We start from the raw sequence: 57,671 nt of genomic DNA, 5'->3' as shown, positions 1-57,671 counted from the left end.
CCGCATCCAGAATCAGGAAGTCGCCGTTTTTAACTTGTTTGGTGGCATCCGTGGTGCCGACAATCGCCGGTAATTCCAGCGAGCGGGCCATGATGGAAGTGTGGGAAGTACGGCCGCCCAGGTCGGTAATGAAGCCCAGTACTTTATCCAGATTAAGCTGCGCGGTTTCCGACGGCGTCAGGTCGGCGGCGACCAGGATGACTTCGTCTTCGATATCGCCCAGATCGATAATCGTCATGCCAAGAATGTTTTTCAGCAGACGTTTGCCGATGTCGCGCATGTCCGCCGCACGTTCTTTCAGATATTCATCGTCAAGCTCTTCGAGCGCTTTTGCCTGATTCTCAATGACGGAATACGCGGCCGCGTCGGCAGAAGCATGCTCTTCTTTAATCAGGGCTATGATTTCCTGCTCGAACTCTTCATCTTCCAGCAACATGATGTGGCCTTCGAAGATGGCTTCTTTCTCTGCGCCAAGCGTTTTGCCCGCTTTGATCTTGATGGCTTCCAGCTGTTTAGCGGCCTTGGCCCTGCCAGTCAGAAAACGTTCAACTTCTTGCTCTACTTGATCCGCAGAGATTTTTTTCCGGTTGATGACTATTTCATCTTCTTTCAGCAAAAGTGCCTTACCAAAAGCGATACCCGGTGATACTAATATGCCTGAAATCATAACCCTACCTTACTCGATTCTGATGTTCACTAAAAAGCTTGTCTGTAAGGCTTGTCTATTACTCAAGCTCAGCCATTAGTTTAACCAGATGTTCTACAGCTTTCTGTTCGTCTTCACCTTCTGCGGCGATGGTAACCACAGTACCCTGAGTTAAGCCGAGTGTCTGTAACTTGAACAAACTTTTTGCGCTGGCGCTTTTACCGTTCGACGTTACGGTGATTTCTGAAGTAAAGCCTTTGGCTTCTTTGACAAACTGAGCAGCAGGACGAGTGTGCAGGCCGTTCGGTGCGGTAATAGTCACTTCTTGCTGGAACATTCTGTATTCCCCAACTTATGGATTAGATTGATGTTGTGGAACTAAAGTTTAGTGCATGCAGTAAACTTTAGCCTGTGTGGTTAGCACCTGATTATGTTACAGGGGCAGGCCGGGATGCGGCAAGGAAACGCAAAAGTATTTCCTGCATAAAATACCACCAAACATCACCTGGTTCCTGAATCTTTCTTTGAACCGGATAAGCAAAACGATGATACAACCATTGTTGCGTCAGTTAAATCGATTCAGCGAAGGGCGATTCCCTGGCGGTTATTAATTTCACGCATCGAAATAATTGTTCGGTTAAATACTAGACCTAAGCCAGAAAAGCAATCCACATATGATGGAAAGTTTGAACTACGCCACAAAAATGCATCTAAAAAAGCACCTGAATAGGTGCTTTTTTAACATTCGGTTTACTTATGCCCTGCGGCGGTCAGTAAACTTATTGCTGCAATTCTTGCTCGGTAAAGAGGTCTGCGAAGAGTGCGGTACTCAGGTAACGTTCACCGGAAGAGGGCAGGATAACCACGATGGTTTTATCTTCAAATTCTTTCTCTTTTAGCAGATTCAGCGCGGCGGCAACGGCGGCGCCTGAAGAGATCCCTGCCAAAATACCTTCTTCTTCCATCAAACGGCGAGCCGTGCTGATGGCGTCTTCGTTAGTGATTCTTTCTACGCGGTCAATCAGTTTCAGATCGAGGTTATCCGGAATGAAGCCGGCGCCGATCCCCTGAATCTTATGCGGACCCGGTTTGATCTCCTCACCCGCCAATGCCTGGGTGATCACCGGAGAATCCGCCGGCTCTACCGCCACGCTGGTGATGGCTTTACCTTTGGTATTCTTGATATAACGGCTTACCCCGGTCAGCGTACCGCCCGTACCGACGCCGGCGATAAAGACGTCGACAGCGCCGTCGGTATCTTCCCAAATTTCCGGCCCGGTGGTTTTTTCATGAATTTCCGGGTTGGCGGGGTTGCTGAACTGCTGTAGCAGCAAGTAACGTTCAGGATCGCTGGCGACGATCTCCTCAGCCTTGGCGATGGCGCCTTTCATGCCTTTCGCGCCTTCAGTGAGAACCAGTTTGGCGCCCAGGGCCTTCAGCAGCTTGCGTCGTTCGATACTCATGGTTTCGGGCATGGTCAGCGTCAGCTTGTAACCACGGGCGGCGGCCACGTAGGCTAAAGCGATACCGGTATTGCCGCTGGTAGGCTCGACCAATTCGACACCTTTTTTCAGCACGCCGCGTTTTTCCGCATCCCAGATAAGATTGGAGCCGATACGGCATTTAACGCTGAAACTGGGATTACGCGATTCAACCTTAGCCAGAATGCGTCCGTTGCCGATACGGTTCAGGCGAACCAGCGGCGTATGGCCGATTGTAAAAGAATTGTCTTCGTAGATCTTGCTCATAGCCCGTCCTTATAACTGTATGAAATTTTTGCGAACATAGAGAGAATACTCGTTCGCACCCGTCAGTGAAGTAAAGAATTGCTATATCGTTATGTTCTTAGGAAATATGTTTTCATTACAAGGTGAAACATTCATCAATGTGCGCCGGCTCTCACGGTTGTTTTGGCCGCACGGCGGAAAGATCGCGATAACGCTCGGCCCACAGCGCCGTCGCGCCGCAAACCGCCACGGGCATAATGACCAGATTCAGAAACGGAATCAGCGTAAACAGGCTGATCAGCGCGCCAAACTGCATATTGATCACTTTATGCCGGCGTAATGCCTGACGCATGATGGGAAAGCTGACTTTATGATTATCGAAAGGGTAATCGCAATATTGAATAGCCAGCATCCAGGCGCTGAACAGGAACCAAAGCACGGGCGCGAGAGTCTGTCCGACCCCCGGTATAAAATAGAGCAACAGCAGAACAACGGCGCGCGGCAGGTAATAAGCCAGCTTCTGGACTTCCCGCTTCATAATGCGGGGAACGTCTTTGGCGATGCCCAGTATGCCGCTGTCGGGCAATGACTGACCGGTCAGGCGCGCTTCCAGCTGTTCGGCCAGCAGACCGTTGAACGGGGCCGCGATGAAATTGGCGATGGTGCTGAACAGATAGCCGAAAACCAATAAAATGGATAGCACGGCGATCGGCCAGATCAGATAGCTAAGCCACTGGAGCCATGTCGGAATATGGCTCATAACCTGGGGGATCCAATCGCCAAGGCGCGTGAAGAGCCACCAGAACGCGCCGCCCATCAGCAGAATATTCACCAGTAAAGGCAGTATGACGAAACGGCGGATGCCGGGCAGCGAAATCAAACGCCAGCCTTCGAGAAAATAGTGGACGCCGCTGCGTGGTTTACTAACTGGTTTTAAATAAGGCATGAAGTCAGGATTCTCAGTTGTCTATGCATGGCTGCATCATATCGGGATGATTTTATACTGACCAGCCTGCATTTGGATGAAAAAACAGCAAAAAAATGCGTTGTATCTATCTTTATTGTCATAATGTACCGCGCAGACTTGCACTTGTGTACGCAGGCAAATAGAGTTAGTGATACATAAGTCTTTGCCGCGGTGGCAATGTATTGGAACAATTGGGATAGCAATGATGCAGGACTTGCGTCTGATATTAATCGTCGTTGGTGCGATCGCTATAATAGCGCTGTTACTGCACGGCTTGTGGACGAGTCGTAAAGAGCGTTCGTCCCTTTTTCGTGATCGCCCGGTTAAACGTTTGAAAAAAGAACGGGATGAAACCCCGCTTGAGGAGCTCGACGAGGGCGTCGGCGAGGTTCGCGTGAAGAGTGGACGCGCACAGAACGAGCCTTCCCTGGGCAGCTATGGTGCGGATGAGGAAACGCGCGCCGAAACCCCGTCGCCGTTTGGAAATGCGCCTGCTCAATCCGCGTCGTCATACGATCCGCTGTTAGACGAAGCCACTCCGGTTGATTCTCCGCGTTCTCAGATTCATAGCGATGGCCGTCCCAAAGTCGTTGAGCCTCAACTGGATATGCCGCCGCGAAAAGCGTTCACGCCGGCTGATGAGTCCGTGTCTGCGGATGACGTGCATGAGCGCGCGCAGCAAGATGCATCCACGGCCGCTCAATCGCCATCGCCTTCGACGCAACCCGAGCAGAATGAGCAACCGAAAGAAGCGGTTTTGGTTCTGCACGTCGCCGCGCATCAGGGCGGCGTTATCGGCGGCGAACTGCTGTTGCAAAGCGTATTGCAGTCGGGGTTCCAGTTCGGGGAAATGAATATCTTCCATCGTCACGTCAATCCTGCCGGCGCCGGGCCGGTGTTGTTCAGTCTGGCCAACATGGTGAAACCCGGTTCGTTTAATCCGGATGAAATGTCGGACTTTACCACCCCCGGCGTATCCATGTTTATGATGGTGCCTTCTTATGGCGATGCCGGTCAGAACTTCAAACTGATGCTGCAATCGGCGCAGCGTATAGCGGATGATGTCGGCGGCGTTGTGCTTGATGACGAGCGCCGAATGATGACGCCGCAGAAAGTCGAATCTTACAAAGCGCGAATTCGGGATGTCTTGAAAGCCAATTCCTGACGCGGAACGAATCGTTGTTTTGAAAGCCTCCTTTTACGGGGGCTTTTTTACTTCATGGGTTACCTGCCGAGGGTCGGTGACGGAAACGTATTGAAAAATAGGATTAATGGCTGTGAGTGAAGCAAAAGGATTAAAACAGGATCTGGGCATGATCCAAGGCGTCGGACTGCTTTCAACCTCGTTGCTGGGAACCGGCGTTTTTGCCGTACCGGCGCTGGTCGCTCAGATTGCCCAGCAGGATAGCTTGTGGGCCTGGCCGCTGTTGATTCTTTTGGTTTTCCCTATCGCGATTGGCTTTGCGGCGCTGGGACAGCACTTTCCCAACGCGGGCGGAACCGCCCATTTCGTCAGTCTGGCGTTTGGCCCTCGTCTGGCTCGGGTCAGCGGCTGGTTATTTCTTTCGGTTATCCCGCTTGGTTTACCTGCCGCGTTGCAGATTGCCGCCGGTTTCTGGCAGGCCGCGTTTGGCTGGGGGCCGCATGGGCTATTGCTGGTGCAATTGCTGACGCTTGGCGGGATAGGGTTGCTGGGGATGCGCAGCGCGGGGGCGAGCGGCAATATTCAGATCGTCATCGCCCTGCTGGTGGTCGGTTTGGTGGCCGCCATCTGGTGGCGGGGCGGGATCGCTCCCGCCCATATCGACTGGCCGGCGCTCGATGCGCTCTCCTGGCCGAATACCTTCAGTTCGCTGGCGGTGATGTTCTGGTGCTTTGTCGGTCTGGAAGCTTTCGCGCATATGGCGACCGAGTTCCGCTCGCCTGAACGTGATTTTCCCCGGGCGTTGCTGATAGGGATGTTGGTGGCCGGCGCGGTTTATTGGGGATGCACCGTCGCCGTGCTGCATTTTCATGCTTATGGGGAAGGCTGGAGCGCTACCTCGTCGCTGCCGCGCATTGTCGTACAGCTGTTCGGCGAGCAAGGGTTGTGGATTGCCTGTATCGTCGGGTATCTGGCCTGTTTCGCTTCAGTGAATATCTATACCCAGGGTTTTGCCCGCCTGGTATGGTCGCAGGCGCCGACGGGCAGCGCGCTGACCAAACTTTCCGCCGGGCAGGCGCCGGCCAATGCGCTGTTTGTGGTGGTGGCATGTTGCGTGGTGAGTTGCCTGCTGATTTATTGGCTGCAACTGCCGCTTGAACGGCTTATCGTTTATGCGAACGGGGTTTTTGTTTTGATCTATCTGCTGTGTATGCTGTCGGGATGGCGTCTGCTGAAAGGGCGGGCCAGAGTCATGGCGATGATCGGCAGCCTGCTTTGCTGCGCGCTGTTATTGATGATCGGTTGGAAATCGCTTTATGCGTTAATTATGCTGGCGTTGCTCTGGCTTTTTCTGCCGCATAAACAAACGCAACTGGCGCTGCATTGATGCAACGCCTCCGTCAGGCGGCGGAGGCGTCGGTGATATCGTTTATTCGCTATCTGGCTCGGTGGTCGTCGGCTTCTCCGCGTCGGAGAATTTCGCTTCCAGCTCGGTCAGACGCTGTTCCAACCGGGCGATTTTCTCACGGGTGCGCAGCAGTACCTGAGTCTGCACGTCAAACTCTTCGCGATTGACTAAGTCAAGCCGGCTAAACTGCGCCTGTAACACCTGGCGAATTTTCTTCTCTACATCGTCGCCCAATTCCCGGATGCCTTTCGGCATGGACTCATGCACCTGACGGGCGATCTGTTCAATCTTTTTCGGGTCAATCATGGCGCTTTCCTGATTATGTGATTTCGGATGATTATAGCGTTTAGTGTAATGCTAGTTAGAGGAGGGATAAACTAAAACTCACATTTATCCTGTTCATCTTTCAAGTTTTCGTCTGAAATCGATGGGCGGCGCCCGGCGATTATTCCCTGGCGTCGCATCACATTTCTTGTGGCTAATCAATTGCCCTGTTACTTCATTGGCGTTATAGTAAATCCGCTTATTCTCAGGGCGGGGTGTAATTCCCCACCGGCGGTAAACCAGCCGTATATTGTTATATACGCGTTGGAAGCCCGCGAGCGCTCACTGTTTGGTTTCCCGACGAAGAGTTCGGTTTACCTGTGTGAGGTCAGCAGATCCGGTGTAATTCCGGAGCCGACGGTTAGAGTCCGGACGGGAGAGAGTAACGGTACCTGTCGGGTAATGATATGATTATAGCGTTTACCCACTCGCGTTATTTTTTAGCCCTTGCAATGCAGTCTGTTGCGACGGTGACTCCTTAGTCTCGCCCTGATTCTGGTAATCCATAATAACATTGAGGTTTTTTACCATGAATCAGACATTACTTTCTGAATTTGGCACTCCGCTTGAACGTGTGGAACATGCGCTTGACGCCCTGCGTCAAGGTCGTGGCGTACTGGTGCTGGACGATGAAGATCGTGAAAACGAAGGTGACATGATTTTTGCGGCTGAAAATATGACCGTAGAACAAATGGCGCTGACCATCCGCCACGGCAGCGGCATTGTTTGCCTGTGCCTGACGGAAGAGCGTCGTCAGCAACTGGAATTACCGATGATGGTGGCGCATAACTCCAGCCACTATCAGACCGCGTTCACCGTCACTATCGAAGCGGCCGAAGGCGTCACTACCGGCGTCTCCGCGGCTGACCGTATCACCACCATCCGCGCGGCAATCGCCGATGGCGCCAAACCGAGCGATTTGAATCACCCCGGGCATGTTTTCCCGCTGCGCGCTCAGCCGGGCGGCGTGTTAACTCGCGGCGGACATACCGAAGCGTCGGTAGACTTGGCGACGTTGGCAGGGTTGAAACCGGCGGGCGTACTGTGCGAACTGAGCAACGATGACGGTTCCATGGCGCGGGCGCCGGAAGTGATCGCCTTTGCCAAACAGCATGATATGCCGGTATTAACCATTGAAGATATCGTGGCGTACCGTCAGGCGGCGGAACGTAAAGCGAGCTGATTTTCCCGCAAGCCAATCGCTAATCAAGGGCCGACGATCTCGGCCCTTTATCATATCTCTCAGCGCTGATCAGTTTACCAACTGTAGTTCACCGTTAATGTCGTGGTTCTGCCAATGCCATAGAAACAAGAGGTGGTGGAGGCGCATGAGGCGACATAGTCTTTATCAAACAGGTTGTTGACGTTGACCTGGATTGACGCGCCTTTTAGCTGGGGTGCCGCTTTGCCTAAGTCATAGCCCAGCATGGCGTCATACAGGTTGACCGACGGCACCTTGAAGCTGTTTTTCGTATCGCCGTATGAACTGCCGACGTAGCGGGCGCCGACGCCGGCGCTCAGCCCGGCCAACCGACCGCTCTGGAATTCATAGTTACCCCACAGGGAGGCGAGGTGGGCGGGAACGCGTGCAAGTTTTTTCCCTTCCGTCCCCGCAACTTCGGTACGTTTGGTTTTGGCGTCGGTATAGGAGTAAGTGGCGATGACGCTCAGTTCGTCCGTCAGCTTGGAACGTAACTCGGTTTCCACGCCGCGTGAACCGACCTTACCGATTTGTTTATAATCGACCAGGCTGTTTTTCCGCGTCAGCAGGTTGGTTTGCTGTAAGTCATACAGCGCCACCGACATCATGGTCTCGCTGTCGCGAGGCTGGTATTTTACCCCGACTTCGTACTGGCGGCCGGTGGTGGGGTCAAAGGACCTGCTGCTGTTGGTATTACGTTGCAGCACCGGTTCGAATGAGGTGCTGGCGCTGATGTAAGGCGAAATCCCATTGTCGAAGGCATATAGCAGCCCCGCGCGTCCCGTCAGTTTATGGTCATTCTGCTGATCCTGGCTACTCGTCAGGTGGTTGTAAGTTCTGACTTCGGCCCAATCCTGCCGGCCGGACAACAGCAGGTTCCAGTTATTCCATTCCATCTGATCCTGGAGATAAACGCCAATCTGATCAAGCATCTGACGCTGATTGGTCAGCGGATTGAAGGTGCTTTCATCGAAGCTCAGCCCGTACTGCGGGCTGGTCCAGTCGATAGGACTGGAGGTTCTGTTTCTGTTCAGCGTTTGCTTGTCTTTATTCCATTTATAATCAAGACCGGCCAATACGTTGTGTTCCAATCCGCCGGTGTTGAATTGCGCGCCAAGCTGGTTATCGACCGTCATTTCCTGGGTTTTGCGCCATTCTACCTGCGCAAACCGGTTTAATAGGGTCGTATTTTCTTGCACAAGATTGCCGAATACCAGGTAGCGGTAGCGTTGCTCGATATCCGAGTACCGTACGTTCTGACGTACGGTAAAGACATCATTAATGATGTGCTCAAACAGATAGCCGATGGATTTTTGTTCACGCCAGGATTCGTTGTAATTAGGATCGCTCACGTTGAAATCGCGCGGGATTTTGCCCTGCGCCGTATTAAATACCGTTCCGGAGGCCGGTAAAAAGTTTCTGTATCCGGCTTTAGGATCGCGCTGGAAACTGGTCAGCAGGGTAAAGCTGGTATCGCTATTTGGCTGATAGGTGATGGATGGCGCAATGGCAAAACGCTGTTCTTTAACGTCTTTTACCTGGGAGTTTTTTGTGCGGCCAATGGCGTTCAGCCGGTAAAACAGCGTGCCTTCATCATTCAATTTCCCGCCTAAATCCAATGCGGCCTGCGCTAAATGGTCGTCGCCGGTTTTAAATTGAATTTTGCGGATATTTTCCGTGGTGGGGCGCTTGCTGATCATATTGATCAAACCGCCGGGGCTGACCTGGCCGTACAAAACGGAGGCCGGGCCACGGACGACTTCCACGCGCTCCAGCAGCCACGGCTCAACCGAGCCATTCTGCGACGCCGCCGTATTGCCGTAACTTAATCCATCCAAAAAACGCGGCGCGTAGCTGAATCCACGGATGAACAACTCGTCATAGCGGTTTGAATTGCCCCGATACTCAGTGAAGACGCCGGGCGTATAGCGCAATGCCTGCGAAACGGAAGAGACGTCCTGTACATCCATTTGATCGCGGGTGACGACGGAAACGGATTGCGGCGTTTTGACCAGTTCCGTCGCCGTTTTCGTTCCAGAGGTGCTTTTCTTGGCGACAAAACCTTTCAGTGGCGCCGTCGGATTTTCATTCGCCTGAGCGGTAACGACCAGCGTCTCCGCCTTCCCCGGCTCCGCATAGTTGGTTGTGGTCGCCGCCGCGGCCAACGAGCATGGGAGCAGTGTGGCGGTGGTGGTCAATAACAGACGGGAGAAGCGCCCGTCCAGTCGTCGTGTTTTCTTACCCAGCCCTGTTTTTTTATGAGACATAATGTATTTAACTCTTTAAATAAATGTAAAAAATATGGTTTTAGGAATGCGTTTTATATTCCGCGGCTCAAACGGTAACATATTAATAAATGCAAATGCCAATGATTGCTATTTGTATTTATATGTTTGTGATAGCCTGATCAAAATTGATTTGCCAATCTTTAACGTCAACTTCATGTATGGCAGGGTGAATGTGAAACACTTGAAAATGAGCGGAGTCGTGGCTGTGATGATGTCATTGGGGGCCGCCAACGTTTATGCCGAAACGTGCAGACATGAGTCGCTGGACGCGTCCGATTCGGTTATTCGGGGGCAATTTAATTCACAGGGAAAAGATTGTTTTACACTGCCGTTGCAGGCGGGTTTTTATTTTAATGTGGTGCTTAAAGGGGGAAGCGCGCTCGTTCTGGCCGATGAGCAGCGCAAGCATATTCGCACTTTGTTTGCCGATATGCCGATAACATCGGAGAACAAGGGGGTATTTGATATTCATCAGGATAAAAAATATACCTTTGTTATTCGCGGCAATCCCTCGGATCAATATCAAATTCAGTTGATACCACATACCGCCGTTCCCCTGAAGGTTGAGCTGCAAAATGAAATTATCAGCCCAACGATAACCCGGTTAAAAACGTCTATCGATAGCGGTGGAAAGAGTACGGAATTTTGGCGGGAGCGGACGTTATCCGGCGCGCCGATGGTCGAGCCTTACGATGAGCAGAACCGTATTGTGACTTTTCTTTGGCGCGGCGCGCGACAGAATGCGTATATTCTGGGCGCGCCTTCCGGCGATCACGATCCGTTATTTCATTTGCCGGGCAGCGATGTCTGGTTTCGCAGCTATATCGTCCCCGCCGATACCCTGATGTCATATAAAATCGCGCCGGATGTACCTGAAATAACCTCGTCGGCGCGGGAGCAGCGCAGAGCGATTTTGATTACCGCCCAGGCGGATCCGCTTAATCCTCAGGCCAGCCCTTATCCATCCGAGGATAAATATAATCATCATTCATTGTTGAATTTGGCGGGCGATAAAGTCTGCCGCGCCCGATTGTCTGATGGCCAGAAACTGCACGGCGTGGTTAATTCTTTTACCTTTTATAGCCCAACGTTGAAAAACAATCGTGAAATTGCGATTTACGAACCGACGTTGAGTCACGGCGATAACCAGGCTCGAAATGTGGTGTTTCTGTTTGATGGAAAGACGTATATGAAGAAATATCATATACATAAGGTGCTGGATAAGCTGATAGCGGATAAAGAAATCCCTCCTGTCACCTTGGTTTTTGTTGATGTTATCGATGCGGAAACCAGAGAGAAAGAGCTTCCTCCTAACCCCGATTTTGCGGATTTTATGGCCAAAGAATTAATACCCTGGTTGGCGCAGAAAGGGATTAATACGACGGCGGATAAAACCATTGTTTCCGGCTCCAGCTATGGCGGGCTTGCCTCGGCCTGGGTGGCTTATCAATATCCGGCGATATTTGGCAACGTGCTGAGCATGTCGGGTTCGTACTGGTGGGCGCCGAAAGACGAAGAGGGTGAATGGCTAATCAGACAGTTTGCCGCATCCGATAAGAAGGCGATTCGTTTTTATCTTGAGGCGGGTCGTTTTGAAAACAGAGGCGATAACGGCGGCATATTAATGAACAATCGCCATTTTTATGACCTATTGAAAAGTAAAGGCTACGATGTCGAGCATGCCGAAAGATCCAGCGGGCATGACTATATCAGCTGGTGTGAGGCCATACCGCATGGCATAAAGGTGCTGTTGCGTTAGCAACCTAGCGGCGGCAAGTCTGAATCCCCGTCATCGGTGAGCGGTGACGGGGATCGTCGGCTGATTACCTGAGAGATAAAGCCATTTCCATCGTCTATTGCTTTCTTGCCAGCAGCGTGGCGAAGCGTAGTTTTATTCGGTTGCCGTTCTCGTCGGTTTTATGTAATTCGCCGATGTCTTCGTTATATTTGACGATTTCCCATTCGGCATAATAGTTCTTCAGTTCCCCCGCTTTAAACGTGAAGGAAAACGGAATGGGACAGGGATAGTCATCGGTCGACATGGCGGCGACGATCAGGTTATATCCGCCCTGTGCCGTATGTTCCTGCATATTGCGAACAATGTGTGGAATGCGCTCGCGCTCCAGAAACATGAACACCACGGTCGAGAGAATAAAATCGTACTGTTCCCCGATTTCCGCCAGGTTGATATTGTAAACGCGGGCCTGAATGTTCTTCAGCGCTTCGCTTTTGATAATGTCATTCAACGCGTCAATGCTGTGCTGGTTTTTGTCGCAGGCGGTGACGTCAAAGCCGCGCAGATTCAAATACAACGCGTTGCGTCCGCCGCCGCAGCCTAAATCCAGCGTTTTGCCGGGCTGGACATAGCGCATGGCGTCAATTACATCGGAATGCGTGCGGGAAAGATCATATTTTTTTCGATAGAAATCTTCCGGCGTGCAGAAAAAGCTTAACTGACATTCGAGATCGTCAGAAAAGGAAACGATGCGGTGCCAGACCTGCGGCGCAATAAACGATGGTTGATGTTGTGCGCAGAAATGATGTGTTTCCTGCGTATCGCCATTTTCATTTAACAGAGAAAAGGTCATTTCTCCTTGCAGAATGGCCAGTCTGGCCCAGGTTCCCTCCTGCGTGTTGTGTTTTTCCCGAAAAGCGGCCGGCAGCGTATGGCTGTTCCAGCGCGGCATTTTCTTATAGCAAATGAGATCTTGCATGGTTACCTCGGTGGATAGGTTTATTACCGTATTCTATAAAGCCGCACACAGGTTGACTATAAAAATGTATTTTAAATGCATCTTTATTGGCGGCGAGATATGGAATCGCTTTCGCTGCGGTAACAGTGGGGATGTTCCCAGTCAGGTTGGCTGGGGATTAAGATAAAAATACCCCGGCGAAATGCCGGGGTATTCCGTGACCTTAACTACATTTTGCGCATTGCGAGGACTGGATTATCTGGTAGAAATCGTTGCCTTTATCATCAACCAGAATAAAAGCCGGGAAGTCTTCCACTTCAATCTTCCAGATGGCTTCCATACCCAGTTCCGGGTATTCCACGCAGGTCAGGCTCTTGATGCTGTTCTGCGCCAGAATGGCCGCCGGGCCGCCGATGCTGCCGAGATAGAAACCGCCGTGTTTGTGACAGGCATCGGTCACCTGCTGGCTGCGGTTGCCTTTCGCCAGCATGATCATGCTGCCGCCGTTGGCTTGCAGCAGATCCACGTAGGAGTCCATGCGTCCGGCCGTTGTCGGGCCTAATGAGCCGGAAGCGTAACCGGCGGGGGTTTTCGCCGGGCCGGCGTAATAGATTGGGTGATCCTTAACGTATTGCGGCAGGCCTTCGCCGTTATCCAGACGCTCTTTCAGTTTGGCATGGGCGATATCGCGACCGACGATGATGGTGCCGGTCAGGGAAAGGCGGGTGGAAACCGGGTATTGCGACAGCTCTTTCAGAATTTCCGGCATCGGGCGGTTAAGGTCGATTTTCACCGCATCGCCTTCACCCGCCTGACGCAGCTCTTCGGGGATATATTTACCCGGATTGTGTTCAAGCTGCTCCAGCCAAACCCCTTTGCGATTGATTTTCCCTTTGATATTGCGGTCAGCCGAACAGGAGACGCCCATCCCGACCGGGCAGGACGCGCCGTGACGCGGCAGACGGATAACGCGCACATCGTGGGCGAAATATTTACCGCCGAACTGCGCGCCCAGGCCGAAATCGCGCGCGGCTTGCAGCAGTTCCTGCTCCAGCGCGAGATCGCGGAATGCCTGACCGTGTTCATTACCTTCGGTGGGCAGTTCATCGTAATATTTGGTCGACGCCAGCTTGACGGTCTTCAGCGTGGTTTCGGCGGAGGTGCCGCCGACGACAAAGGCGATATGGTATGGCGGACAGGCGGCCGTACCCAGCGAGCGCATTTTATCCAGCAAAAAGGATTTCAACTTTTCGGGGTTCAGCAGCGCCTTGGTTTCCTGATACAGATAGGTTTTGTTGGCGGAACCGCCGCCTTTGCTGACTAACAGGAATTTATACTCTTCGCCCTCGGTGCTGTAGAGATCGATCTGCGCCGGCAGATTGGTGCCGGTGTTGACCTCTTTGTACATATCCAGCGCGGCATTCTGCGAGTAGCGCAGGTTATCTTCGGTGAATGTGTTGTAAACGCCATGGGACAACGCTTCGGCGTCATTAATGCCGGTCCAGACCCGTTGGCCTTTCTTGCCGACGATAATCGCCGTGCCGGTATCCTGACAGGTCGGCAGAATGCCTTTGGCGGCGATTTCAGAGTTGCGCAGAAATTGCAGCGCGACGTATTTGTCGTTCTCGCTGGCTTCGGGGTCGTGAAGGATGCTGGCGACCTGCTGCTGATGAGAAGGGCGAAGAAAGAAAGAGGCGTCATGGAAGGCTTGCTGGGCGAGAAGGGTAAGCGCTTCCGGTTCGATTTTCAGAATATCCTGTCCTTCAAATTGCGTAACAGAAACAAAGTCGCTGCTGAGAAGGCGATATTCGGTGTCATCCTTACTAAGTGGAAAAAGATCTTGGTAATAAAAGGGTTTAGTCGACATTTTTTTCTCACTTGCGTTCGCATTATTAGTGGGTTTATATCCTGCATGATGCTAATAACCTTCGCATAAGGCTTGACTGGCTGCATACGCATCGGGCACAAATGCAAAAGCAATAATCCCTATAATAGTATGGTTTTACGCCGGCTAGAACCACTTCGCTGCATCACATAATTGGCAAGAAAATCGGGAAAATACTTTTTATTTATAACCTCATGGAGAAAGTAAAATCATTGTAATGAAATAGCTTTAATTAGCAGGGTTATATTAATTAAGTAATTTATTTAAATTACTTAATTAAGGTGGCGGGGTTGGGAAAAATAAGATGTTAATGTGCGCGGTTAATTTTTTAAAGCTATTGCCTAAGCGCAAAATAATATAAGCGAAACGCAGCGCAATCGCCATTTGAAGCGTTGCGCTTTATTGTTTACGGGCGCGATTTTGTCGGTGAAATAGCGGTCATTTCCTGCTGAGCGAGCAGGTTATCAATCATCCATAAGCCGGCCGGGCCGGGCGGATGGGGTTTAGACCAGGCGATATCCACTTCAATCTGCTGCGGCCAGCCGGCGACGGGCAGCTCAACTAAAAGCTGGTGACCGAATTGTGAAACCAGCCAGCGCGGCAGGATGCTCCAGCCGAAACCCTGCTCCGCCATCTCCAGCAGCATCAGGTAGGAGGGCGCCGACCAGACGGCGCCTTCAGCCTGCAATTTATCGCCGCGTTTATAGGTGTTGAGATAAAGTTGGCGCGCGGTGGCAAGCTGGCTGCGGGTGACGTTTTTTTCCGCCGCCAGCGGGTGGGTGGCCGCAACGAATACCGCCATTTCTGTTTTTATCTGCGATCGGGAAACCGCGATGTCCGGCGGATAAGCGGGTTGCGCCTGCACCAGCCCGACATGCGCGCGCTGGGATTGCAGTAAATCAATCACATCGTCATCTTCGGCAATCAGGCATTCAAACTCAATATCGGGAAAGCGCTGTGCGAAGCGTTGCAGCACCGGTTCGTAATGCATGGTTTTCCAGGTATCGGACAGCACAAAGGTCAGCCGGGGTTCAATATTGTCGGCCAGCCGGATCGCCAGTTCATCCAGTGCATTGCTGGCGGCAAGAATTGCCTGCACGTAGGCCAGTATTTTTTTGCCCGCCGGCGTCAAGGTGGGTTGATGCTTGGCGCGGTCGAACAGCGTCAGCCCCAAATCCGCTTCCAGATTGGCGATGGCGGCGCTGACGGTGGACTGGCTTTTATGCAGATGCCGCGCCGCCGCTGAAAATGAACCGGTATTGACGGCGGCGACAAAGGCCAGCAGGGATTCAGGGGAATAGCGCATATCTCACTCTATCGTTTTTATCGATGGATTCTAATTTTATTCTATCAGTTAATGCGATGAGAATGGCCGGATTCTGCCTAAAGAGAGAAATAAACGACAAAAGGAGGTCGTTACGAATGAAGATGATAAAAAGTGAATGCGCTATGCAAAAGAAAACGCTGCGCGAACGCATTTTTCATGCGCTGGGATTTGAAATTATCGCCCTGCTGATTTGCGCGCCCGCTGGGGCCTGGATGCTGAATAAGCCGCTATTTGATATCGGGGCGCTGGCGATGTTGTTATCCAGCGTGGCGATGATCTGGAACATGATTTATAACGCGATATTTGACTGGCTTTGGCCCGCCTGCCGGGTGAAACGGCGTCTGCCGCTGCGGATAGCCCATACGCTGGGATTTGAGGGCGGATTTATTTTTATCGGCCTGCCGCTGGCGGCGTGGATGCTGAATATTACGCTGTGGCAGGCGCTGGCGGTCGAGATCGGTTTTTTCCTGTTCTTCCTGCCTTATACCCTGGCATACAACTGGTGCTACGATATTCTGCGCGGGCGCATTATTCGCCGCCGCGCGATGAACGCCTGCCGCATGTCGGCGCATTCTCGCCTGCGCTGACGCTCGCGCGGCAGATATACGGCCGTAAGCCGCGACGTCAGCGTTGCTGCCGCCACGTCGCTTTAACTTCCTGATACGCCGGCAGTGACGGAGCGCGCCACAAATACCAGGATGCAATGGTGCGATAAGGTCGACAGGCGTGGCTCAATTCACGCAAGGTATGACGCGTTGGCGCTGCCTGTAGATCGTAAACATAGCGTAGCCCTTGTTTAATCCCCAGATCGTCCAGCGGCATAATGTCCGTTCGTTCAAGCGAGTAAATCAGAAACATTTCCACCGTCCAGCGGCCGATGCCTTTTAGCGCGCAAAGCTGTTCGATAAGGGTTTCGTCATCCATTGTCAGCGCCTGTTCCAGGGTAGGTACCGTTCCGCTGAGCGCGCCCTGCGCGATGGCATGCAGCGTTTCGACCTTACGGACGGAAAAGCCGCACTGTCTGAGCGTCTCGGCGGAACATGCCGCGATTTGCTCCGCGCTGGGAAAGACCTGGCCGGCTTCGTCGTGTAAGCGCAGCAGTTTAGCCACCATGGCGTCGCCCGCCCGGGTGGTCAGTTGCTGGTGCGCCACCGCGCGTATCAAGGCTTCGTAGGGTTCCCTGTGCGGCGCCGTTTGATGCCGACAGTCGCCGATGTGCGATATCAGCCGGACCCAGCGCGTATTGATCGCACCAAGGTGGGCCTTGGCCTGCTGGTGAAAATCCTGAAGACGATGGGATGTCATAAACGCGTTTACCTGCCAGATGATAATATTAAGCGCCAGGACGCCGAGTACAGGCGAGAGTATAGTCCGATCGCCATACCCTATGCAGCAGGCGCGAAATTAAAAAGCAAGAGTCGGGCGTGTTCGACCGCCGTATACCGTTTATGGTTTGGCGTAAGACTTACGCAATCCGTCACGCGGGAGATAAAGCATGAAATTTGTCGATAAGCCCCATCAGAATGACGATTACCGCTGGTTGGCGATACAAACGCGCGATAAGGCGGCGGACGGCAGCTTTATTTATGCGGTAAAAACGACGGGCGTATATTGTTCGCCCTCTTGCGCGTCACGTCAGCCCAGGCGAGAAAATGTGGTGTTCTTCGCATCGGCGCAGGAAGCTCAGGCCGCCGGTTTTCGTCCCTGCAAGCGTTGCCGGCAGGGGATGATATCGCGAGAAGATCAGCATGCGAAACAGATAGCCCAGGCCTGTCGGATTCTCGAGCAGGCCGCCAAAGCGCCGCAATTGCAGGCGTTGGCGAAAAGCGTGGGATTAAGCCCTTTTCATTTCCACCGGTTGTTTAAAACCCTCACCGGCGTCACGCCGAAACAATATGCCAGGGCGCAACGGCAGCAACAGTTGCGTAAACAACTGATGAAAAACGGCCCGATTACCGAGGTGATACTGGATGCCGGCTATGGTTCGAACGGCCGCTTTTATGCAGAGTCGGATGCGCAGTTGGGCATGACGCCGAAAAGCTTTCAACATAAAGGACGGGGCATGACGATCTATTTCGCCGTCGGCGCCTGTTCGCTGGGAGATATTCTGGTGGCGGAAAGCGAACGGGGGATTTGCGCCATCCTGTTAGGCGAAGATCCTCAGCAACTGGTCGAGGAGTTGCAGGAAATGTTCGCCAACGCGCGGCTGGTGGGCGGGGATGCGGCGTTTGAACAACGGGTGGCGCAGGTCGTCGGCTTTGTCGATGCGCCGGAAATCGGACTGGCGTTGCCGCTGGATATCCGGGGAACCGCCTTTCAGCAGCGGGTGTGGCAGGCGCTGCGCGATATTCCGGTCGGGGAAACCGCCAGCTATAGCGATATCGCCGCCAGCATCGGTTCTCCCGCCGCGGTGCGGGCGGTGGCGGGGGCATGCGCCGCGAACCGGCTGGCGGTGGCGATCCCCTGTCATCGGGTGGTGCGCCACGACGGTTCGTTGTCGGGCTATCGCTGGGGCGTGGCGCGTAAAAGCGCGCTGTTAAGCAAAGAAGCCCTGGCAAAAGCCGCGGGGGAGCCGGCGCGTCATGAATCTTGATTTATTTGAACAGGAAGAACCGAGACGCTGGACGGAATCGCTGGCGCCCGGCGCGGTTATCCTGCGGGGATTTGTTTATCGGCAGGCCGCGGACCTGATGGCGGCGGTCAACGCGGTTGCCGCGTGCGCGCCGTTCCGCCATATGGTGACGCCGGGCGGCTATACCATGTCGGTCGCCATGACCAACTGCGGACCGCTTGGCTGGGTCACGGATGAAACGGGTTATCGCTATTCTCCGTTTGATCCGCTCAGCGGGCGACGCTGGCCGGCGATGCCGGAACTCTTTTCTCAACTGGCGAAAGACGCCGCCGGCGAAGCCGGTTTCAGCGCTTTCGACCCCGATGCCTGCCTGATTAACCGTTACGATGTCGGCGCCCGGCTGTCTCTGCATCAGGACAAAGATGAACATGATTATCGGCAGCCCATCGTCTCTTTCTCTCTGGGGTTAAGCGCGGTGTTTCTGTTTGGCGGCATGACGCGCGGCGATCGGGTACGGCGTTTGCCGCTGACGCACGGCGATGTGGTGGTGTGGGGCGGGGAATCGAGGCTGCGTTATCACGGCATTTCGCCGCTGAAAGGCGGGCCGGCGCCCGCAGGTCTGCCGGGGGAGTATCGTTTTAACCTGACGTTTCGCAAAGCCGGGTAGCGGCAAATCGCCGGGGAGCCGGTATGGCGCGTCCATGCCTGGGGAGCGCCATATCGGTCCGCGATTTAACGCCGGTTACTTTTTGCTGAAGTGGATATAGTCGAGCGCATTTTCCGCCGCGATACGGCCTGAATTCAGCGCAAAGCCGAAAGTTCCGCCGCCCAGCAGCAAATCATAGGTGTCGCCGTACATGCCCGCGGCGTCGTTGCCCGTGACGTATAATCCGGGGATCGCGGCGCCGGTTTTATCGATGGCCTGCATTTTTTCATCGATTTTAACCCCGCCCAGCGTACCCAATGCGGCCGGCTGCATTCTGACCGCATAGAACGGGCCGGTTTTTACCGGGCGCAGGTAATCCATGTTTTTGTTAAACACTTCATCCCGTTTCTGGGCGGCGAACGCATTGTTCTGTTCGATGGTCGCTTTCAGTACGTCGGCATCCACGCCCATGGCTTTCGCCAGCCCGTCGATGGTTTTCGACTGGAAGACAAAACCACGGTTTTTCTGGCTCTCTTTATTAAACTCGTTATCGAACTTGGTTAATTTGGTATTGGCGATGACCCATTCGCCAATGGGAACATCAATGCCGTCCTCGACGTAATGCTTGCGGGATTGTTCGTCGAAAATGGAATACATGATGCCGCCGGCCTTCGATAACGCATTCCCTGAGTGCGGCCAGATAATAACGTTGGACTCGTCGGTGAAGCGACGTCCGTGCTGGTCGACCCACAGATAAGGCTGGCGGGCGGCGGCCAACAGATGCGAGTTCGGCGCGTAGTCGGGCAGGCCGGGGCGATAGACCTGCAATACGCCCAGGCCGTCCGGTTTGGCGCCGGCTTTCCAGGCCATATTAATCCCGTCGCCGTCTTTACCGACGTTGCCGACCATGATGGTGTCCGGGAAGGCGGCGTATTTTTGCAGCATCTCTTTGTTGTTGGCATAACCGCCGGTGGCGATGATCACCGCTTTGGCCTCGATCTGGAACTGATGGCCCTCGCTGTCTTCGGCGGTTACGCCAGTCACTTTGCCGTCTTTTACGATCAGATCCTTACCCGCGACCTTGACCAGGGTGGTGACATCCATGTTTTTGAACTGCTCATGGAATGTCTTGATTAAATGGCGTCCGTGGCCGGGGCCGTCGATAACGTGCCAGGTCAACATGCCGCCGGGGCCGCCGGGGCCGATATATTCAAACTTGATGCCTTTGGATTTTACCCACTCGATGGTATCCGCCGAGCGGTTGACGAATGCCCGCACCACAAACGGATTCGCCAGCCAGTGGCTGTACTCCATAATGGTTTTGAAGGCCATATCCGGGGTGACGATAATGCCCTGACGTTTTTGCATGGCGCTGTTGGCGGCGAAAATACCTTCGGCGAAGTTACCGGTGCCGCCGACGATGGGCTGTTTTTCCAGCAAGACGATTTTGGCGCCTTTCTCCGCCGCGGCCATGGTCGCCGCGGTACCCGCCGCCCCCGCGCCGATGATGACTACATCCGCGCTTTGGGGGATGGCCGGTTTTGCGTTTTCCGCATGCGCGGCAGACAACCCCGTTATTGATATGCATAGGGCCGCAAGCAGATTTTTTCTGAATCTTTGCATGGTGTTTTCCTTAGAGTCATTAAAACTCCGTGGTAATGGAATGATTCGTTATTTGCCGATTTTTGCTTGTGAATAGGCCTCTTCGGCGGCCTCAAGTACTGCGCCGCTGGTAATGCTGGCGCCGGATACGCCGTCAACGTCGATGCTCTGTTTTTCCGTCATCGCTTTGGCCAGTTCTTTTGCCGCTTCGCCGCCGACTTCCGGCGTTTCATCCGGCGCGTCAATGGTGGATTTGGTTATTTTCCCTTTATCGTCAACGTCAATGGTCACGGTGACATCGCCGCCGAGCCCTGGTTTGGCCGCGGAATAAGTTCCGGCTTTAAAATTGCCTGTATCTTGTGCGAAAGCGCTGCCGATGGTCAAAAAAAGGCAAAGAGAGAGCGCACCTGGTGATGTTTTCATATCAACGGTTCCATTAGGTTAGGTTTTATATAAAAGTCATTGGTTATTTACTGCAAAAAAATAATAATTTTTTCTCTGTTATCTCCCATGAATAAAGTGATGTCCGTCATCTTCGTTGAGATGCTTGAATATTAAGCAACAAATAGGTAATCCAATGCCGAGTAATAAAAACAGCAGGCTAAAACTGTTTAAATTAAAGATAACTTCAAATTGGGACAGAAAGCGTAATGCCGGAAAGGTGAGCGCCATACTTACCATTACCGAGATAAGCTGCGTTATGGTCAGCACATTATTGCCGCTATTATAGGTGGAATTGCTCAGATTGCTGAATGCCAGGGTATTTTCCGCGGAGTGCAGCGTCGATATTAATATACCCAGGATGGTGGCGATAATGCCGATCTGCATCATCGATTTTTCCTGCACGGCGAAACTCATGGCAAGAATAAACAACGAGGTAAATCCAGTGGTCGCCATCAACAGTCGGCGATAGCCTATCTGTTTGATTATCGGCTCGAAAAGCACTTTTGACAGTAAGGCTCCGGTGGAAAACAGCAGCAGGATCATGCTGGTTTCCACCGGTTTGCAGTCCAACGTCGTTTGCAACATCAATGAAAGCACTACAGGCGTGGACGACAGCAGCACCCGGGTTAATATTCCGCCGAAGATACCGATGGAGAAGGTTTTTATTTCAAATAGCGCGGCCGGAAACAGGGTCTCTCTTTTGGTGATATCCCGTTTGAAATAAAGAAACGCCAAACCGATTGCGGACAAACAGAACAGGATGGCGACAGGCGTGGGAATAATATTTTTAGGCATGGCCGTAAGCGTGAATGCGGCCAGAAACAGCATCAATACCAGTAATACCAGCCCGTAAGGATCGGCCTGGCGTTCCACGCCGACCGCTTCGTCGGGAATATGTTTCTTCGCCAAAAAAAGACAAATCAAAGATAGCGGGATATTGGCCATAAAAATAACCCGCCATGAAAATAGATTAACCAGAAAACTGCCTAATACCGGGCCAATCATGGTGCCTAATAAACCGAGCAGGGTAATGCGGTTAAGAAATATCAGTTTCATGGCCTGCGGCGTAGTTCTTAATATCACGGTTCTGATAATAGGCAGCATCAGCGCGCCGCCGATCCCCTGAATGAAACGAAAGACGCTCAGGCTGATAATGGAGTTCGCCGTTACGCACAACAGCGACCCCAGCGTAAATATGCCGATAGCCAGCAGATAGGTTTTCTTTTCGCCTAAACGCTCAGACAGCCAGCCATTGACCGGTGTGAAAGCCACCACGGTGATGACGTAGGAAATCACGATCATTTCCATACGCAGCACCGGTTGATGCAGGGAGTCGGCGATGGCCGGAATGGCGATATACAGCATGGTGGTATCCAGGGATTGCATAAAAAAAGTGATGGATGCAAGCCAGAATAAGACCCATGACGTATTCATCGCCTTAGGCCACCGTCATTTGTCCGGCATAGAGCACGAACATGCGCAGCAGGAAAACGCCCAGCAGGCTTAACGTCGCCATCGCCGCGAGACTGCCTCTGCCTGGCTCCCGGTGTTTACGCATAAAGCCGGCGATTAACGGAACGGCGATCCCCAGCCCGATGATGCCGATCCAGAACACGCCGCCCCAGAAGCCGGTGAGCGCGGTGTGCGCCGCCACCGTTTTTTGTCCGCCGCCCAGAATAAGACCGGCAAAGAAAGCGAACAGCAGAAACACTTCGGCGTAGATAACCGGATTTTCTATTTTATGAATAAAGTGCATGGTGGCGGTATTGCCGGAGGCGCTGCGGCAGGTGGCGTTGACCAGCATCGCCACCGCAATGCCGGAGGTGGTGCCGGACGCCAGGAACAAGACCGGTAATACCGGGTTGTTTAACAGCGGGAACGATTTCAGCGCGGAGAGCAGGAAACCGGTATAGCAGCCGAGCAGCACGGCCAGCACCAGCAGCGTTTTTTCAATCAGCCCGGCTTTACCGGCAATCGCGCCGGTGACCTTTTGCGCCAGCGCGGTGAGCGCCGGACGACGGATTTTGCTTTCGATCAGGCGGAGTAAAGGAGCGCGGTAGAGGTTGATGATCCACAGGGCGATGACCACAAAATAGACCTGAAATAACATCACTCCGAGCGACATAATCGAGGTGGGATTGTAGAAAATCATCAGATGCCAGAACGTCAGCGGACGGGTGAGGTGAAAAATCAGAATCAGCAGACCGATAATCACGGCCAGCGGCGCGACGATGGCGGTCGATTTGATAATAGTATTGCTGCCGCTGTACTCGGCGGGTACATAGTATTTAATCAGAATGGACAGCGACACCATCCCGGCGGAGATCCCCACCAGCAACAGATAGATGGCGATGGGCCAATCCCATACCAGGGTGTCAAAATGAAAGGCGTTATGCATTGTCTACTTCTCCCCGTCTGCCTGGCACGCGATAAAGTTGCGGCTCGGTGCCGAGATAAACTTTTGACCGATAGGTCGCATTGCTCTTGATCATTTTCGAAATATCGCTTTCGGGGTCGTTCAGATCGCCGAACACCAGAGCTTTGGTCGGGCATATTTCGACGCAGGCGGGCTGTTTCCCCGCGGCCAGATTGGTTTCCCGGCAAAAGTTGCATTTATCCGCCGTTTTGCTGACCGGATTAATGAAACGGACATGATACGGACAAGCGGCGATGCAGTAGCGGCAACCGACGCAATGCTTGTCATTGACATCGACGATGCCGGTTAACGCGTCTTTAAACGAAGCGCCGGTCGGACAGACGGTGACGCAGGGCGGATTCTCGCAATGCTGGCAGGATTTGCGGAAATATTGTTTGAAGGCCCGGGTCTTGCCTTCGGCCGGGATATCGACCGTTTTCAGTATTTCCAGCCGGGTGACGCCATCCGGCACATGGTTGGTGGTTTTACAGGCGCCGATACAGGCATTGCAGCCAATACAGCGCTGCTCATTGTGCAGCAGGCCATATTTGACGCCTTTGGGTTTCGTTGTTTTTGCAGACTCTTCGGCAGTCTGCGCAAGCGCGAGGCTGGAATTCCCGGTAACAACAATAGCGCTTCCCAGGTAAGCGATAAAACGACGACGAGAGAATTCTTCCATAACATAACCTTCACATTGAAACTGCAGCCATTCTGAAAGCGGTACCGATATCAAAAATCGTCGTGATAGGCTTTTGGCTGATTCGTGTCATCCTGACGGTAAACGAGGCGGTCCTGCGCCATGCAACAAAAAACCTATTGGGGAAAGTGGTACCGATTTGGCATCAGAGGTAAATTTTTGACTTAAAATATTCCGGTTCCGATAGCTTACTTACTCGTAATCCATATTCTTTTTATTGTTTTTATTTGACCATAGGGCCAAGGGTATAATTGTGCTCTTAGTCACATTTATTTCTTTGTATATCTATATAAAACTCATCTCAATCTATTATAAATAGCGATTATTTAGATAAGTCGCCCGACTTTTCAATTCGATAGGGACTGAATTATCTGCAACATAATGCATCGATTTTTAGCGAATGATTTTTATTTGTATTGACGTTTGTTAATGCGATCAACAATAAGGTAATTTATTTGTGATCGGTAAGCGTTTATTTGACTAAATCGAGACCGCGGTCGAAAAATTATTTATCCGGTTAAAAAGCGTTGGCGCCTTTATGACGCCAACGCCGACAATAAATATTGCAAAGATGTTAATTCGCCATCAGGGTTTCAGATGTTTATCGAGAAAACGAATGGTGATTTGCATGATATCCGGCTGCAACCAATGCGGGCCGCCGTGTACCGCCCCCTTGACGATATAATAGCTGGAGGCGATGTTTTTCTCGGTCAGCGCCTGGTGTAGCCGCGCGGTTTGCCGTGGCGATACAATCTCATCATCCGCGCCGTGCATAATCAGGAACGGCGGCGTGGCGCTACTGATGTAGTTAATCGGATTGGCCGCCGCCGCCCTGCCCGGATTGCTGGTGATGGCGCCGCCCTCATCGAATACGGCGGTCCCGTTAACCCACATGGCTTCGGTCGCCGAGGCGGAGGCGTGCTTTTGGACAATGCTGTCCGCCAGCCCTTCGCCGACCAACGTAAGATCGGACAAGCCGTAGAAATCGATCACCGCCTGAACCTGGCTGCTTTGATCGAGGTTTTCGCCTTTATCAAACTGCGTGTCGCCGTTTGTCGTACCGGCAAACGCCGCCAGATAGCCGCCGGCGGAAGAGCCGAAAACGGCGACGCGCCCGCCGTCGATACCAAACTTCTCGGCATTGGCGCGCAGATAGCGAATCGCGGATTTCACATCTTCCAGCGGCGAAGGGAAAAGCACCACGGGGGCGACGCGGTATTCCATGCTGGCGACCACATAGCCGGCTTCGGCGATTTTGAGACGCTGTTGCAGGTAGTTGTCTTTGTTGGCATGAATAAAGCCGCCCCCGGTGATATATAACACCACGGGCAGCGGTTTTTTCGCCTCAGGTTGCAGGATATCCATTTTCAGCGCCACGTTGGGAAAGCCGCGGCTCGGAACCTGGGAAAACACTACATCGGAAATCAGTTTTACCGCCGGGACGGCGGCGGGATTAACGGTCAGCTCTTGCGTAGCGGCGGCGGCAGCCGCCGTATTGCTCAAGCAGGAGACGCCGACCATCAGCGCGGTCAGCAATATTTTTTTAGCGTTTGGGTGGATCATGATTTGGTCTAATCCTGTGGTTGGTCACGGCGGAAATGCCGGATAAGCGCAAAGGGGATGCAAAGCAAACCATATCGCCGGATAGTGGTTATCAACGATATGTAATTGATATGAAATTTATTTCATATTGCTAATTTAATCCGTTAGGCAGGAAAGTAAGTGTGCATTCCATCACATTTGTTTTTTTGTATATTCATATAATTGTTATATCAATATATTATAAATAATTCATAGCGCATGATTAGTATAAAAAGAGTTATCTATTATCAGGAACTCATCAGGGTCGGGAGTTTTACCAAAGCGGCGAAAACGCTGAATATATCGCAGGCATTTCTCTCTCAGGAGATAGCCAGGTTAGAGCTTGAAACCCAGAGAAAACTGATAAACCGTACCACCCGGCAGTTTTCCCTTACGCCGTTCGGCCGGATTTTCGCCAAAAAAATTCGTCCGTTGATTAAAGAGCATTATGAGCTGGAGCAGTTCGTCAGCAGCTATGAGGAAAGCTCCGAGGGAACCTTGCTGGTGGGCGTCATTCCGATTTTCAACCGCCTGGACTACTACAACGTTTTTAGCCTGTTTCAGAAAAACTATCCCAACATAGAAATCTCGTTTATTGATGGGGTGAGCACCCACTTATTGGAAAAGGTGCGCAATACCGAGATTCATATTTCTTTCTCCACGCCCTTTGACGAGTATCTGAACGATCCGCTGTTCAATCATTCGGTTTTTCTGGTGGATGACATCGTGGTGGTCATGGCCGCATCGCATCCGTTAGCCAAATCGACAGCGTTAAACCTGACGCGGTTGGCGAATAATAAACTGATTGTGCCGCAGAAAGGGACCGGCGAGCATGCGATGGTCTCCGAGACGTTTAGCAAAATGGGCATCAATCCCTGCTATTTTCGCGAGTGCAGCAATATCGACATCATCATGGATCTGGTGATGAATCAGTCCGGCGTGGTATTTCTTTGTGCGTCCGTCGCCAGGAGCCTGGAGGGCTATGACATCGCCATTGTTCCGCTGGAAGAACAACTGAAAAGAACCTTTGCGGTAAGTTACCTGAAACGCAGCATCAACATACCGATGGTGCGTCTATTCGTGGATTTTCTGGAAAAACACGACGATTCCTTTAAATTGTCAAACGATTAACTTCATGTATTAACTCATTTTTATTATGAATAAGCGGGTAGTGACCGCTATTTTTTCGCGTCCGTTTTCATTAGCCCGGCATCGTCCGCCATTGATAATCCCGATGACGTAAGTGTGAAGTGACTCAATTTATCTCCCTTCATATACTTGTATGGTAGTTTGTGTAGAAGGCGTTAGCGATCATCAGTAGAGAAGGATAAGTAAAGTGAAAATTGTCAGCGCGGAAGTGTTTGTTACCTGCCCCGGGCGTAACTTCGTCACCCTGAAAATCACCACGGACAGCGGCGTGACCGGCATCGGCGATGCCACGCTCAATGGCCGTGAATTATCGGTTGCGTCTTATCTCAGGGATCATCTTTGTCCGCAGTTGGTTGGGCGTGACGCGCAACGCATTGAAGATATCTGGCAGTTTTTTTATAAGGGCGCCTATTGGCGTCGCGGCCCGGTCACGATGTCGGCGATTTCCGCGGTGGATATGGCGCTGTGGGATATCAAAGGCAAAGTCGCCAACCTGCCGCTGTATCAGCTATTGGGCGGCGCATCGCGCACCGGGGTGATGGTTTATTGCCATACCACCGGCCATACCATTGATGAAGTATTGGATGATTACGCCAGACACCGCGATCGCGGGTTTAAGGCCATTCGCGTGCAGTGCGGCGTCCCCGGCATGAAAACCACCTATGGGATGGCGAAAGGTAAAGGGCAGGCTTATGAGCCGGCGACCAAAGGCGACTGGCCCGAAGAGCAATTGTGGTCGACGGAAAAGTATCTTGATTTCACGCCGAAACTGTTTGCGGCGGTGCGTGACAAATTCGGCTTCGCGGAACATCTGCTGCATGACATGCATCACCGGCTGACGCCGATAGAAGCCGCCCGCTTCGGCAAGCGCATTGAAGATTACCGCCTGTTCTGGATGGAAGATCCCACCCCGGCGGAAAACCAGGCGTGTTTCCGCCTGATTCGCCAGCATACGGTTACGCCGATCGCCGTCGGCGAAGTGTTTAACAGTATCTGGGATTGTAAGCAGCTCATCGAAGAGCAGTTGATCGACTATATCCGCACCACCATCACTCATGCCGGCGGCATTACCGGGATGCGGCGAATTGCTGATTTCGCGTCGTTATATCAGGTTCGAACCGGCTCTCACGGTCCGTCCGACCTGTCGCCCGTCTGTATGGCGGCGGCGCTGCATTTCGATCTCTGGGTGCCTAATTTCGGCGTACAGGAATACATGGGCTACACCGAACAAATGCTGGAGGTGTTCCCGCATAGCTGGACGTTCGACCAGGGATATATGCATCCGGGCGATAAGCCCGGCCTGGGGATCGAGTTTGATGAAAAGCTGGCGGCCAAATATCCCTATGAACCCGCCTATTTGCCGGTGGCGCGTCTGGAAGACGGCACGTTGTGGAATTGGTGAGATGGGAACGTTGACCTGGAGAATAGGCGATGAAAAGTGTGGTGATTGAACAACCCGGCACATTGGTCATACAGACGCGACCGGTTCCGCAACCCGAGGCGGGAGAAGTGCGGGTAAAAATCAGGTACGCCAGCATCTGTGGTTCCGATGTGCATATCTGGCACGGACAGAACCCGTTCGCTAAATATCCTCGCGTTATCGGCCACGAATTTTTCGGCGTGATTGATGATGTCGGCGCGGGCGTCGATCGCGCGCGCATCGGCGAACGCGTGGTGGTCGACCCGGTGGTCAATTGCGGTCATTGTTACCCCTGTTCAGTCGGCCGTCCGAATGTTTGCGCCGAACTCCAGGTCATCGGCGTCCATCGTGACGGCGGATTCAGCGAATACGCCTGCGCGCCTGCCGATAATGCCTATCGTATTCCTGACGCCATCCCGGACAAACTGGCGAGCCTGGTCGAGCCCTTCACCATCGCCGCCAATATCTGCGCCTTTCTGCAACCGACGCCGCAGGACGTGGCGTTGATTTATGGCGCGGGGCCGATGGGATTGACCGCGCTTCAGGTACTGAAGAACGTGTATGGCGTCGGGCGCGTGGTGGTGGTCGATCGTCTGGCGGAACGATTGACGATGGCGAGCGACAGCGGCGCCGATCTGACGCTGAATAACAGCGAAACGCCTCTGGCGGCGCAGCTTAAAGGCAGTCCTCCGACGCTGATTATCGATGCCGCCTGCCACCCGTCGATTTTGCCGGAAGCCATTGCGCTGGCTTCGCCGGCGGCCCGTATCGGATTACTCGGTTTTTCCGGCGAGCCATGCGCCATCACGCAACAAAGCCTCACCAGCAAAGAACTCTCATTATTCACCTCGCGCCTGAACAGCCGCCGTTTTCCTACCGTGATTGATTGGCTGGCGCGGGGATTGCTCGCGCCGGAAAAACTGGTTAGCCACTACATGCCGCTCTCCCGGATAGCAGAGGCGATGACCATTTTTGACCAGGACCCGCGCGGCTGTTGCAAGGTGATTTTAAGTATTCATTAGAAAAAGCGAGATAACCAGCATGCCAAGAATCCATTTTGACGTCATGAAAGAAACGGTGAAAAAGGCATTTCTCAATGCCGGGTTAAGTGAGCATAAAGCGGAGGTTTGCGCGCAAATCCATACCGAATCCAGCTGCGATGGCGTCTATTCCCACGGTTTGAATCGCGTCGCCCGTTTTGTCGATTACGTTAAAAAAGGCTGGGTTGATATCCATGCCGAGCCATCGTTAGTTAAATCATTAGGCGTGATTGAAATTTATGACGGCAATCAAGGCGTCGGCGTCACTAATGCGCTGTTCGCCGTGGAGAAAGCGGCGCAATTGGCGCGCAATCAGGGCGTCGGCATCGTCGCGCTGCGCAACACCACCCACTGGATGCGGGGCGGCGCCTATGGATGGAAAACGGCGGAGCAAGGATTGGCGGCGATTTGCTGGACCAATACCGAATCCTGTATGCCGGCATGGGGCGCAAAAAACACCCGTCTGGGCAACAATCCCTTTGTGATGGCGGTGCCGCGGGAAAAAGGACCGCTGGTGCTGGATATGGCCATGTCGCAATACTCGTTCGGTAAATTGCAGGTGACGCGCCTGAAAGGCGCGCGTCTGCCTTTTCCCGGCGGCTACGACAACGAGGGTAACTTGACGGATGAACCCGGTCCGATTGAACAATCGATGCGTATTCTGCCGACCGGCTACTGGAAAGGCTCCGGCATGGCGGTGCTGCTGGATGCGATGGCCGCGCTGCTTTCCGGCGGTAACCCGACGAATGCCATCGATAAGGTGGGGAAAGGCAGTTGTACCGGCGCCAGCCAGATTTTTATCGTTTTCGATCCGGCTCAGCTTGGCGGCAGTGAATTCACTGAGCGTATGGCGGACAGCGTGGCCGACTACGTGAAAACATCAGACCCCGCGGAAGGACAAACGGACGTTTACTATCCAGGCGAAAACTCAGCCAACCATCGCCGCGAGAATCTGGCGCAGGGCATCCCGGTAGACGAGGGCGTGTGGGCTGAAGTGCTGGAACTGGCTAAATAGGTGATTGCATGATTATTGGCAACATTCTTCAACTGGAAAAAAGCCGCGCCGAACTGCCGGAGGCGATTTACCGGGTGCTGAGCCGGATCCGCAGTCTGGATTTCCGTCATCATCCCGACGGTGAAATGACGGAGCAAGCGGTGGTTTATAAGACATTCCACGCCGACACCGCGCCGTCGGCGAACCGTATTGCGGAAACGCACCGGCTGAATATCGACGTGCAGTTTGTTATTTCCGGCGCGGAATATCTGGAATATCAGCCGGTGTTGGCGCGGACCCCTGATGATGCGCATCCCGAACAGGACAATGATTTCTACCATGGCAAATCAGGCGATGAAAAAGCACTGCGCCTCGACAGCGGCGATTTTGTCGTGCTGTTTCCCTGGGATATTCATACCCCGTTATGTCAGGGGGAGGAGAGACGGCAGGTGCGTAAAGTGGTGGCTAAGGTGCCGCTTAGCTTACTGAATTTGGCATGAGGGCCTGGCGATGAATCTTTCACAACGCAATCTTCGGCATGTGTCGCCGGCAACGATCATTCCCAAATACGATCGCGGCGTACTGAGAACCCGAATCGTGCATCTTGGCTTTGGCGCCTTTCACCGCGCGCATCAGGCGGTCTATGCCGATCGGCTGGCCGCCGACCACGGCAGCGACTGGGGATATTGCGAAGTTAACCTGATCGGCGGCGAGCGGCAAATCGCCGATCTGCAACAGCAGGATCTGCTCTATTCCGTGTGTGAAATGAACGGCGACGACTGGCGCGGCCGGATCGTCGGCGTGATCCGCCAGGCGCTGCACGGCGAAGCGGACGGCATTGCGAAGGTGCTGGCGGCGATGACGCAGCCGGAAATTGCGATTGTCTCGCTGACCGTCACGGAAAAAGGCTATTGCTACCTGCCGTCAACCGCCTCCATTGATGCCAACCATCCGCTGATTCAGCACGATCTGGCGCATCCCGGTCAGCCTCGTTCGGCGCCGGGCGCGATCGTCGAAGCGCTGCGCCTACGTCGGGAAAAAGGTCTGAAGCCGTTTTCCGTGATGTCCTGCGACAACATGCCGAACAATGGCCGCGTTACCCGCAATGTGGTGCTGGCGTTGGCTTACGCGCAGGATGAGGAACTGGCCGCATGGATTGCGGACAACGTCAGTTTTCCTTCTACGATGGTTGACCGCATCGTGCCGGCCGTCACGCCGGATGCTTTGGCTAAAATCTCGCAGGCTATCGGCGGCATTCAGGATCGGGTGGGGATTGCCTGCGAGCCTTTCAGCCAGTGGGTGATTGAAGATAATTTCATCGCCGGTCGGCCCGCCTGGGAAAACGTCGGCGCCGAACTGGTGGCGGACGTGCTGCCTTATGAGGAAATGAAGCTGAGAATGTTGAATGGCAGCCACTCGTTCCTGGCCTATCTCGGCTATCTGGCGGGATATCAGTACATTGACGAGTGTATGCAGGATACGGACTACGTTCAGGCCGCGCGGCAACTGATGCTGGATGAACAGGCCGTCACGCTGCATGTGGAAAACGTCGATTTGGCCGCGTATGCCGAATCGCTGCTTACCCGCTATCGCAATACCGGGTTGAAACACCGTACCTGGCAGATTGCGATGGACGGCACGCTGAAGCTGCCGCAGCGGATGCTGGATTCCATTCGTGTTCACCTGGCGCAAGGCACGCCTTTCAACCTGCTGGCGCTGGGGGTGGCGGGGTGGATGCGGTATGTCGGCGGCGTCGATGACGGCGGAAAAAACATTGAAATCAGCGATCCGTTGCAAGACGCCCTGGCGCAGTTGGTTGCGCAAAGCGCGGACGGTCAGGATAGGGTCGAGGCGCTATTAAGTCTGCGTAACGTATTCGGTGACGATTTAGCGGACAACGCCTCTTTCGTTCAACAGGTTTCGGCGGCGTATGCGCTCTTGCAACGTTATGGAGCGAAAAAATCCGTCGGTCTGGTATTAGAGAAAATCAATAAAGGCTGAGTTAATCAAGATAGTGATAATCACGACGAATTATATGACGAGGCGTTGCGTAATATATCCATATTGTTTGTCATGGTAATTCGGGCGGCGTTTGATTAGATAATTTTATTTATGCTTAAAAATAAATTTAATCGTCACGTATTTTATTTATTAGAGAACCTCTCGGTATGATTTTTATATAAGCCGAATAGTGGAAGATAAAATCGGATAGATGTGATCGCTGTTGCAAAAATATTATCGGTCATCAGGTTTATATCACCGCTTTCCGTCAATAATGAAAGTGAAAGCAGAGGGCGCTATGAAAAGATGTCTGTTTATAGCCCATTACTTTTTCTTTGGAGAATAAAATGTCAATCGATACATTAAAATTAATCAATGAGCGCTTTCATGCCTCTCCTCCGCGTATCTTTAAAAGAATCGTATTGGGAACGCTGCTTTCACTCTTTGTCATTTCCTCTCTGGAGGCAAAAACCTATGAATTTAATTTAAGTACGGCGCTGGCCCCTGATGATCCTATTTATGCCGGCTTCAGGGAGTTTAAGAAAAACGTGGAGGCGCGCACGGATAAACAGGTGCGGGTAAGGTTATTTCCCAGCGGACAATTGGGGGCGGACGGTGAATTGATTCAGCAGGCGCAGGTCGGCAGCAATGTCGGCGTGCTGACCGACGGCGGCCGCCTGGCGCAGTTTGTGCCTGAACTGGCGATACTCAACGCGCCATTTTTATTATCTTCTTATGAAGAGGCATCCAAGCTGGTCGCCACCCCGTTATTTAAATCGTGGGAGTCTCGGTTGCAGAGCAAGTCCGGCCTGATCAGTCTCTCATTCAACTGGTATCAAGGCTCCCGCATGATGATTACCAAACGGCCTTTCACCACGCCGGCGGATTTAAAAGGGGTCAGAGTCAGGGTGCCTGATGCGCCAATCGTTATTGAAACCATCCATTGCATGGGCGGTTCCCCCACGCCGATGGCCTGGTCGGAAGTTTATTCCGCCATCCAGACCGGCGTGGTCGATGCCGCGGAGGCGCATCCCACCGCGCTCTATGGTTCAAAGCTGCATGAGGTGGTGAAAAATATCACCAAAACCGAGCACTACCATTTAATGACGGCGATTGTCGTCGGCGATAAATGGTTCCAACAGCTGCCCGCCGAGTACCAGCAGATCCTGCGTGAAGAATCCGTCAAGGCCGGCGCCTTCGCTTCTCAGAAAATTATCGAGGAGAGCAATAATGTGTTGGAAAAAATGGTAAAAGGCGGCGCGACTTTGCACGCTATCGATCTTGAGCCTTTTGTCAAAGCCTGCGCCAACGTACCGAATAAACTCGGACTGGATCAAGCCAAAGCGGATCTGCAACAGGCCCTCAAGGCTGAATAATATCATGTGTATTTCCACGCTTTAGTCCCGCCCCGGCCGCGGGACGTTATTTAAGAGAACGCATATGAAAAAACTCATCAGAATAGAAGTCGCCATCGCAAGAATTATGTTTGTCGCTATGGTGATACTTATTTTGGTTGCAGCGATTGGTCGCTGTGTCGGTTATCCGCTGATTTGGTCAATTGAAATATCCATGGTGCTGTTTGCATGGATTAGCATGTTTTCTATTCATTATGCGCAGGCTAATCACCGTAATATGGGAATCGATTTTTTATCTAAACGTCTGCCGGAAAAATTACAAAACGTTTTTGATTACATCAATAAAATACTGATTATTGCCTTTTTGGGATTTGGCGCCTGCGCCGGTTATCTGTTCACCTGGGATACGCGCGCTCATGTATTGCCGGTTTCTGAAATAAGTCAGGTGTTTGTCAATGCCGCCGTCCCGACGGGCTGTCTGTTGCTGATGCTGACCTGTATTGAACAACTGATTGAGAAAGTCACTTCCACCAGAGCATTACCTGCGAGAGATCATTTATCATGATGTGGTTAACGGGCTTATTATTTTTGCTGTTTATGCTAATGGGCATGCCGGTCGGGTTTGTTATTGCCATATCGAGTCTGGCCTATTTCTTCACTTCCGATTTTTTGCCGCTGGGCATCGCTTTTCAAAAATTCGCCGCGCCCACCCAGTCTTTTCCGATGATCGCCGTCCCCTTATTTATTCTGGTGGGCAACCTGCTCACCCGCACCGGTATTACCGAGCGGCTACTGGATTTCGCCCGCTTGTTGACCGGGTGGATGATTGGCGGGCTGGCGCAAATCAACGTTTTGCTGGCTATGTTGATGGGCGGCGTCGCAGGTTCGGCGGTGGCCGATGCCTCAATGCAGTCGCGCATGCTGGGATTCTCAATGATCGAGCGCGGCTATCCGCGCGCCTACACGGCGGTGGTTATTGCTTTTGCTTCCCTGATCACGGCGACGTTGCCCCCTAGCATTCTACTGATTCTCTTCGGTTTTGTGGGTAACGTGTCGATTGGTAAATTATTCATCGCGGGGATTATTCCCGGTTTAATGTTGACCGTCACCTTGATGATTACCAATTACATCATGGCCCGCCGCATGAAGATCCAGCCGGAAACCTTGTCGAAGCCGACATTCAAAGAGGTCGCGGCGAGTTTTCGCCGTGGTTTTTGGGCGTTGATGTTCCCGGTCATTCTAATTGTGGTGATCCGCTTAGGTTTGTTTACCACCTCGGAAGCGGGCGCTTTTATCGTGCTTTATGCGATTATCGTCGGCGGGCTGATTTATAAAGAGCTCACCTGGCAGGGTATCCTCGATACCCTGACGGAAACCCTGGGCGATCTCGGCATCGTCATGCTGCTGGTGATGGCCGCGTTTATTCTTGGACATATCAGCGTGCTGGATCAGTTGCCGCAATCAATGACCGAATTGATCACCGAGTTTACTGAAAGTCCGATGGGTATTATGCTGTTGATTTTTCTATTGGTTCTTGTTATCGGCATGGTGCTGGACGCCAGTCCGCTGGTCCTGTTGCTGACGCCGATATTATTGCCGATTGTGACGGAGATCGGCTATGACCCCATTCATTTCGGCATTCTGTTTATTACCCTGACGCTGCTGGGGGCCAATACGCCGCCGGTAGGCATCTGTATGTATACGGTCTGCGGGATCCTGAAGTGCGATACGGCGCACTTTATGCGATCTTCCGTGCCTTATTTGATCGCGTTTCTGATTTTCGTCGGCATCTTGTTTATTTTTCCGCAGACCGTGATGTTCTTGCCTAATCTACTGATGCCGTAACCCCGATCGACGGCATAGGCCTCTGCGGTCGGGCTGACCGCAGAGCGTGTTGTCTGTCGTGGCGATGCCGGCGCGCATGGTATTATTGAGACGCATGGCGGCGTCCGACGCTAAAAATCAGGCGGGTAAAAGATGATAGATATCGCCCTGAGTAAGCAGGTATCATAATTCACAAATATCTCGGGTATAAAGCGGCTGAATGGATAACTCTTTTCAAATCAATAACAATGAACCCGTAAATCAACAGATTTATCGTGTGTTGCGTAAAGATATCGTGGAATGCACTATTCCGCCGGGCAAGCTGCTGTCGGAAAAAGAAATATCCACGCGTTTCGCGGTATCGCGCCAGCCGGTCAGAGAAGCGTTTATCAAGCTGGCCGAATCCGGGCTGGTGCAAATATTGCCGCAGCGCGGCACGTTCGTGATGAAAATTTCCGAACAGCGGGTGGCCGATGCCCGCTTTATTCGTCAGGCGCTGGAGTGTGCGATTGTTCGCCGCGCAGCCGGGATGGTCACCGATGAGCAGCTCCTGACGCTGGAACACAATTTACGCCGCCAGGAACTGGCCGCGCAGAATGAGCAGATGCGCGAGTTTCTCAGCCTTGACGACAGCTTTCATCAGTTTTTGACCCAGATAGCCAACTGCCCGCTCGCCTGGGAGACCATTGAGTCGATTAAGGCGACCATGGACAGGGTGCGTTTCCTTAGCCTCAGCCAGGTTTCCCCCCCGCAGAGTTTGATTCGGCAGCATTATCTTATCTTTGACGGGTTGAAAAAGCGCGATCCCGATGCGGCTGAAAAGGCGATCCGCGCTCATTTGCAGGAACTGATTTACTCGATTACGCCGATCGCCGAACAGAACAGCGATTGGTTTGAACAGGCCTGAGGGAACGGGTTTAGCGTGGGAGCAGAACAGGGTTGGGGAATCATAGTATCGGGCGACGGAGCGGCGCCCGAAATAACAGAAATGATGCGTGGGTAAAACCGTCAATCAGGCACGGCTAAGGCACATCAGTTCCTGAGGGGCGAAATACTCTTTAACGCCCTTGAGTTCAACGCATTTTGAACGACGGATTTCATCACGTTTCAGGTTTTCAGCGTGAATGGCCGCAATGGTTCCGACCAGGCGCGAATCGCTTTGCATCACGCGGTAACCGGCATCGAGCGGATTTCTGTATCTGTCATACGCCTTATACATATTAACCTCCTTCGTTTGACGATAAAAAATCGTAACGATCCTACCGCCGGCGGAAAGCCATCACCAGCGGATTGCGGTTTTTATAGAAAGTCCGTATATAAACCAAGCCGTTATTAACCACTACGGCTAAAAAATGCGGCTTTGATCACGGATTTAGCCGATCAACAATATTGTGTTAACACCGTCCGGGCGTTCAAAACCTGTCGTGGCAGGGCAAAGAAATGCCAGATACGTAAACCGGTTAGCGTATCGGTTGCGTCAGCTTGATCAGCCACAGTTCGTTGTCGGACTCTGGTTTTTGCAACGGTACGATTTCCAGCGTGGTGCGGACGGCTTCGCCGTCGCGCGTCAGTTTACCGTCCGCGCCGACCTGATAATCATCCGCCTTGTCCTTGGCTTTCACCGGAGATTGCAGTACGGCACGCAGTCCGAAGTCGTTATCGTTGATCACGGCCAGCGTCTGTCTATCGACGATGGCCAGGCCTTCAACCTTTTCCTGCCGCCAGCCCAGCCTACGCAAATCCAGCAATTCCTGTTTTTGCGCCAGACGAATGCCGCGCTTTTCCAACTGCTCGCGATCGTCGAATTCAGGCGATTTGCCGTCGGCGTCGAACGCCGTCAGATCGGTGGCCTTGCTCAGGTCCACCAGATAGATGCGGTTCTGCATCTGCTTGTCTTTATCCGCGCCTTGTTCGACCAGCAAAATGCGTTGATTATCCAAAGCGACGATATCGCCGATTTTGGCGTCTTTGGCCTTTTTATAGCGCTCGATATCGATGGGGTAGCCCAGCATACGGCTGGCGCCGGTTGCCGGGTTAAAGACGACCAGTCGCGTGAATCGCGCCTGGTTCTTGCTCTTGCCCTCAATATCCAGCGTGCTTTGCAGCGCCATGATCAGGTCGCCGTTCGGCAGTCTGGCCAACCCCTCGAAGCCGCGATTGGGCTGACGCCATTTGATGATATTGGGCAGTCCGTCGGCGACGGCGTGTTCGTCGCCGATGGGCGTCGGGCCGAATTTTTGCAGGATTTTCCCCTGCGCATCGATATGGATCAGAAACGGGCCGTATTCATCGCACAGCCAAAAGCCGCCGTCGCCGTCCGGCGTGATGCCCTCGGTATCCAGACCGCGTTTACTGGTCGTCAGGGGAAGCAGCGCGTCATTGAGCGCCACCTCGTTGGTGGAGCCAATCAAATCGCCCGGCAACGGCAGGCCGTTGATCGGCCCCTGTTCGTCATGCAGAGGGCGGGGGTTGACGGCCTGCGCCGCTTTGGCGCTCACTTTGATATCCATAACCATCGGAGTGTAATCCGGGTTGGCGAAGATCTTGGCTTCCTTATCGCCCGCCATCGGCGCATCGGCGTTGGGGCCGCGATCGGTCAGGGTGGTAAACAGCAGGTCGTCGCCCTGTTTTCCCGCAAAATGCAGGCCGGAACCAATCCCGATCGGTAACCCGTTGGGAAAATGACCGGCGAATTTCCCCTGATAACCGACACGGTCTCCTTGCGGAAAGGTGACGACGTAGCGGGTGACTTTTTCACCATCGGCCAGGGCATTTAAAGGAATAAGTCCGGCTAGCAACAGCGGCAACACATTCTGTTTCATCGTATTCACTCTTGTGGGTGTCCGTCATCGGGCGGTATGGGCTGATTTGATTATGCAAATCACAGGAGCTTAAATAACGGATATGTCATTCGCGTGACGGTTTTACGCCGGCACGCAATCGGGATGGGTATCGATGAAATCCGCCGTTCGGGACGTGTTCAGGTTTTTTTAGGTAGCCGACGAAATTGCGACGCGATCTGTATGCAGTTGCACAGCACCAGAAACGCGGTCGTCAGAAAGACCCAGCGGAAACCCGCGATGGCTGAGACGCCGGAGCCAATCAGCGGGCCGGCCACATTACCCAGATACATAAACGACTGATTATAGCCAAAGATGCGGCCGGTGACCTGCTGGCTGCTGTATTTTACCAGCAGCGCCTGGACCGTGGGCATCAGCGCGCCGTCGGCAAAGCCCAGCATAAACCGCAGTATGCCAAGCTGGGTTGGCGTTTGTATGACCGACATCGCGCAGAATAGCAGTACGCTGAACGCTAGCGCGGCAATCAGGATACGGTGCGCGCCGATGCGATCGCCCAGACGGCCGAGCCGTGGCGCGGCCATCAGCGCCGATACGCCGGGGATGGCGGCAATGACCCCGCTGATAAACGCGATATTATTGCTATCGGGCGCAAGGTCGCGGATGAAGAGCGTCAGAATGGGGTTGATGGACGCGTTTGACAGTTGGATCATCATGGTGGTGATGAACAGGCTGACGATCAGCGTCGGGTAGGGCAGGGAAGTAAACACCGCTTTACCGCTCAATCGATTGGCCTTGCTGACTTTGATGACGTTTTCTTTAATCGCGAACAGCGTAATCAGAAAGCTGGTGAACAGCATGCCGGCGGTAATGAAAAAGACGATCCGCAGGCCAAGGTAGTCGGCCATAAATCCGCCGAACAGCGGGCCGAGGATCACCCCGGAAATTTGACCGGTGGATAAGGTTCCCAGCGCCCAGCCGCTCTTTTCCCGCGGCACCTGCGAGGCGATCAACGCCATCGCATTGGGGATAAAGCCCGACGTCAGCCCCATCAGGGAGCGCAAAATAAACAGTTGCCATACGTTGGCGGCCAGGCCTTGCAGCGCCATGATGATGGACATGCCCAGCGCCGCGCGCAGCAGCATCAGCTTACGCCCTTTGCGGTCGGCCAGACTCCCCCATAACGGCGCGACAATCGCTGAAACCAGAAAGGAAGAACTGAAAATGACGCCGGACCAGAGGCTTAATGATTCGTGCGAATGTACGCCAAGTTGTTCTATGTACAGCGGTAGAAAGGGCAATATCTGGCTCATGGCCATGCCGGTAAAAAAACAGCCCAGCCATGCAGCGAATAAATTGAGTTTCCAGGTTTCCATGGTGTGCGGGACGCGCCTTTGTAAGCCGGTTGCCAATGGTGAAATTAAGCGTCAGAACGTAATTTGCAGGTAGGGGGATCAACAAATAACGTACGGTTACTGGTATTTCATCTCTCGCGACGAGCATAACATAGAGTGCGATTTTGTTGTTCAATAGCCCGGTAACTATTCGCAACAAAAGTATGCGGCAAGCCAGCGCGGCAGTGGTGGTTACGACGACATGCGAGAACTATTTTTGTGATGTACATCACAAAAAACTTGCATGGGATGATGGCGAATCGTACAATTACTCACATCAGGATAACAATTCGACAACGTCATTCATCAAGGTGAGCACAATGCGCAAATTATTGAAAAAATTATTGAATGTCTACATCAATGCTTATAAAGATGTGCCGCCGGGCGCCATCCATTAATTTTCGTTAAACACCGTTTCTGCTCAAAGGCCGCGTATGCGGCCTTTTTGATCTATGCGACGTTACCATTAACAACCCCCACCCGGCCTCCCCCTTGCCCTGTCTCTTAGTCGCATATTTACCGATAACGGTATATGTAGGCTCAGTGTTATTTCGTGTGCGAAAAGAAAGGTATTTTTATGCCACGTCGTAGCACGCGCCCGACAAGGAGCGCTTGTTAGGGGGAGGTGTTGGCACCCTCCCCTGCGAAGGGGAGGGTTGGGGTGGGGTAAAAGCAGCGCGTCGACGGTGATTAAACCGCCCGGCCGCCCAGATACAGCTCGCGCATGCGCGGATCGTCCAGCAATTCGTCGGCCTTACCGGTCAGGGCGACCTTGCCCAGCGCCAGCACGTAAGCACGGTCTGAAATGTGCAGCGCTTCCATCGCGTTCTGCTCCACCATCAGGATCGTCACGTTTTCCTGCCGGCGGATAGCCTGGATCGCCGCGAACACGTCGGCCAGCATTTTCGGCGACAGCCCGGCGGAGGGTTCGTCCAGCAGCAGCGTCGACGGTTTCGGCATCAGGGCGCGGGTCAGCGCCAGTATCTGCCGTTCTCCGCCGGACAGCGCCGACGCCATGGCGCGCCATTTTTTGCGCAATAGCGGGTAGCGTTCGCACAGCTCTTCCATCCGTTGACGCCGCTGGCCGTCCGGCAGAAATTGTCCGCCGGTCTGTAAGTTTTCCCTGATGGTCAAATTGTTAAAGACGTTATCCGTTTGCGGCACAAATCCCAGCGAGCACTCGCGAACTTTGCGGTGAATCGGGATCTGACCGACGTCCCGCCCATCCAGCATGATTTGCCCGCTGCGCGGGCGCAGGTAACCCGCGATACATTTCAGCAAGGTGGATTTGCCGCAGCCGTTCGGGCCAAGCAGCGTGACGATTTCCGCATTATCAACCTGTAGGGAAATGCCTTGCAGAATATCGATGCCGGGCGTGTAGCCGGCGACCACATCATGCAGCGCGATCATTCGGCCTCCTGTAGTGCAAGCGGCGTGCTGCGGCCGAGATAGGCATCCAGCACCTGTTGGTTATTGGCCAGTTCATTGGGGTGACAGTTGGCGACGATTTTGCCCCTGTCCAATACGATGCAGCGCTGGCAGAGTTCGCGGATAAAGTGCATATCGTGTTCGATAATCATCAGCGACAGCCCGTTGCGTTGCAGACGCAGCAGCGTGTCGACAATGTCGCGCCGCAGATTGGGATGCACGCCCGCCATCGGTTCGTCCAGCATCAGGAGCCGCGGCTCGCCCATCAACGCGCAGGCAATGCCCAGCAGTTTCTTCTGCCCGCCGGACAGCGCGGCGGCCGGCAGGTCGCGCACCTGGGTCAGCAACAGTTCGTCAAGCAGCGCCTGGGCCTTCTGTTTATCCTCCCGTTCCGCCTGTCGGGCGGCGGGCAGAGACAGCAGGCTGCTCCAGAAACCGTGATGCCGGGTGCCGGCCGCCATCACCACTTCCATCACGCTCATTTTTTCAGGCATGGCCGGCAACTGAAAGGTGCGCGCCACGCCGGCTTTGATGATTTGGTGAGGGGGAAGCCGGTCGATGCGCTGCCCGTCCACCAGAATGATCCCGTCGTCGATGGGGGCGAAACCGGAGATCGCGTTAAGCAGCGTACTTTTCCCTGAACCGTTAGGGCCCAGTAATCCGAGGATCTCCCCCTGACGCAGAGTAAAGGTAACGCCTTCCAGTACCCGATTGCCGCCGAAAGCCTTGCTGACGGCATCGACCTGCATCAGTGGTGTCATGTCGGTATTCTCCTTAGTCGTTCAGGCAACAGGCCGCCGGCGCGTCCCAGCAGGCAGGCCAGCAGAATGACCCCCACGGCACCCAGCCGCAGCGCGCCGGTAATATCGGAACCGATATTAAAGATATCTTTGGCGAACGGAATAAAGGTATAGAGGCACTCCACCAGCAGCACGCCCAGCAACACGCCGGCCACGTTGCCGATGCCGCCGATCATCACCATGCTCCAGATCAGAAAGGTTTCCGAGGACAATAGGTAGTCGGGGCTGACGTAGCTGGTGTAATACGCCAGCATAATGCCGGCGACGTTGGCGATGGCGGCGCTGCACATCAGCGTGCGGCATTTCAGCCATTGCAGGTGATAACCCATGCAGGTCGCCAACTGCGGCTGTTCCCGCATCAGCCGCAGCGCGCGGCCGAAGCGGCTTTTGCCCAACTGCACGCAGAGCAGGGCGATGAGCGCCACCATCAGCAGGATCACGACGGCAAAGATCACGCTGTCCTGTTGTTGGGAGCCGGTCGTCCAGAGCGGAACGATATTGCCCAGCCCCTGGGCGCCGCCGGTCAGCGCATCTTCGTTGATGGCGATGGTGCGAATGATTTCGGCCACCGCCAGGGTGGCGATCCCCCAGTAGTCGGCGGCCAGTTGGCGGCCGAGCATCGCCATACCGGCGCCGATCAGCATCGATATCGCCATGCCGATAGCGGAGGCTTCGATAAAGGACAGCCCGAACTGGATGCCGATGCCGGCGGAGTAAGCGCCGATACCGACAAAGGCGATATGACCGAAGTTCAGCAGCCCGGCATAACCCGCCTGAATATTTAACGCCAGCGCGATCAGGGCGTAGATACCGGTGATGCTGATGAGATGGAGCAGGAAGTCAGACACGGCGCACCTCCCGGTTAAACAGGCCGTAAGGACGCAGCAGCAGCGCCAGCAACAGGATCAGGAACGAGGCGGCGTTAATGTAGGTCACGGGAATAAAGATCAGTTCGCCGCCGAATAGCCAGCCAAAATCGAGGTTGGTGACCAGCGTTTCGGTGGCGGCGATCAGCAACGCGCCGAGCAGCGCGCCCATCGGGTTGCCCAATCCGCCCAGAATGGCGGCGGCCAGCACCGGCAACAGCAGATCGTTACCCTGATTGAAGTAAGCGCTGGCGTTCATCGCCAGCATGGAGCCGCCCAGTCCGGCCAGCGCGCCGGCGATGAAATTAACGGTGTGTACCAGCGCATCGGCATTCAGCCCGGACGCGGCCGCCAAATCGCGATTGCTGGCCAGCGCCCGAATCGAGCGCCCCAGCGAAGTGCGAAAGAGCAGGATGCTAAAGCCGAGCAGCAGCAAAAACGTCACCGCGGCGGACCAGAGTTGATTACGGGAGATATGGCTGCCGGCCAGCGAGAGCATCGGGCTGAGCGGCAGGTTATAGCTTTGCGGCGACGATCCGACGACGCCGAGAATCAGCGCGATCAGGATCATCGACATCGCCAGCGAGCCGATCATGGCATTCGCCGGTCCGGCCTGCGCCAGCCGACGGAAGATCCAATGATGCAATAAGGCCGCCATGATCCCGCACAGCGCGCTGGCCGCCAGGATGGCCGGCAGAAACGGGCAGCCGAGCTGGAGCAGGGCGAAGGTGATAAACGACCCCACCATAGCGTACTGGACGTGCGCCACGTTGGCGAAGCGCACCAGGCCATAGACCAGACTGAGGCCCACGGAGATCAGCGACAGCTCGGCCGTGCGGAGTAATGTATCAAGAATGAACTGAAACATAGTTTTTCCTGCAACGAAACGAATGGCTTATCAATCAGCCACGGCTCAGCGCAGCACCTGGGCGCCGTCGACCACTTTGACCTTTTTATAAGGCTGCGTTTGGCGCAGGTTGTCGGCATCCAGGTTCAGCGGGCCGGTGACGCCGTCGAAGTGCGGCGCGACGCTTTGCATCGCCGCTTGCAGCGCGGCCGGATCGGCCGAGCCCGCTTTATTGATCGCCGCGGCGGCCAGCGTGATGCTGTCATAGGCATAGCTGCTGTAGGCGGACTGCGGGTCGTTGCCATAGCGTTTGTGGAACATATCGATATAACCCTGGCCTTCGTCGCCGGTGCTGGCCACTTCCATGCCCATCCGTCCCTCGATGTACTGCGCCGGGGTATTGGCCGTACACATGGTCAGGTACATACCGTACCAGGGTGTTTGATTCAGCCCCATTTCATAAGATTCGCGGTTGAGCACCACGGCATCCTGACCGTAAGTGGTGTAGACATAGGCGTCCGGTTTGACGCGCGCCAGTTGTCCCAGCTCGCGGCGGTAGGAAGACTGGCCGCTGGTGTAGAGCATCTTGGCGGCGACTTTGCCGCCCAGCGCCTGAAAGTCTTTGCTGAACTGATCCAACATGCTCTGGCCGTAGGCGCCGTTAGGCGCGACGAAGGCGACCTTGCGGTAACCCATGTCGTAGACGTCCTGCGCGGAGAATTTGGTCGCCAGATCGGCCAGCCCGATCACACTGTAAGAGTATTTGCCGACTTTACGCATATCGGTGCTGGAAGAGTTGATATTGATGTGTACCAGCTGATTTTTCACCAGATATTGCCCGATGGGAATGGTGACGCTGGATGAAAACTCGCCGGCGACCAGCGGCACTCGGTTAACCTGGGTGAGTTTACGTACCGCATCCAGCGCGGTGACCGGGCTGCCGGCGGAGTCTTCAATCATGACCGCCAGCTTTTGACCGTTAACGCCGCCATGTTCATTGACCTGTTCCACCGCTAGGGCGATCCCCCGGCGCATGTCTTCGCCGATGGTGGCGTTGACGCCGGTCAGCGGCAGAATCGCTCCTATCGTGACATCGGCTTTCGCCGCCAGGGAAGTGCCTAAAAGCGCGCCGCCCAACAACGCCGAAGCGAAAAGAACATGACGAATACGTGAGGTCATACTAAATCTCCTGGTCAGAATTAATGCGGGCGGAGTGATGATTAAGCTGTTTTATCCCCGTCGGCATCGCTGCGTAATTGCCTGTGATCGGCAGGACGTAAAGTCTTGCGGTCCCTGCTCACCTGAAAGTGAATAACATAGTGAGTGATGAAGTGAATACACTTTGCCGAAACTATACAGCAATTGCCATGCCAGCCGGGAAAAAAAGCGGTACGCAGGCGCGGGCAGGGCGGGGGAGTCATTGTCTGACGTTGTAATATTTCTATAAATAACAAGGGATAATGTGGGTGGTAAGCGAGAGGCGTAGATAATGCGATCGTTTATACATAAAAGGAATATCTAATAAACAGATGGAATAAATTATCTGAAGGCAATACGAATTTGCTTTATTTGGGTGCAAGCAAGGTTAATTTAGTGCAATGCTTTTTTTATTCTAAATATAGAAGAAAATTGTCTGTTACATCCGTATGGCTCTGCGGATTTTATATTTGCGTTTAGCGCCGGCTATGTGTAGATCGAAGTGTATGCACATCGCGATTGTGTTATGTTTTCCGGCATGTTATCAATTTAAATATACTCGTCATACTTCAAGCCTCATGTGTGTTGGCCGCTCTTCCGTATCGCCGAATTTATCGGGTATACGGTATTTTTCGGAAGCCTTTCCGATAGTTAATCGGTTAATGCCATGACAGCCATCAAGAGGAAATAACGTGCCGGTGAGTCAGAAAACAGCGCGCAGCGCGGATAGCGTGGAAAAAGTGTATGAAGTGGTGAAAACACTCGCGATAGATTATCACTTCAAACCCGGCGAACGTATTAACGAGGTTGAACTGGCCAGCCGGCTGGGCGTTTCTCGTACGCCGGTGCGCGAGGCGCTGAATCGTCTGGCTCAGGATGGCTTCATGAGCTTCGTACCCAATCGCGGTTTTTATTCCAGAGATATCACGCCCGACGGCGTGCGCGAGCTTTACGAGATGCGGGCGGTGATTGAACAGGCGGCGTTCCGCTTCGCCTGCCTGCGCGCCAGCGATGAAGACATCAATCAGACGGCGGAAATCTGGGAGCGGAGCTGCCGCGATTTGCCCGATCCGACCACCATCAAGGACTGGACCAAAGTCGCCGAAGACGACGAAGCCTTCCATATGTCGATCGCCCGTATCGCCCGTAATAAACGGCTGTATGACACGCTCGCCGGCCTGAATTCCCTGATCCGTTTTTTCCGCCGTATCGACCTGGAAACGCCTAGCCGGCGCAACAATGCCTATGACGAACACGTCGGCATTATTGAAGCATTGCGCCGGCGTGACGTGGAAACCGGGGTTCCCTTGATGGAAAAGCACGTTTCACTCAGTGCGGACCATGCGATTGCGGTGACGAAAGAAGGCCTGGCGCGTATTTATTTCGGCAAGTTGACGTGAAGCAAATAAGCGGTAAATACGGCAGGGAAATAAGGCCATCGGCGGGAAAAAATGAACGCAAATAAAGGATGAACGGCGCATCGGCTTATTTTTTTATCGCGGGAATAATCCAGCTTTCATCAAGGCGACGACGGAACGCTGATTAACTTGAAAATCACGGTGGGTATATCGTCGGTCGCACATTTTAGGTTACAGCCCTGATTTTCAGGAAAAGGAATACGCAAATGAATATTAATCAGAAGGCGGCGTTAAGCCTCGATCATGTGTTGGTCACGGTCAATCACTATGAGCAGTCCTTTGAGAATTATCGTCGGATGGGGTTCTCCCCATCGCCCATCAGCTATCACCCGTGGGGAACCGTCACCAGTTTCATGATGTTCGAGGATAATTTTATTGAGCTCATCGGGGTCAATGACGCCAGTAAGTTCGGCAACAATGCGGTGAATGGCTTCTGTTTCGGCCGCCAGATGGGATCTTTTCTCGAACGCGGCGAAGACGGTATTTCCCTGATTGCGTTGCACAGTAAAGACGCCAGGGGCGATTACGCGCAGTTGATTAAGCGCTTTGAGCAGCACCAGGGCGTGATTGACTTCCGACGTGAAATCATCATGGATAACGGCCAGTTGGACGAAGTCGCGGTGTCTATCGGCTTGCTGATCGACCCCCGCTATCCGGAAGCGTCCGGCTTTATCTGCCAGCAGTTCCGGCCCGACCTGATTTGGGTGGATGCGTGGCGTCATCATCCGAATGGCGCGACCGGCATTGAGGCCGTGACCTACACGGCGCAGGACGGTGAAATGAACGTGCTGGAAGCACGCTGGCGCAATGCTTACGGCGAACGCGTCGCCTGGCTCGACGGCGTACTGACGGCGGATACCGGTTCCGGTCTGCTGCGGGCCATGACTCCGGCGCAGGCCGAGGAACATTTCGCGGGCGCGGCGCTGCCGGTTTCGGTTAATACCAAACCTCATGCCATCGCTCTGACGCTGGGTACGAGCAACGGCCGCGCGCTGCGCGATATTCTGACGACCAATCAGGTCAGCTATTCTGACGCTGCCGGACGCGTGCGCGTGGCGCCGGAAGCGGCGGGTAATATCATTCTTGAGTTTGTTGACGTCGAACGCTAAATATCTGGAGGCAATACCATGAGTCAGATTCACTTTATTGGGGCAGGGCAGATGGCGGAAGCCATTATTCGGGCGGCGCTGAACAACGGCAAACTGTCGCGCGACGCGATCACCCTGGATGATATCGATGCGGCGAGAATCGCCACGCTGGAAGAACGTTATCAACTGACGTCCCGCCTGCGCGGCGAGGATGCGCTGGCGGCGGCCGATTACATTGTGATAGGGGTGCGGCCGCAGGACGACATTGCGTCGGTCTCCGCCCGCATCCGCCGGCATGCGTCGCCGCAGGCGACGGTGATTTCCATCATCGCCGGCGTGACCATCGCGACCTTGACCGAACAACTGGGCGATGCGCGGCCCATTGCCAGGGTGATCCCGAATACGCTGACCGACACCGGCTATGGCTACAGCGGCGCGGTGCTGAACGCCCATGTTGAGGAAGCGCCGCTGCGGGCGTTTCTGGAAAGTTTCGGAAAAGTAATGCTGGTGGAAGAGCGGCTGCTGGATATTTTCACCGGTTACGGCGTGGCCGGCCCGAATTACGTGTACTACTTTATCGAATCGTTGATTGACGCCGGCGTGCTGGCCGGTATGCCCCGCGCGCAGGCAACCCAGATCGCCTATGAAAACCTGGTGGGCGCGGTGGCGATGCTCAACATCAGCGGCAAACATCCGCGTCAGCTGCTGGATATCAACAACTCGCCGGCCGGGGTGGGCATGAACGGGCTGTATGCGTTAAACAACAGCGATTTCGCCGCCGGGCTACAGCGCAGCGTGCTGGCGGCGGTGAAACGCACCACCGAGCTGGCGGGCAACAAATAAACCTCGCTCTGATCATCACGCCGCGTGTTTGCGCGGCGTCGCCGCTAATCGCCTGATTAGCGGTCATCACCTGCCGTGATTCTCTAGCCCTCGCGGATATCCAATTTTAAGTTAAATATCCTCCATTACTGTTTTCCTTCGCCCTTTTGGGCTGGTGGATATCGTAATTATTATTATAATAATGGTTATGATGTTTTGGGTGAGGCTAGGGACTTGGCGATTTATGTGCATAGGCGTTTTGACAAGAGTTTTAAGAACAGTGGCCTGACTGATGCGGACTTGTGCGCAGTTGCTGCGCAGGTGATGAGAGGTGAGTTCGAGGCTGATTTAGGCGGTGGGGTTATCAAGAAAAGGATGGCACTGAATGCGGGGAAAAGTGGCGGCGTGCGAACGATTGTGTTCTTCAAAAAGAATAACAACCTGTTTTTTTACGATGGCTGGTCTAAAGGTGGCTTTAATAAAAAAGGCGCAAAGGAGATCGAGGATGACCAGCTTTACACCTATAAACTGCTCGCCAAAGGTTATTTAAAGGCAGATTCCAACGCCATGGATGTACTGAAACAAAGCGGAACATTTAGAGAGGTAAGCTGTGATGAAAAAACAGCCGGTTGAATTACATGAAATGCTTGAAGACGCAAGAGAGCTTCACGCACTTGGCCTGATGCCCGATGAAGATCTGGCTGAAATCAGCGCGCGCGTGAATGCGCGTGAGTTTCGCAAACGCATCGCTGCCGTGCGCGTAATGACCGGCGCTGAAATCAAAGCGGTTCGCGTTCGTTGCGGTTTGTCGCAGGCATTGCTGGCTTACACCCTGGGCATGACGGTCGACAGCGTTTCCAAATGGGAACGGGGCGAGATCACGCCAAGCGGTCCAGCGCTGCGCATCCTCAACACTCTCGCGGCAAAAGGTCCGGATGTGTTTGCAAATTGAGTTGAAAGTACAATACCACTTCTGATCAAATACGCCGGTCTTGAGTGGTCGCTATGAGCTGACGGTCTGAGTACGAGGTTTTGCCTGTTGCCGCGCATCCTCCGGGAATTTTGGCGGATTTGCGCGCTCCTTATTCAAAAACGCCGTTTCAATATGACGGATGGATCATGATGTCGGCGCCGATCAGAAACATCGTCAGCATTCCCTGTTTGCGGTGAATTTATGTGTAAAATGGCTGTCGCAAAAGTTGCGCGATAAAGGACGGCAGGCATGAAACCCAAATCGATTACGCTGTATGACGTGGCTGAATATGCCGGCGTCTCCTATCAGACCGTGTCGCGCGTGATTAATCAGGCGAGCCACGTTTCAGAGAAAACCCGGCTGAAAGTGGAAGCCGCCATGGCCGCGCTGAATTATGTGCCGAACCGCGTGGCGCAGCAACTGGCGGGCAAACTCAGCCATACCATCGGCCTTGCCACCACTAATCTGTCCCTGCATGCGCCCTCGCAAATCGTCGCCGCGATCAAATCCGAAGCCGGAAAAATGCAGTTCAACGTGGTGATTTCCATGATAGAACAGCCGGGGCTGGAGGCGAGCAGAGCGGCGATAAACAGCCTGCTCTCTCAGCGAGTGGATGGGCTGATCGTCAATATTCCGCTGGAGAATGACGATGCGCAGGTCATTATGCGCGCCTGCGGTAAGGTGCCGGTGCTGTTTCTGGACGTGTCCCCCTCTCTGGCGGCCAATACCGCGCTTTTCGATCCCCATGAAGGCGCGCGGCTGGGCGTTGAACATCTGGTGGATCTGGGGCATCGGCGCATTGCGCTGTTGACCGGGCCGCTGACCTCCGTCTCCGCGCGCTTACGTTTTGAAGGCTGGCGGCAGACGCTGACGCAGCGCCAGTTGCAACCGCTGGCGGTTTTGCAGGGCGACTGGAGCTCTCTCTCCGGCTATGAGCAAACGGCGCGCATGCTGGCGCAGGGCGCGCTCCCGACCGCGCTGCTGGTCGCCAACGATCAGATGGCGCTGGGGGCGCTGCGCGCGCTGTCTGAATCCGCGCTTGCGGTGCCAGGACAGGTTTCGGTAGTCGGCTATGACGATACGGAAGACAGCGCCTGTTTCATCCCGCCGCTGACCACCATCAAGCAGGATTTCAAAGCGCTGGGCAAGGCCAGCGTTCATCGCATGATTGAACTCATCCATACGCCGGACGCCGCCCCGTCGTCTCAGCTGTTGCCGATTACGCTGGTGGAACGCAAAACCACCGCCGCGCCGGAAGAAAGCGCCGCATCGCCGCAGGCGTTGGCCGATGCGCTGAGCGCGTTGGCGCGTCAGGTCGCCCGGCTGGAAAAGCGTTAATCCCACACAAGGCAGCGACCGACCGCAGCCCTCCGCCGGACGTTAACGCGCGTTCCGCCCGCCGATCCCCGCCTGATGCCGCGCGTTGAACCTTATCTCACTTGATTCGCCGGCAATTAATTTGTGAGGCCTGTCACCGAATGCCGTACGCAGGCTTTACATCCTGGACGTCAGCACGGATATTTTCCTTAAATTGTGAGCGAATCACAATCTGACAAAGGACTCCGATGATGACTCTTCAAGCAGGCACTCTCGCTTCGGTACTCGCACGGCGCGACTGGGAAAATCCCTCGGTTACCCAACTGAATCAACTTGACGCGCATCCCGCATTCGCCAGCTGGCGCGCGCCGGCGGATGCCAGGGATGATGCGCCATCGCCCAGCATGCGTAGTTTGAACGGCTTCTGGCGCTTCAGCTATTTCCATCGGCCGGAAGCGGTGCCGGAAAGCTGGCTGCATCAGGATGACCCGCGCGCCGATGAGATTACGGTTCCATCCAACTGGCAGATGCTGGGCTATGATGCGCCGATCTATACCAACGTGACCTATCCCATTCCGGTCAATCCGCCGTTCGTACCTGCTGAAAACCCTACTGGTTGTTACTCGCTCACATTTGATGTGGACGACGACTGGCTCGCCGGCGACCAGACGCGCATTATCTTCGACGGCGTGAACTCGGCGTTTCATCTCTGGTGTAACGGCTGCTGGGTCGGCTACGCGCAGGATAGCCGTTTGCCCTCGGAGTTCGACTTGACCGCGCTGCTGCACGCGGGGGAAAACCGGCTGGCGGTGATGGTGCTGCGCTGGAGCGACGGCAGCTATCTGGAAGATCAGGATATGTGGCGCATGAGCGGCATTTTCCGCGATGTCTCCTTGTTGCGTAAGCCGCAAACCCATCTCAGCGATCTGCGTATCGCGACCCATCTGAACGACGATTTCAGCCATGCCGAGCTGGAAGTGCTGGCGGTGGTCGGCGGCCCGCAGCGTGAGAGCGCGCAAATTACGGTGCAATTGTGGGATGGCGGGCGATTAGTCGGCGAGCGCCGGCAGCCTGTCGGCAGCGACATCATTGATGAACGCGGCATTTACCGCGACCGCGCCACGGTGCGCCTGCCGGTCAGCCGGCCTGCGCTGTGGAGCGCCGAGATCCCGCATCTCTATCGGGTGGTGGTGATTTTGCAGGACAAAAACGGCGCCTTCATTGAAGCGGAAGCCTGTGATACCGGTTTTCGTAAAGTCGAGATCGGCAACGGCCTGCTGAAACTGAACGGCAAGCCGCTGCTGATCCGCGGCACAAACCGGCACGAGCATCATCCGCAGCAGGGTCAGGTGATGGATCTTGCCACCATGCGCCAGGATATCCTCCTGATGAAGCAGCATAATTTTAACGCGGTACGCTGCTCCCACTATCCCAACCATCCCCTCTGGTATCGTCTGTGCGACCGTTACGGCCTGTATGTGGTGGACGAAGCCAATATTGAAACCCACGGCATGGAGCCGATGAACCGGCTGACCGACGATCCGCGCTGGCTGCCGGCCATGAGCGAACGCGTGACGCGCATGGTGCAGCGCGATCGAAATCATCCGTCGATCATTATCTGGTCGCTGGGCAACGAGTCCGGACACGGTTGCAACCATGATGCGCTCTATCACTGGATCAAGGCCAACGATCCTACGCGTCCGGTACAGTATGAAGGCGGCGGGGCCAATAGTCCGGCCACCGACATCGTGTGTCCGATGTACGCCCGCGTGGATCAGGATCAGCCGTTCCCGCAGGTGCCGAAGTGGTCGATCAAAAAATGGATCGGCATGCCGGACGAGCAGCGTCCGCTGATCCTGTGCGAATATGCGCACGCCATGGGCAATAGCCTGGGCGGTTTCCACAAATACTGGGCCGCGTTCCGTCAGTACCCGAGATTACAGGGGGGATTCGTATGGGATTGGGTGGATCAGTCGCTGACGCAATACGATGAAAACGGCGAGCCTCATCAGGCCTACGGCGGCGACTTCGGCGATAAGCCGAACGATCGCCAGTTCTGTATGGACGGTCTGGTTTTTGCCGACCGGACGCCGCATCCGTCGCTGTACGAAGCGCAGCACGCGCAGCAGTTTTTCCAGTTCGTCCTGCATCAGGAAAGTCCGTTGCGGCTGGAGGTGTGCAGCGAATACCTGTTCCGCCGCAGCGACAATGAACGCCTGATCTGGACGCTGGCGCAGGAGGGTGAAACGCTGGCAAGCGGCGAAGCGACGCTGGATATCGCGCCGCAGGGTCGTCAGTCGATCGTCCTTGACGCGTTGCCGGAAGCGACCACGCCCGGACAGGTGTGGCTGACGGTCAGGGTGGCGCAGATTAACGCCACGGACTGGAGCGACGCCGGCCACGTCTGCGCCTGGCAGCAGTGGCGTTTAGCGGATGTACCGGCCGTTGACCCGGCGCCGGTTAAGGGCGCCGCGCCGCAGTTGGCGGTGAGCGAACGGCATTATGATATCAGTCTTGGCGCGCAACGCTGGCGGTTCAGTCGTGAAAGCGGCCTGTTGACGCAGTGGTGGCAGGATGGGCGGCCGACGCTGCTGCATCCGCTGGCGGATCAGTTTACCCGCGCGCCGCTGGACAATGATATCGGCGTCAGCGAGGTCACGCGTATCGATCCCAATGCCTGGGCGGAACGCTGGAAAGCGGCCGGCTATTACGATCTGGAAGCCGATCTGGTGCAGTGCGAAGCCGAAGCGCTGACGCAATCCGTGGCGCTGTACACCGTTCATCGCTGGACGTATCAGGGCAAGACGGTGTTTATCAGCCGTAAAACCTACCGTATCGACAGCCTCGGCGAGCTGCATATCGACGTGGATGTGACGATCGCGTCGGGTTCGCCGGCTCCGGCGCGCATCGGCCTGACCTGCCAACTGGCGGAGGTGAACGACGATGTGACCTGGCTGGGACTCGGCCCGCATGAAAACTACCCGGATCGCAAACAGGGCGCATGCTACGACAAATGGCGGCGTCCGCTCGACGAACTCTATACCCCTTATGTCTTCCCGACGGAAAACGGCCTGCGCTGCGATACGCAGCGGCTGGAATATGGCGACAACCGCTGGCGGGGCCATTTCCATTTCAATATCAGTCGTTACAGCCAGCGACAGCTGCGCGAGGTTTCGCATCGCCATCTGTTAACGCCGGAAGCGGGTACCTGGGTGAATCTGGATGGTTTTCATATGGGGGTCGGCGGCGATGACTCCTGGAGTCCCAGCGTTGCGCCGGAGTATTTGTTGCAGAACAGCCATTATCGCTACGTCGTGCGCTGGCGGCGCGGCTAACCCGGTTCGGATGATCTTTCCCCTGCGGGCGAACCGACGCGTTCGCCTGACTGCTAGCCTAAGGATAACAGTATGTATTATTTAAAAAATACCAATTTCTGGATGTTCGGGCTGTTCTTTTTCTTCTACTTTTTCATCATGGGGGCCTATTTCCCGTTTTTTCCCATCTGGCTGCACGATATCAACCAAATCAGTAAAAGCGACACCGGGATTATCTTTGCCAGCATCTCTTTCTTTTCACTGTTGTTTCAGCCGATTTTCGGTCTGCTGTCCGACAAGCTGGGCTTAAGGAAACATCTGCTGTGGATCATCACCGGCATGCTGGTGCTGTTCGCGCCGTTCTTTATTTATGTGTTCGGCCCGCTGCTAAAGACCAATATTCTGCTGGGATCGATAGTCGGCGGCATTTACCTCGGTTTTATCTATAACGGCGGCGCGCCGGCGATCGAGGCCTATATTGAAAAAGTCAGTCGCCGCAGCCAGTTTGAATTTGGTCGCGCCCGGCTGTTCGGCTGTATCGGCTGGGCCTTATGCGCCTCGATTGTCGGCATTATGTTTACCATCAACAACGAGTTTGTTTTCTGGCTGGGCTCAGGCTGTGCGGTGATCCTCGCGATCTTGCTGTTTATCGCCAAACCGCAGACGCCCTCTTCGGCGGAAGTGGCGGACTCGCTCGGCGCGAATCAGAGCGCATTCAGCTTACGTCTGGCGCTGGAACTGTTTAAAAATCCCAAGCTGTGGTTTCTGTCGCTCTACGTGGTGGGCGTCTCCTGTACCTATGACGTATTTGACCAGCAGTTCGCTAACTTTTTTACCTCGTTTTTCAGCTCCAGCGAGCAGGGTACGCGCGTATTCGGCTATGTCACGACGATGGGGGAACTGCTGAATGCCAGCATCATGTTCTTCGCGCCGCTGATCGTTAACCGCATTGGCGGTAAAAACGCGCTGCTGCTGGCGGGAATGATTATGTCCGTGCGTATTCTCGGCTCTTCTTTCGCCTCCACCTACGTGGAAGTGATCATTCTGAAAACCCTGCATATGTTTGAAGTGCCGTTTCTGATCGTCGGCTGCTTCAAATACATCACCACCCAGTTCGAGGTTCGTTTCTCCGCCACCATCTATCTGGTTTGTTTCTGCTTTTTCAAACAGCTGGCGATGATGTTTATGTCGGTGTTCGCCGGTCACATGTACGACGGCATCGGTTTCCACGGCACCTATCTGGTGCTGGGCCTGGTGGCGCTTGGCTTTACGCTGCTTTCCGCCTTCACGCTGAGCGGTATGGGACCGATTGCCGCCTGGCGCTCGTTTGGCAAAGCGAAAGAAAAAATCGCCTGAAACAGGTATGCCGATACGGAAAAACGCTCGCTGTTATCGCCGACAGCGAGCGTTGAGTTGACGTTGCTCAAGCCCGCAGCTCGTCGTAACACACCATTACATGCTCTTTGAATGCCGGGCGCTGCGTCAGGCGTTCATAGTAGCTTCGGACGGCCGGCAACGCGCGGCGTTGAATCGCGATATCGTAATAACGGTAGAGCACATGGCCGAACTGGATATCCGCCAGGGTGAAATTCGGGCCGGCCAGATAGTCATGCGCCGCCAGCCTCTCTTCTGCGATGCTGAGTTTGACGGTGAAGGCCGCCAGCGCTTTTTCTATCGCCGCATCATCGCGTTCGTTTGCCGGCGTACGCACGACGCGCCAGAAAATCGGCGCGGTGAACATCAGCGCGATATTGAGCTTGGACCATTCAGCCCATTTGTCGACGTTGGCGCGCGCCGACAAATCCGTCGGCCAGAACGCCTCCGCGCCATAACGGTTGGCCAGATAGCGAAGGATGGCGCCGGTTTCCCAGAGCGGTTCGCCGTCATCCTCTTTCAACACCGGCACGGTGCCGTTCGGATTCATCGCCAGAAACGCCGGCGTATCGGTGCCGCCGTAGATATGGCCCGCATCATGGCGATGATAAGGCAAGCCCAGCTCGCCGATACACCACATCAGCGCCTGAACATTTGACGAGGAACGTCTTCCCCAAACCGTTAACATGCCGACCTCCGGTGAATGTGTGGTATTAACCCGATGATTGTACTCTAATGAACGCTATTCCATCAGGGTTAACGAGGAACCATGAATATGCGAATCATCGAAAAAAGTGATGCGCCAGACATTGACTGGCAGGCGCTGGCCGCGCTGTTACGTCGCGCCGGACTGGGCGACAGAGAGAGGATGAAATTAAAACAGGCTTATCAGAACAGCCAGTATTACTGGCTTGGCTATGAGGGCGGGCAAATGATCGCCACGGCTCGCGCCATCAGCGATTTTACCTATGCCAGCTACCTGGCGGATGTGGCGATAGCGCCCGAATATCAGGGCCGGGGGTATGGCAATTTATTGATGAACGAGATTATGGCGACGCTTTCCCCCTATGGAAAAACCTTTATCTATTCGGTGCCGGATAAAATCGGTTTCTACAACAAATATGGTTATCATGTTCTGGCGACCGGCATGGTTTATGCCAATCCGCAAGAAATGGAACGTCTCAGAAGCGTTGGCTATCTTGCGGATTAAGCTGGCAAACGAACTAAAAGTACCGTTATTAAACGAAATTTATTACGAAAGTACATATCGGGAACCGTTATTTTCTAGCCAGTTATGCATATTTTCATTAACGTGATAGTTGCCCTCATGATGCATAAACTTCAGTTTATTTTTCATATTTAATTCCACAACGCCTTGTCCGGTCCAGGAGTCGACGATCGCCCCTTTGGGGAAAGTATCGTTTGGGGGGAAAACCACATAGTTATGACTAAGTTTATGGTTGCTTACGATGCTGAAATCAGTCAAACCTAAACCATATCGTAAGTGCAGCCCGACTTCGAGAGCCTGCATATCACAATTGGAAAATCCATGTTCGCGGCATTTTTGCAGACAATCCGTGAGCTGTTCCGGCGACATTTCAATTGCGCCCCGCAGTTCATCGCTGACGGTGCGGTAGATATATTGTTGTTGCAACGCCGCCAGTTGTTTTAGCGTTTCTGTCGGGTAAGCCCGCTTGGCCGCCTGGGTATATTGCTCGGCTCTGCGCATTGTCATCAGAGAGTTGGCATCCAGTCTGTGGGCATTGTTTATTCGATCCATCGCCATTTGGTAGCCGGTGGTCGATAACCGGGTTCTGTTAGCTATTTGCTGCGTCAGTTCACTGATCTGCTCAGATAACCCCAAACATTGAGAACCGGAGGCCGTTGCTCGTATATTCGAAGATGAACTTGTGGCGGATGGGGAATTTCTATAGGAATACGCCCATGAGGCGTTTGCTGAATAGCCGGGTATCTTATCCATATTAAACTTTTTCCATAATATACTTATCTGTTATGTATGCAGTAAGTAAGAGCCAAGTGGAGTAAGTTCCCTTCTTAAGGTTCCCGCAGCGGCGTTATTGAATAAATCATTTTAAGGTGCAGCAAAGTCCTTTCCTCATCTATCAGGCAATACGAATGCTGGCAGGCATACCCAATAGCGCCATGATGTTCATGGCTTTCACCTGCGCCATTGCCTCGCCTACTGCGCATCGTAATCACGTAGCGACGGCCGCTCTGCGAACATCATCTTCATCCGCGACATCGCCGTTTCCGCCAGTGAACGCAGGTGGTAGCCGACTTTCTCTTTCCATTCCTCATTGTTCCCCGTCAGTCGCTGGCGCGCCACCGCCTGATTTCGTTCCTTTATCGGATTCCATTGCTTTTAATAAAGATTTGTTGGCTTCCTGAAAATGTCGGCCACGTGATACACCGAGGTAAGATGTTTTAGACAGTTTCATTTCATCGGCTGTGGAATACGCATTTGGCGGTTTGTTGCTACTACACTTTGCCAGCCCCAGCGGGTCGATCCATGTCAACGGATTCGGCGCATAAGCATAATGATCCTACCCACGAATGGTGGACACGCTGTTAAGCGAGTAAAATCGTTAACAAGGTGAACCATGACGCAAGCAAAATCTGTGAAGAAGACATCCCGTAATCAATATACCCCGGAGTTTCGCCAG

The 57,671-nt window shown here is 54.0% G+C and carries 53 protein-coding genes, 1 pseudogene and 1 riboswitch (1 of these 55 running past the window's edge); of the genes and pseudogenes, 27 read left to right on the top strand and 27 right to left on the bottom strand.

The features are described from left to right. The 4 genes from ptsI to cysZ form a co-directional block, all read right to left on the bottom strand. Positions 1–667: the beginning of a phosphoenolpyruvate-protein phosphotransferase PtsI gene (gene ptsI, locus ABRZ28_RS19200; protein WP_319605699.1), read on the bottom strand. Its footprint begins 1,061 nt before the window's first position; 667 of the gene's 1,728 nt are visible here — the first part of the coding sequence; it begins with the start codon at positions 665–667; its stop codon lies beyond the left edge, outside the window. 58 nt (positions 668–725) lie between these two features. Further along, entirely contained in the window at positions 726–983 is a 258-nt protein-coding gene (gene ptsH, locus ABRZ28_RS19195; RefSeq protein WP_005971891.1) for a phosphocarrier protein Hpr, read from the bottom strand. A gap of 442 nt (positions 984–1,425) precedes the next feature. Beyond that, a complete protein-coding gene (cysK, locus tag ABRZ28_RS19190; protein ID WP_319605700.1) occupies positions 1,426–2,394 on the bottom strand; it encodes a cysteine synthase A in 969 nt (322 codons plus the stop codon). Positions 2,395–2,545: 151 nt separating this feature from the next. Beyond that, entirely contained in the window at positions 2,546–3,319 is a 774-nt protein-coding gene (cysZ, locus tag ABRZ28_RS19185) for a sulfate transporter CysZ (protein ID WP_319605701.1), read from the bottom strand. Between the two features lie 223 nt (positions 3,320–3,542). Here cysZ and zipA point away from each other — a divergent pair, with 223 nt between their 5' ends. Both zipA and yjeH read left to right on the top strand, forming a co-directional pair. Further along, positions 3,543–4,505 (top strand): cell division protein ZipA, encoded by a 963-nt coding sequence (gene zipA / locus ABRZ28_RS19180; protein ID WP_319605702.1) that lies wholly within the window; start codon positions 3,543–3,545, stop codon positions 4,503–4,505. A 112-nt stretch (positions 4,506–4,617) separates the two neighbouring features. Then, entirely contained in the window at positions 4,618–5,871 is a 1,254-nt protein-coding gene (gene yjeH / locus ABRZ28_RS19175; RefSeq protein WP_319605703.1) for an L-methionine/branched-chain amino acid transporter, read from the top strand. Positions 5,872–5,913: 42 nt separating this feature from the next. On the opposite strand, the gene ubiK is transcribed toward yjeH, so the two are convergent. Beyond that, entirely contained in the window at positions 5,914–6,198 is a 285-nt protein-coding gene (ubiK, locus tag ABRZ28_RS19170) for a ubiquinone biosynthesis accessory factor UbiK (RefSeq protein ID WP_319605704.1), read from the bottom strand. 215 nt (positions 6,199–6,413) lie between these two features. Beyond that, positions 6,414–6,604, top strand: a riboswitch (FMN riboswitch). A 141-nt stretch (positions 6,605–6,745) separates the two neighbouring features. Between ubiK and ribB the strand changes: the two genes are divergently transcribed. Beyond that, positions 6,746–7,399 (top strand): 3,4-dihydroxy-2-butanone-4-phosphate synthase, encoded by a 654-nt coding sequence (gene ribB, locus ABRZ28_RS19165; protein WP_330521165.1) that lies wholly within the window; start codon positions 6,746–6,748, stop codon positions 7,397–7,399. A 74-nt stretch (positions 7,400–7,473) separates the two neighbouring features. On the opposite strand, the gene ABRZ28_RS19160 is transcribed toward ribB, so the two are convergent. Continuing rightward, positions 7,474–9,684, bottom strand: coding sequence for a TonB-dependent siderophore receptor (locus tag ABRZ28_RS19160; RefSeq protein ID WP_330521164.1), 2,211 nt, complete (start codon positions 9,682–9,684; stop codon positions 7,474–7,476). 229 nt (positions 9,685–9,913) lie between these two features. Here ABRZ28_RS19160 and ABRZ28_RS19155 point away from each other — a divergent pair, with 229 nt between their 5' ends. Continuing rightward, positions 9,914–11,464 carry an alpha/beta hydrolase-fold protein gene (locus ABRZ28_RS19155; protein ID WP_330521201.1) on the top strand — a complete coding sequence of 517 codons (1,551 nt, stop codon included), beginning with the start codon at positions 9,914–9,916 and terminating at the stop codon, positions 11,462–11,464. A gap of 94 nt (positions 11,465–11,558) precedes the next feature. Here ABRZ28_RS19155 and tehB read toward each other — a convergent pair whose 3' ends face one another. The 3 genes from tehB to ABRZ28_RS19140 all read right to left on the bottom strand — a co-directional run bounded on the left by tehB (position 11,559) and on the right by ABRZ28_RS19140 (position 15,589). Further along, positions 11,559–12,419 carry an SAM-dependent methyltransferase TehB gene (gene tehB, locus ABRZ28_RS19150; RefSeq protein WP_330521162.1) on the bottom strand — a complete coding sequence of 287 codons (861 nt, stop codon included), beginning with the start codon at positions 12,417–12,419 and terminating at the stop codon, positions 11,559–11,561. Between the two features lie 202 nt (positions 12,420–12,621). After that, the gene (gene fumA / locus ABRZ28_RS19145) at positions 12,622–14,265 is read right to left on the bottom strand and encodes a class I fumarate hydratase FumA (protein ID WP_330521161.1); all 1,644 of its coding nucleotides are present in this window, start codon (positions 14,263–14,265) and stop codon (positions 12,622–12,624) included. A gap of 424 nt (positions 14,266–14,689) precedes the next feature. Then, a complete protein-coding gene (locus ABRZ28_RS19140) occupies positions 14,690–15,589 on the bottom strand; it encodes a LysR family transcriptional regulator (protein WP_330521160.1) in 900 nt (299 codons plus the stop codon). 116 nt (positions 15,590–15,705) lie between these two features. Between ABRZ28_RS19140 and ABRZ28_RS19135 the strand changes: the two genes are divergently transcribed. Then, positions 15,706–16,197 carry a multidrug/biocide efflux PACE transporter gene (locus ABRZ28_RS19135; RefSeq protein ID WP_330521159.1) on the top strand — a complete coding sequence of 164 codons (492 nt, stop codon included), beginning with the start codon at positions 15,706–15,708 and terminating at the stop codon, positions 16,195–16,197. 37 nt (positions 16,198–16,234) lie between these two features. Here the strand turns inward: ABRZ28_RS19135 and ABRZ28_RS19130 are convergent, their stop codons facing one another. Beyond that, the gene (locus tag ABRZ28_RS19130) at positions 16,235–16,915 is read right to left on the bottom strand and encodes a DNA-3-methyladenine glycosylase family protein (protein ID WP_330521158.1); all 681 of its coding nucleotides are present in this window, start codon (positions 16,913–16,915) and stop codon (positions 16,235–16,237) included. 190 nt (positions 16,916–17,105) lie between these two features. Here ABRZ28_RS19130 and ada point away from each other — a divergent pair, with 190 nt between their 5' ends. Together ada and alkB are read left to right on the top strand one after the other, a co-directional pair. Beyond that, on the top strand, positions 17,106–18,203 hold the full coding sequence (ada, locus tag ABRZ28_RS19125) for a bifunctional DNA-binding transcriptional regulator/O6-methylguanine-DNA methyltransferase Ada (RefSeq protein ID WP_330521157.1): 1,098 nt from the start codon (positions 17,106–17,108) through the stop codon (positions 18,201–18,203). Beyond that, positions 18,193–18,849: a DNA oxidative demethylase AlkB gene (gene alkB / locus ABRZ28_RS19120; RefSeq protein WP_319605711.1), complete on the top strand. Its 657-nt coding sequence runs from the start codon at positions 18,193–18,195 to the stop codon at positions 18,847–18,849. The genes ada and alkB overlap by 11 nt, the downstream gene beginning before the upstream one ends. A 75-nt stretch (positions 18,850–18,924) precedes the next feature. Here alkB and ABRZ28_RS19115 read toward each other — a convergent pair whose 3' ends face one another. The 6 genes from ABRZ28_RS19115 to ABRZ28_RS19090 all read right to left on the bottom strand — a co-directional run bounded on the left by ABRZ28_RS19115 (position 18,925) and on the right by ABRZ28_RS19090 (position 25,550). Then, positions 18,925–20,451, bottom strand: coding sequence for an FAD-dependent oxidoreductase (locus tag ABRZ28_RS19115; protein WP_330521156.1), 1,527 nt, complete (start codon positions 20,449–20,451; stop codon positions 18,925–18,927). Between the two features lie 48 nt (positions 20,452–20,499). Then, positions 20,500–20,853 carry an FMN-binding protein gene (locus ABRZ28_RS19110; protein WP_319605713.1) on the bottom strand — a complete coding sequence of 118 codons (354 nt, stop codon included), beginning with the start codon at positions 20,851–20,853 and terminating at the stop codon, positions 20,500–20,502. Between the two features lie 78 nt (positions 20,854–20,931). Then, positions 20,932–22,308, bottom strand: a complete 1,377-nt coding sequence (locus ABRZ28_RS19105; protein ID WP_330521155.1) for an MFS transporter — start codon at positions 22,306–22,308, stop codon at positions 20,932–20,934. Positions 22,309–22,312: 4 nt separating this feature from the next. Beyond that, complete coding sequence (gene nrfD, locus ABRZ28_RS19100) at positions 22,313–23,272, bottom strand: cytochrome c nitrite reductase subunit NrfD (protein ID WP_330521154.1); 960 nt, start codon at positions 23,270–23,272, stop codon at positions 22,313–22,315. Beyond that, on the bottom strand, positions 23,265–23,969 hold the full coding sequence (locus ABRZ28_RS19095) for a 4Fe-4S dicluster domain-containing protein (protein ID WP_319605716.1): 705 nt from the start codon (positions 23,967–23,969) through the stop codon (positions 23,265–23,267). The genes nrfD and ABRZ28_RS19095 overlap by 8 nt, the downstream gene beginning before the upstream one ends. A gap of 603 nt (positions 23,970–24,572) precedes the next feature. After that, complete coding sequence (locus ABRZ28_RS19090) at positions 24,573–25,550, bottom strand: alpha/beta hydrolase fold domain-containing protein (RefSeq protein WP_330521153.1); 978 nt, start codon at positions 25,548–25,550, stop codon at positions 24,573–24,575. A 237-nt stretch (positions 25,551–25,787) separates the two neighbouring features. Here ABRZ28_RS19090 and ABRZ28_RS19085 point away from each other — a divergent pair, with 237 nt between their 5' ends. From ABRZ28_RS19085 to ABRZ28_RS19040, 10 genes are all read left to right on the top strand, one after another. Further along, complete coding sequence (locus ABRZ28_RS19085) at positions 25,788–26,699, top strand: LysR family transcriptional regulator (RefSeq protein ID WP_330521152.1); 912 nt, start codon at positions 25,788–25,790, stop codon at positions 26,697–26,699. Between the two features lie 205 nt (positions 26,700–26,904). Continuing rightward, the gene (gene manD, locus ABRZ28_RS19080; protein ID WP_319605719.1) at positions 26,905–28,119 is read left to right on the top strand and encodes a D-mannonate dehydratase ManD; all 1,215 of its coding nucleotides are present in this window, start codon (positions 26,905–26,907) and stop codon (positions 28,117–28,119) included. A gap of 29 nt (positions 28,120–28,148) precedes the next feature. After that, positions 28,149–29,159, top strand: coding sequence for a Zn-dependent oxidoreductase (locus ABRZ28_RS19075; RefSeq protein ID WP_319605720.1), 1,011 nt, complete (start codon positions 28,149–28,151; stop codon positions 29,157–29,159). Positions 29,160–29,178: 19 nt separating this feature from the next. Continuing rightward, complete coding sequence (gene yiaK, locus ABRZ28_RS19070) at positions 29,179–30,192, top strand: 3-dehydro-L-gulonate 2-dehydrogenase (RefSeq protein ID WP_319605721.1); 1,014 nt, start codon at positions 29,179–29,181, stop codon at positions 30,190–30,192. Positions 30,193–30,200: 8 nt separating this feature from the next. Further along, complete coding sequence (locus ABRZ28_RS19065; RefSeq protein ID WP_330521151.1) at positions 30,201–30,671, top strand: NanQ anomerase/TabA/YiaL family protein; 471 nt, start codon at positions 30,201–30,203, stop codon at positions 30,669–30,671. Between the two features lie 10 nt (positions 30,672–30,681). Further along, complete coding sequence (locus ABRZ28_RS19060; RefSeq protein WP_330521150.1) at positions 30,682–32,172, top strand: mannitol dehydrogenase family protein; 1,491 nt, start codon at positions 30,682–30,684, stop codon at positions 32,170–32,172. Positions 32,173–32,519: 347 nt separating this feature from the next. Then, positions 32,520–33,548: a C4-dicarboxylate TRAP transporter substrate-binding protein gene (locus tag ABRZ28_RS19055; RefSeq protein WP_319605724.1), complete on the top strand. Its 1,029-nt coding sequence runs from the start codon at positions 32,520–32,522 to the stop codon at positions 33,546–33,548. A gap of 64 nt (positions 33,549–33,612) precedes the next feature. Further along, the gene (locus ABRZ28_RS19050) at positions 33,613–34,092 is read left to right on the top strand and encodes a TRAP transporter small permease (RefSeq protein WP_330521149.1); all 480 of its coding nucleotides are present in this window, start codon (positions 33,613–33,615) and stop codon (positions 34,090–34,092) included. Beyond that, on the top strand, positions 34,089–35,372 hold the full coding sequence (locus tag ABRZ28_RS19045; protein ID WP_319605726.1) for a TRAP transporter large permease: 1,284 nt from the start codon (positions 34,089–34,091) through the stop codon (positions 35,370–35,372). Before ABRZ28_RS19050 ends, ABRZ28_RS19045 begins: the two co-directional genes overlap by 4 nt. Positions 35,373–35,571: 199 nt before the next feature. Beyond that, the gene (locus tag ABRZ28_RS19040) at positions 35,572–36,258 is read left to right on the top strand and encodes a GntR family transcriptional regulator (RefSeq protein WP_319605727.1); all 687 of its coding nucleotides are present in this window, start codon (positions 35,572–35,574) and stop codon (positions 36,256–36,258) included. A gap of 105 nt (positions 36,259–36,363) precedes the next feature. On the opposite strand, the gene ydfZ is transcribed toward ABRZ28_RS19040, so the two are convergent. The 3 genes from ydfZ to ABRZ28_RS19025 form a co-directional block, all read right to left on the bottom strand. After that, entirely contained in the window at positions 36,364–36,570 is a 207-nt protein-coding gene (gene ydfZ, locus ABRZ28_RS19035; protein WP_319605728.1) for a putative selenium delivery protein YdfZ, read from the bottom strand. Positions 36,571–36,811: 241 nt separating this feature from the next. Further along, positions 36,812–38,173 carry an esterase-like activity of phytase family protein gene (locus ABRZ28_RS19030; RefSeq protein ID WP_330521148.1) on the bottom strand — a complete coding sequence of 454 codons (1,362 nt, stop codon included), beginning with the start codon at positions 38,171–38,173 and terminating at the stop codon, positions 36,812–36,814. Positions 38,174–38,331: 158 nt separating this feature from the next. Continuing rightward, a complete protein-coding gene (locus ABRZ28_RS19025) occupies positions 38,332–39,525 on the bottom strand; it encodes a multidrug efflux MFS transporter (RefSeq protein ID WP_319605730.1) in 1,194 nt (397 codons plus the stop codon). A gap of 182 nt (positions 39,526–39,707) precedes the next feature. Between ABRZ28_RS19025 and azuC the strand changes: the two genes are divergently transcribed. Then, positions 39,708–39,941: a stress response protein AzuC gene (gene azuC / locus ABRZ28_RS19020; RefSeq protein ID WP_349824367.1), complete on the top strand. Its 234-nt coding sequence runs from the start codon at positions 39,708–39,710 to the stop codon at positions 39,939–39,941. 292 nt (positions 39,942–40,233) lie between these two features. On the opposite strand, the gene ABRZ28_RS19015 is transcribed toward azuC, so the two are convergent. Genes ABRZ28_RS19015 through ABRZ28_RS18995 form a run of 5 tightly spaced genes read right to left on the bottom strand, consistent with a single transcriptional unit; the run spans position 40,234 to position 44,663 of the window. Continuing rightward, positions 40,234–40,953, bottom strand: coding sequence for an ABC transporter ATP-binding protein (locus ABRZ28_RS19015; protein WP_319605731.1), 720 nt, complete (start codon positions 40,951–40,953; stop codon positions 40,234–40,236). Then, on the bottom strand, positions 40,950–41,732 hold the full coding sequence (locus ABRZ28_RS19010) for an ABC transporter ATP-binding protein (protein WP_319605732.1): 783 nt from the start codon (positions 41,730–41,732) through the stop codon (positions 40,950–40,952). Before ABRZ28_RS19010 ends, ABRZ28_RS19015 begins: the two co-directional genes overlap by 4 nt. Continuing rightward, positions 41,729–42,619 carry a branched-chain amino acid ABC transporter permease gene (locus ABRZ28_RS19005; RefSeq protein WP_319605733.1) on the bottom strand — a complete coding sequence of 297 codons (891 nt, stop codon included), beginning with the start codon at positions 42,617–42,619 and terminating at the stop codon, positions 41,729–41,731. The genes ABRZ28_RS19010 and ABRZ28_RS19005 overlap by 4 nt, the downstream gene beginning before the upstream one ends. Next, positions 42,612–43,505, bottom strand: coding sequence for a branched-chain amino acid ABC transporter permease (locus ABRZ28_RS19000; protein ID WP_330521147.1), 894 nt, complete (start codon positions 43,503–43,505; stop codon positions 42,612–42,614). The genes ABRZ28_RS19005 and ABRZ28_RS19000 overlap by 8 nt, the downstream gene beginning before the upstream one ends. Positions 43,506–43,550: 45 nt before the next feature. Beyond that, on the bottom strand, positions 43,551–44,663 hold the full coding sequence (locus ABRZ28_RS18995) for an ABC transporter substrate-binding protein (RefSeq protein WP_319605735.1): 1,113 nt from the start codon (positions 44,661–44,663) through the stop codon (positions 43,551–43,553). A gap of 716 nt (positions 44,664–45,379) precedes the next feature. On the opposite strand from ABRZ28_RS18995, the gene ABRZ28_RS18990 reads away from it, so the two are divergent. The 8 genes from ABRZ28_RS18990 (at position 45,380) to ABRZ28_RS18955 (ending at position 54,969) form a co-directional block, all read left to right on the top strand. Continuing rightward, entirely contained in the window at positions 45,380–46,081 is a 702-nt protein-coding gene (locus tag ABRZ28_RS18990; protein ID WP_319605736.1) for a GntR family transcriptional regulator, read from the top strand. Positions 46,082–46,305: 224 nt separating this feature from the next. Beyond that, positions 46,306–47,208, top strand: a complete 903-nt coding sequence (locus tag ABRZ28_RS18985) for a VOC family protein (protein ID WP_330521146.1) — start codon at positions 46,306–46,308, stop codon at positions 47,206–47,208. A gap of 18 nt (positions 47,209–47,226) precedes the next feature. Further along, complete coding sequence (locus tag ABRZ28_RS18980) at positions 47,227–48,030, top strand: pyrroline-5-carboxylate reductase family protein (protein ID WP_330521145.1); 804 nt, start codon at positions 47,227–47,229, stop codon at positions 48,028–48,030. A 213-nt stretch (positions 48,031–48,243) separates the two neighbouring features. Then, complete coding sequence (locus ABRZ28_RS18975; RefSeq protein ID WP_330521144.1) at positions 48,244–48,642, top strand: type II toxin-antitoxin system RelE/ParE family toxin; 399 nt, start codon at positions 48,244–48,246, stop codon at positions 48,640–48,642. Further along, entirely contained in the window at positions 48,623–48,961 is a 339-nt protein-coding gene (locus tag ABRZ28_RS18970; RefSeq protein ID WP_330521143.1) for a helix-turn-helix domain-containing protein, read from the top strand. Before ABRZ28_RS18975 ends, ABRZ28_RS18970 begins: the two co-directional genes overlap by 20 nt. A gap of 270 nt (positions 48,962–49,231) precedes the next feature. Beyond that, positions 49,232–50,320, top strand: a complete 1,089-nt coding sequence (locus ABRZ28_RS18965; protein WP_330521142.1) for a LacI family DNA-binding transcriptional regulator — start codon at positions 49,232–49,234, stop codon at positions 50,318–50,320. Positions 50,321–50,550: 230 nt separating this feature from the next. Beyond that, positions 50,551–53,634 carry a beta-galactosidase gene (locus ABRZ28_RS18960; RefSeq protein WP_330521200.1) on the top strand — a complete coding sequence of 1,028 codons (3,084 nt, stop codon included), beginning with the start codon at positions 50,551–50,553 and terminating at the stop codon, positions 53,632–53,634. A gap of 72 nt (positions 53,635–53,706) precedes the next feature. Beyond that, positions 53,707–54,969: an MFS transporter gene (locus ABRZ28_RS18955; RefSeq protein WP_330521141.1), complete on the top strand. Its 1,263-nt coding sequence runs from the start codon at positions 53,707–53,709 to the stop codon at positions 54,967–54,969. A gap of 67 nt (positions 54,970–55,036) precedes the next feature. On the opposite strand, the gene ABRZ28_RS18950 is transcribed toward ABRZ28_RS18955, so the two are convergent. Further along, a complete protein-coding gene (locus tag ABRZ28_RS18950) occupies positions 55,037–55,675 on the bottom strand; it encodes a glutathione S-transferase family protein (RefSeq protein WP_330521140.1) in 639 nt (212 codons plus the stop codon). A gap of 87 nt (positions 55,676–55,762) precedes the next feature. On the opposite strand from ABRZ28_RS18950, the gene ABRZ28_RS18945 reads away from it, so the two are divergent. Beyond that, positions 55,763–56,197 (top strand): GNAT family N-acetyltransferase, encoded by a 435-nt coding sequence (locus ABRZ28_RS18945; protein ID WP_413556333.1) that lies wholly within the window; start codon positions 55,763–55,765, stop codon positions 56,195–56,197. A 42-nt stretch (positions 56,198–56,239) separates the two neighbouring features. On the opposite strand, the gene ABRZ28_RS18940 is transcribed toward ABRZ28_RS18945, so the two are convergent. Together ABRZ28_RS18940 and ABRZ28_RS18935 are read right to left on the bottom strand one after the other, a co-directional pair. After that, positions 56,240–56,968, bottom strand: a complete 729-nt coding sequence (locus tag ABRZ28_RS18940; protein ID WP_319605743.1) for a hypothetical protein — start codon at positions 56,966–56,968, stop codon at positions 56,240–56,242. A 142-nt stretch (positions 56,969–57,110) separates the two neighbouring features. After that, positions 57,111–57,349, bottom strand: a pseudogene (locus tag ABRZ28_RS18935) (IS5/IS1182 family transposase); the annotation flags it as partial. Between the last annotated feature and the right edge of the window lie 322 nt (positions 57,350–57,671).

It is taken from the genome of Brenneria sp. g21c3 (assembly GCF_040240345.1).
Taxonomy (GTDB): Bacteria; Pseudomonadota; Gammaproteobacteria; order Enterobacterales; family Enterobacteriaceae; genus Brenneria.
This window is presented reverse-complemented; position numbering and strand designations above follow the sequence as displayed.

Coding starts and splice junctions, on each gene's coding strand:
- ABRZ28_RS18955 (WP_330521141.1), top strand. CDS start 53,707: ATGTATTATTTAAAAAATACCAATTTCTGGATGTTCGGGCTGTTCTTT.
- ydfZ (WP_319605728.1), bottom strand. CDS start 36,570: ATGTATAAGGCGTATGACAGATACAGAAATCCGCTCGATGCCGGTTAC.
- cysZ (WP_319605701.1), bottom strand. CDS start 3,319: ATGCCTTATTTAAAACCAGTTAGTAAACCACGCAGCGGCGTCCACTAT.
- ada (WP_330521157.1), top strand. CDS start 17,106: ATGAAATTTGTCGATAAGCCCCATCAGAATGACGATTACCGCTGGTTG.
- azuC (WP_349824367.1), top strand. CDS start 39,708: ATGCGGCAAGCCAGCGCGGCAGTGGTGGTTACGACGACATGCGAGAAC.
- ABRZ28_RS19095 (WP_319605716.1), bottom strand. CDS start 23,969: ATGGAAGAATTCTCTCGTCGTCGTTTTATCGCTTACCTGGGAAGCGCT.
- ABRZ28_RS19155 (WP_330521201.1), top strand. CDS start 9,914: ATGATGTCATTGGGGGCCGCCAACGTTTATGCCGAAACGTGCAGACAT.
- ABRZ28_RS18970 (WP_330521143.1), top strand. CDS start 48,623: ATGAAAAAACAGCCGGTTGAATTACATGAAATGCTTGAAGACGCAAGA.
- ABRZ28_RS18980 (WP_330521145.1), top strand. CDS start 47,227: ATGAGTCAGATTCACTTTATTGGGGCAGGGCAGATGGCGGAAGCCATT.
- ABRZ28_RS19090 (WP_330521153.1), bottom strand. CDS start 25,550: ATGATCCACCCAAACGCTAAAAAAATATTGCTGACCGCGCTGATGGTC.
- ABRZ28_RS18995 (WP_319605735.1), bottom strand. CDS start 44,663: ATGACCTCACGTATTCGTCATGTTCTTTTCGCTTCGGCGTTGTTGGGC.
- yiaK (WP_319605721.1), top strand. CDS start 29,179: ATGCCAAGAATCCATTTTGACGTCATGAAAGAAACGGTGAAAAAGGCA.
- ribB (WP_330521165.1), top strand. CDS start 6,746: ATGAATCAGACATTACTTTCTGAATTTGGCACTCCGCTTGAACGTGTG.
- ABRZ28_RS19030 (WP_330521148.1), bottom strand. CDS start 38,173: ATGAAACAGAATGTGTTGCCGCTGTTGCTAGCCGGACTTATTCCTTTA.
- ABRZ28_RS19135 (WP_330521159.1), top strand. CDS start 15,706: ATGAAGATGATAAAAAGTGAATGCGCTATGCAAAAGAAAACGCTGCGC.
- tehB (WP_330521162.1), bottom strand. CDS start 12,419: ATGCAAGATCTCATTTGCTATAAGAAAATGCCGCGCTGGAACAGCCAT.
- ABRZ28_RS19045 (WP_319605726.1), top strand. CDS start 34,089: ATGATGTGGTTAACGGGCTTATTATTTTTGCTGTTTATGCTAATGGGC.
- ABRZ28_RS19130 (WP_330521158.1), bottom strand. CDS start 16,915: ATGACATCCCATCGTCTTCAGGATTTTCACCAGCAGGCCAAGGCCCAC.
- ABRZ28_RS19015 (WP_319605731.1), bottom strand. CDS start 40,953: ATGATCGCGCTGCATGATGTGGTCGCCGGCTACACGCCCGGCATCGAT.
- ABRZ28_RS19110 (WP_319605713.1), bottom strand. CDS start 20,853: ATGAAAACATCACCAGGTGCGCTCTCTCTTTGCCTTTTTTTGACCATC.
- fumA (WP_330521161.1), bottom strand. CDS start 14,265: ATGTCGACTAAACCCTTTTATTACCAAGATCTTTTTCCACTTAGTAAG.
- ABRZ28_RS19105 (WP_330521155.1), bottom strand. CDS start 22,308: ATGAATACGTCATGGGTCTTATTCTGGCTTGCATCCATCACTTTTTTT.
- ABRZ28_RS19025 (WP_319605730.1), bottom strand. CDS start 39,525: ATGGAAACCTGGAAACTCAATTTATTCGCTGCATGGCTGGGCTGTTTT.
- ABRZ28_RS19040 (WP_319605727.1), top strand. CDS start 35,572: ATGGATAACTCTTTTCAAATCAATAACAATGAACCCGTAAATCAACAG.
- ABRZ28_RS19160 (WP_330521164.1), bottom strand. CDS start 9,684: ATGTCTCATAAAAAAACAGGGCTGGGTAAGAAAACACGACGACTGGAC.
- ABRZ28_RS18950 (WP_330521140.1), bottom strand. CDS start 55,675: ATGTTAACGGTTTGGGGAAGACGTTCCTCGTCAAATGTTCAGGCGCTG.
- cysK (WP_319605700.1), bottom strand. CDS start 2,394: ATGAGCAAGATCTACGAAGACAATTCTTTTACAATCGGCCATACGCCG.
- nrfD (WP_330521154.1), bottom strand. CDS start 23,272: ATGCATAACGCCTTTCATTTTGACACCCTGGTATGGGATTGGCCCATC.
- ABRZ28_RS19140 (WP_330521160.1), bottom strand. CDS start 15,589: ATGCGCTATTCCCCTGAATCCCTGCTGGCCTTTGTCGCCGCCGTCAAT.
- ABRZ28_RS19060 (WP_330521150.1), top strand. CDS start 30,682: ATGAATCTTTCACAACGCAATCTTCGGCATGTGTCGCCGGCAACGATC.
- ABRZ28_RS18940 (WP_319605743.1), bottom strand. CDS start 56,968: ATGGATAAGATACCCGGCTATTCAGCAAACGCCTCATGGGCGTATTCC.
- ABRZ28_RS18985 (WP_330521146.1), top strand. CDS start 46,306: ATGAATATTAATCAGAAGGCGGCGTTAAGCCTCGATCATGTGTTGGTC.
- ptsH (WP_005971891.1), bottom strand. CDS start 983: ATGTTCCAGCAAGAAGTGACTATTACCGCACCGAACGGCCTGCACACT.
- ABRZ28_RS19115 (WP_330521156.1), bottom strand. CDS start 20,451: ATGCAAAGATTCAGAAAAAATCTGCTTGCGGCCCTATGCATATCAATA.
- alkB (WP_319605711.1), top strand. CDS start 18,193: ATGAATCTTGATTTATTTGAACAGGAAGAACCGAGACGCTGGACGGAA.
- ABRZ28_RS19085 (WP_330521152.1), top strand. CDS start 25,788: ATGATTAGTATAAAAAGAGTTATCTATTATCAGGAACTCATCAGGGTC.
- ABRZ28_RS18960 (WP_330521200.1), top strand. CDS start 50,551: ATGACTCTTCAAGCAGGCACTCTCGCTTCGGTACTCGCACGGCGCGAC.
- ubiK (WP_319605704.1), bottom strand. CDS start 6,198: ATGATTGACCCGAAAAAGATTGAACAGATCGCCCGTCAGGTGCATGAG.
- ABRZ28_RS19055 (WP_319605724.1), top strand. CDS start 32,520: ATGTCAATCGATACATTAAAATTAATCAATGAGCGCTTTCATGCCTCT.
- ABRZ28_RS19050 (WP_330521149.1), top strand. CDS start 33,613: ATGAAAAAACTCATCAGAATAGAAGTCGCCATCGCAAGAATTATGTTT.
- ABRZ28_RS18945 (WP_413556333.1), top strand. CDS start 55,763: ATGCGAATCATCGAAAAAAGTGATGCGCCAGACATTGACTGGCAGGCG.
- ABRZ28_RS19000 (WP_330521147.1), bottom strand. CDS start 43,505: ATGTTTCAGTTCATTCTTGATACATTACTCCGCACGGCCGAGCTGTCG.
- zipA (WP_319605702.1), top strand. CDS start 3,543: ATGATGCAGGACTTGCGTCTGATATTAATCGTCGTTGGTGCGATCGCT.
- ABRZ28_RS19010 (WP_319605732.1), bottom strand. CDS start 41,732: ATGACACCACTGATGCAGGTCGATGCCGTCAGCAAGGCTTTCGGCGGC.
- ABRZ28_RS19075 (WP_319605720.1), top strand. CDS start 28,149: ATGAAAAGTGTGGTGATTGAACAACCCGGCACATTGGTCATACAGACG.
- ABRZ28_RS19065 (WP_330521151.1), top strand. CDS start 30,201: ATGATTATTGGCAACATTCTTCAACTGGAAAAAAGCCGCGCCGAACTG.
- ABRZ28_RS18965 (WP_330521142.1), top strand. CDS start 49,232: ATGAAACCCAAATCGATTACGCTGTATGACGTGGCTGAATATGCCGGC.